Annotated in this window: 47 protein-coding genes and 1 riboswitch (2 of these 48 only partly in view); of the genes, 19 read left to right on the forward strand and 28 right to left on the reverse strand. The window is 52.9% G+C overall.

The genetic code is table 11. The features are described from left to right. Positions 1-652, forward strand: the 3' portion of a protein-coding gene (locus tag J3P34_RS00905) for a phosphatase PAP2 family protein (protein WP_210486025.1). It extends 299 nt beyond the left edge of the window; the window shows 652 of its 951 coding nt (coding positions 300-951); its start codon lies off the left edge, out of view; the stop codon is at positions 650-652. A gap of 153 nt (positions 653-805) precedes the next feature. Here J3P34_RS00905 and J3P34_RS00910 read toward each other — a convergent pair whose 3' ends face one another. Together J3P34_RS00910 and mgrA are read right to left on the reverse strand one after the other, a co-directional pair. Continuing rightward, complete coding sequence (locus tag J3P34_RS00910) at positions 806-1,615, reverse strand: NIPSNAP family protein (RefSeq protein ID WP_210486026.1); 810 nt, start codon at positions 1,613-1,615, stop codon at positions 806-808. A 153-nt stretch (positions 1,616-1,768) separates the two neighbouring features. Further along, the gene (gene mgrA, locus J3P34_RS00915; protein ID WP_210486027.1) at positions 1,769-2,758 is read right to left on the reverse strand and encodes an L-glyceraldehyde 3-phosphate reductase; all 990 of its coding nucleotides are present in this window, start codon (positions 2,756-2,758) and stop codon (positions 1,769-1,771) included. A 458-nt stretch (positions 2,759-3,216) separates the two neighbouring features. On the opposite strand from mgrA, the gene J3P34_RS00920 reads away from it, so the two are divergent. Then, positions 3,217-5,148 (forward strand): PAS domain-containing sensor histidine kinase, encoded by a 1,932-nt coding sequence (locus J3P34_RS00920; protein WP_210486028.1) that lies wholly within the window; start codon positions 3,217-3,219, stop codon positions 5,146-5,148. A gap of 378 nt (positions 5,149-5,526) precedes the next feature. Next, positions 5,527-5,925 carry a hypothetical protein gene (locus J3P34_RS22310; protein ID WP_345890319.1) on the forward strand — a complete coding sequence of 133 codons (399 nt, stop codon included), beginning with the start codon at positions 5,527-5,529 and terminating at the stop codon, positions 5,923-5,925. Positions 5,926-6,070: 145 nt separating this feature from the next. Here J3P34_RS22310 and J3P34_RS00930 read toward each other — a convergent pair whose 3' ends face one another. From J3P34_RS00930 to J3P34_RS00955, 7 genes are all read right to left on the reverse strand, one after another. Next, positions 6,071-6,769 (reverse strand): dienelactone hydrolase family protein, encoded by a 699-nt coding sequence (locus tag J3P34_RS00930; RefSeq protein WP_345890320.1) that lies wholly within the window; start codon positions 6,767-6,769, stop codon positions 6,071-6,073. A 9-nt stretch (positions 6,770-6,778) separates the two neighbouring features. Beyond that, positions 6,779-6,925, reverse strand: a complete 147-nt coding sequence (locus tag J3P34_RS22050) for a hypothetical protein (RefSeq protein WP_246853492.1) — start codon at positions 6,923-6,925, stop codon at positions 6,779-6,781. A gap of 127 nt (positions 6,926-7,052) precedes the next feature. Then, complete coding sequence (fabF, locus tag J3P34_RS00935; RefSeq protein WP_210486030.1) at positions 7,053-8,303, reverse strand: beta-ketoacyl-ACP synthase II; 1,251 nt, start codon at positions 8,301-8,303, stop codon at positions 7,053-7,055. A 100-nt stretch (positions 8,304-8,403) separates the two neighbouring features. Continuing rightward, positions 8,404-9,171 (reverse strand): SDR family oxidoreductase, encoded by a 768-nt coding sequence (locus J3P34_RS00940; RefSeq protein ID WP_210486031.1) that lies wholly within the window; start codon positions 9,169-9,171, stop codon positions 8,404-8,406. A gap of 13 nt (positions 9,172-9,184) precedes the next feature. Next, positions 9,185-9,694 (reverse strand): PaaI family thioesterase, encoded by a 510-nt coding sequence (locus tag J3P34_RS00945; protein ID WP_210486032.1) that lies wholly within the window; start codon positions 9,692-9,694, stop codon positions 9,185-9,187. 7 nt (positions 9,695-9,701) lie between these two features. Beyond that, positions 9,702-10,289 carry a TetR/AcrR family transcriptional regulator gene (locus J3P34_RS00950; RefSeq protein ID WP_210486033.1) on the reverse strand — a complete coding sequence of 196 codons (588 nt, stop codon included), beginning with the start codon at positions 10,287-10,289 and terminating at the stop codon, positions 9,702-9,704. A gap of 132 nt (positions 10,290-10,421) precedes the next feature. After that, entirely contained in the window at positions 10,422-12,716 is a 2,295-nt protein-coding gene (locus J3P34_RS00955) for a GH92 family glycosyl hydrolase (protein ID WP_210486034.1), read from the reverse strand. A 473-nt stretch (positions 12,717-13,189) separates the two neighbouring features. On the opposite strand from J3P34_RS00955, the gene J3P34_RS00960 reads away from it, so the two are divergent. Continuing rightward, positions 13,190-14,560, forward strand: a complete 1,371-nt coding sequence (locus J3P34_RS00960) for an APC family permease (RefSeq protein ID WP_210486035.1) — start codon at positions 13,190-13,192, stop codon at positions 14,558-14,560. 77 nt (positions 14,561-14,637) lie between these two features. Beyond that, a complete protein-coding gene (locus tag J3P34_RS00965; protein WP_210486036.1) occupies positions 14,638-15,621 on the forward strand; it encodes an aldo/keto reductase in 984 nt (327 codons plus the stop codon). A gap of 392 nt (positions 15,622-16,013) precedes the next feature. On the opposite strand, the gene J3P34_RS00970 is transcribed toward J3P34_RS00965, so the two are convergent. After that, a complete protein-coding gene (locus J3P34_RS00970) occupies positions 16,014-16,964 on the reverse strand; it encodes an NADP-dependent oxidoreductase (protein ID WP_210486037.1) in 951 nt (316 codons plus the stop codon). A 283-nt stretch (positions 16,965-17,247) separates the two neighbouring features. Between J3P34_RS00970 and J3P34_RS00975 the strand changes: the two genes are divergently transcribed. The 4 genes from J3P34_RS00975 (at position 17,248) to J3P34_RS00990 (ending at position 21,414) form a co-directional block, all read left to right on the forward strand. Beyond that, complete coding sequence (locus J3P34_RS00975; RefSeq protein WP_210486038.1) at positions 17,248-18,711, forward strand: aminoacyl-histidine dipeptidase; 1,464 nt, start codon at positions 17,248-17,250, stop codon at positions 18,709-18,711. A 610-nt stretch (positions 18,712-19,321) separates the two neighbouring features. Beyond that, entirely contained in the window at positions 19,322-20,377 is a 1,056-nt protein-coding gene (locus tag J3P34_RS00980; RefSeq protein ID WP_210486039.1) for a J domain-containing protein, read from the forward strand. A 175-nt stretch (positions 20,378-20,552) separates the two neighbouring features. Beyond that, a complete protein-coding gene (locus J3P34_RS00985; protein ID WP_210465846.1) occupies positions 20,553-20,744 on the forward strand; it encodes a CsbD family protein in 192 nt (63 codons plus the stop codon). Between the two features lie 253 nt (positions 20,745-20,997). After that, positions 20,998-21,414, forward strand: a complete 417-nt coding sequence (locus J3P34_RS00990) for a hypothetical protein (protein WP_210486040.1) — start codon at positions 20,998-21,000, stop codon at positions 21,412-21,414. A gap of 112 nt (positions 21,415-21,526) precedes the next feature. On the opposite strand, the gene J3P34_RS00995 is transcribed toward J3P34_RS00990, so the two are convergent. After that, positions 21,527-21,844, reverse strand: a complete 318-nt coding sequence (locus J3P34_RS00995; protein ID WP_210486041.1) for a hypothetical protein — start codon at positions 21,842-21,844, stop codon at positions 21,527-21,529. A gap of 240 nt (positions 21,845-22,084) precedes the next feature. On the opposite strand from J3P34_RS00995, the gene J3P34_RS01000 reads away from it, so the two are divergent. Further along, a complete protein-coding gene (locus J3P34_RS01000; RefSeq protein ID WP_210486042.1) occupies positions 22,085-23,380 on the forward strand; it encodes a TCR/Tet family MFS transporter in 1,296 nt (431 codons plus the stop codon). Here J3P34_RS01000 and arsC read toward each other — a convergent pair. Continuing rightward, positions 23,370-23,711 carry an arsenate reductase (glutaredoxin) gene (arsC, locus tag J3P34_RS01005; RefSeq protein ID WP_210486043.1) on the reverse strand — a complete coding sequence of 114 codons (342 nt, stop codon included), beginning with the start codon at positions 23,709-23,711 and terminating at the stop codon, positions 23,370-23,372. The genes J3P34_RS01000 and arsC overlap by 11 nt on opposite strands. Before the next feature lie 97 nt (positions 23,712-23,808). On the opposite strand from arsC, the gene J3P34_RS01010 reads away from it, so the two are divergent. The 6 genes from J3P34_RS01010 (at position 23,809) to J3P34_RS01035 (ending at position 30,375) form a co-directional block, all read left to right on the forward strand. Further along, positions 23,809-24,216, forward strand: a complete 408-nt coding sequence (locus tag J3P34_RS01010; RefSeq protein WP_210465851.1) for a hypothetical protein — start codon at positions 23,809-23,811, stop codon at positions 24,214-24,216. Positions 24,217-24,582: 366 nt separating this feature from the next. Next, positions 24,583-25,359 (forward strand): hypothetical protein, encoded by a 777-nt coding sequence (locus J3P34_RS01015; RefSeq protein WP_210486044.1) that lies wholly within the window; start codon positions 24,583-24,585, stop codon positions 25,357-25,359. 228 nt (positions 25,360-25,587) lie between these two features. Beyond that, positions 25,588-26,262, forward strand: a complete 675-nt coding sequence (locus J3P34_RS01020; RefSeq protein WP_210486045.1) for a Crp/Fnr family transcriptional regulator — start codon at positions 25,588-25,590, stop codon at positions 26,260-26,262. Continuing rightward, entirely contained in the window at positions 26,243-26,947 is a 705-nt protein-coding gene (locus J3P34_RS01025; protein WP_210486046.1) for a CatA-like O-acetyltransferase, read from the forward strand. The genes J3P34_RS01020 and J3P34_RS01025 overlap by 20 nt, the downstream gene beginning before the upstream one ends. A gap of 82 nt (positions 26,948-27,029) precedes the next feature. Next, positions 27,030-27,272 (forward strand): hypothetical protein, encoded by a 243-nt coding sequence (locus tag J3P34_RS01030; RefSeq protein WP_210486047.1) that lies wholly within the window; start codon positions 27,030-27,032, stop codon positions 27,270-27,272. A gap of 922 nt (positions 27,273-28,194) precedes the next feature. Continuing rightward, positions 28,195-30,375 carry a S9 family peptidase gene (locus J3P34_RS01035; protein ID WP_210486048.1) on the forward strand — a complete coding sequence of 727 codons (2,181 nt, stop codon included), beginning with the start codon at positions 28,195-28,197 and terminating at the stop codon, positions 30,373-30,375. A 409-nt stretch (positions 30,376-30,784) separates the two neighbouring features. Here J3P34_RS01035 and J3P34_RS01040 read toward each other — a convergent pair whose 3' ends face one another. The 4 genes from J3P34_RS01040 to J3P34_RS01055 form a co-directional block, all read right to left on the reverse strand. After that, entirely contained in the window at positions 30,785-31,870 is a 1,086-nt protein-coding gene (locus J3P34_RS01040) for a fatty acid desaturase family protein (RefSeq protein WP_210486049.1), read from the reverse strand. A 212-nt stretch (positions 31,871-32,082) separates the two neighbouring features. After that, positions 32,083-33,015 carry an alpha/beta hydrolase gene (locus tag J3P34_RS01045; protein WP_210486050.1) on the reverse strand — a complete coding sequence of 311 codons (933 nt, stop codon included), beginning with the start codon at positions 33,013-33,015 and terminating at the stop codon, positions 32,083-32,085. Positions 33,016-33,121: 106 nt separating this feature from the next. Beyond that, on the reverse strand, positions 33,122-33,628 hold the full coding sequence (locus tag J3P34_RS01050) for a DinB family protein (RefSeq protein WP_210465859.1): 507 nt from the start codon (positions 33,626-33,628) through the stop codon (positions 33,122-33,124). A gap of 101 nt (positions 33,629-33,729) precedes the next feature. Then, entirely contained in the window at positions 33,730-35,232 is a 1,503-nt protein-coding gene (locus J3P34_RS01055; protein WP_210486051.1) for a peptide MFS transporter, read from the reverse strand. A 349-nt stretch (positions 35,233-35,581) separates the two neighbouring features. On the opposite strand from J3P34_RS01055, the gene J3P34_RS01060 reads away from it, so the two are divergent. Beyond that, positions 35,582-36,118 carry an REP-associated tyrosine transposase gene (locus tag J3P34_RS01060; protein WP_210486052.1) on the forward strand — a complete coding sequence of 179 codons (537 nt, stop codon included), beginning with the start codon at positions 35,582-35,584 and terminating at the stop codon, positions 36,116-36,118. Positions 36,119-36,304: 186 nt separating this feature from the next. Here the strand turns inward: J3P34_RS01060 and J3P34_RS01065 are convergent, their stop codons facing one another. From J3P34_RS01065 to J3P34_RS01105, 9 genes are all read right to left on the reverse strand, one after another. Beyond that, complete coding sequence (locus J3P34_RS01065; protein ID WP_210486053.1) at positions 36,305-36,679, reverse strand: hypothetical protein; 375 nt, start codon at positions 36,677-36,679, stop codon at positions 36,305-36,307. Between the two features lie 53 nt (positions 36,680-36,732). Continuing rightward, a complete protein-coding gene (locus J3P34_RS01070; RefSeq protein ID WP_210486054.1) occupies positions 36,733-41,724 on the reverse strand; it encodes a DNA repair ATPase in 4,992 nt (1,663 codons plus the stop codon). 209 nt (positions 41,725-41,933) lie between these two features. Then, entirely contained in the window at positions 41,934-42,320 is a 387-nt protein-coding gene (locus tag J3P34_RS01075; RefSeq protein WP_210486055.1) for a hypothetical protein, read from the reverse strand. Positions 42,321-42,406: 86 nt separating this feature from the next. Continuing rightward, the gene (locus J3P34_RS01080) at positions 42,407-43,075 is read right to left on the reverse strand and encodes a hypothetical protein (RefSeq protein WP_210465864.1); all 669 of its coding nucleotides are present in this window, start codon (positions 43,073-43,075) and stop codon (positions 42,407-42,409) included. Between the two features lie 284 nt (positions 43,076-43,359). Further along, positions 43,360-45,531, reverse strand: coding sequence for a flotillin family protein (locus tag J3P34_RS01085; RefSeq protein ID WP_210486056.1), 2,172 nt, complete (start codon positions 45,529-45,531; stop codon positions 43,360-43,362). Positions 45,532-45,549: 18 nt separating this feature from the next. Next, positions 45,550-46,170, reverse strand: a complete 621-nt coding sequence (locus J3P34_RS01090) for an OB-fold-containig protein (RefSeq protein WP_210486057.1) — start codon at positions 46,168-46,170, stop codon at positions 45,550-45,552. A gap of 96 nt (positions 46,171-46,266) precedes the next feature. Further along, positions 46,267-46,461 (reverse strand): hypothetical protein, encoded by a 195-nt coding sequence (locus J3P34_RS01095; protein ID WP_210486058.1) that lies wholly within the window; start codon positions 46,459-46,461, stop codon positions 46,267-46,269. Between the two features lie 191 nt (positions 46,462-46,652). After that, a complete protein-coding gene (locus J3P34_RS01100) occupies positions 46,653-47,234 on the reverse strand; it encodes a hypothetical protein (protein ID WP_210486059.1) in 582 nt (193 codons plus the stop codon). A 1-nt stretch (position 47,235) separates the two neighbouring features. Then, positions 47,236-47,643, reverse strand: coding sequence for a YbjN domain-containing protein (locus J3P34_RS01105; RefSeq protein ID WP_210486060.1), 408 nt, complete (start codon positions 47,641-47,643; stop codon positions 47,236-47,238). Between the two features lie 320 nt (positions 47,644-47,963). Here J3P34_RS01105 and J3P34_RS01110 point away from each other — a divergent pair, with 320 nt between their 5' ends. Next, the gene (locus J3P34_RS01110; RefSeq protein WP_210486061.1) at positions 47,964-48,740 is read left to right on the forward strand and encodes an XRE family transcriptional regulator; all 777 of its coding nucleotides are present in this window, start codon (positions 47,964-47,966) and stop codon (positions 48,738-48,740) included. 781 nt (positions 48,741-49,521) lie between these two features. Here the strand turns inward: J3P34_RS01110 and J3P34_RS01115 are convergent. Then, positions 49,522-51,333, reverse strand: coding sequence for an AMP-dependent synthetase/ligase (locus tag J3P34_RS01115; RefSeq protein WP_345890321.1), 1,812 nt, complete (start codon positions 51,331-51,333; stop codon positions 49,522-49,524). A gap of 442 nt (positions 51,334-51,775) precedes the next feature. Then, a riboswitch (SAM riboswitch) is annotated at positions 51,776-51,881 on the forward strand. A 384-nt stretch (positions 51,882-52,265) separates the two neighbouring features. Here J3P34_RS01115 and J3P34_RS01120 point away from each other — a divergent pair. Continuing rightward, positions 52,266-54,869, forward strand: coding sequence for a M14 family metallopeptidase (locus J3P34_RS01120; protein WP_210486062.1), 2,604 nt, complete (start codon positions 52,266-52,268; stop codon positions 54,867-54,869). Between the two features lie 719 nt (positions 54,870-55,588). Here J3P34_RS01120 and J3P34_RS01125 read toward each other — a convergent pair. Together J3P34_RS01125 and J3P34_RS01130 are read right to left on the reverse strand one after the other, a co-directional pair. After that, the gene (locus J3P34_RS01125) at positions 55,589-56,968 is read right to left on the reverse strand and encodes a RagB/SusD family nutrient uptake outer membrane protein (protein ID WP_210486063.1); all 1,380 of its coding nucleotides are present in this window, start codon (positions 56,966-56,968) and stop codon (positions 55,589-55,591) included. Between the two features lie 9 nt (positions 56,969-56,977). After that, positions 56,978-57,671, reverse strand: partial view of a SusC/RagA family TonB-linked outer membrane protein gene (locus J3P34_RS01130; protein WP_210486064.1) — the 3' portion only. 2,264 nt of this gene lie beyond the right edge of the window; the window shows 694 of its 2,958 coding nt (coding positions 2,265-2,958); the start codon falls outside the window, past its right edge — the gene reads right to left on this strand; it ends in the stop codon at positions 56,978-56,980.

Genomic DNA, 57,671 nt, shown 5'->3' on the forward strand with positions numbered 1-57,671 from the left:
CGAGAAAGCCCTCTTCGGGATGGTCTCCGGCAGCGTGCGGCTCACGCCGAATGAGTATTGGGCCCAGCACCACCACACCGTGCTGGATGTGCTATCTGGCGTGTTTTACCTGTGCTGGGTACCGGTGCCTATGGGTTTTGCGGCGTTTCTATTCTTCAGAGACCGGACGCAGTTCACCTATTTCTCGCTCACCTTTCTGCTGGTGAACCTGCTGGGCTTTGTGGCCTACTACCTTTACCCGGCCGCGCCGCCTTGGTACGTGCAGCTGCATGGGTTTGAGTTCATCCCCAAAACCCCGGGCAACATGGCCGGCCTGGCCCGCTTTGATGCCTACTTCGGGATAGACCTGTTCCGGGGCATGTACGCCAAAGGCTCCAACGTATTTGCAGCCATGCCATCGCTGCACTCCGCGTACCCTTTGATCGTGGTGTTCTACGGTATCAAAACCCGGCTGAAAAGCGTCAACTTCATCTTCGCGACCATCATGGTGGGCATTTGGTTTGCGGCGGTCTACACCTCACACCACTACATCCTGGATGTGCTCTTCGGGATTCTCTGCTCCTGCACGGGCATCTTCCTTTTCCAGTACCTCATGGCCAGGAAAGGCCCCACTTACCGGGCTGTGCAGCGGTTTATCAAAGCCATTGAATAGGCAGTAAGCACTTCTTCTTTTAAGGGCTGTTTTACAGAAATCACCCTAAAAAACAGAGAGGCCTTCCCCAGATGTTGGAGAAGGCCTCTCTGTTTTGGGCCTGTTTTCCTGAAAATGCCTCTGAAACGAAAAGACAGAAAACGCAGGGAAAACTTAGATTTCTGAGTATGCAGTAGGGTGCAGAAGGTAGATATCGGCGCGGAGGAAGTTGTTCGCGTACTCTGGCGCGGAGACCATCTTTTTCCAGGCAGGGTCGGCCCCAAAGGCTTTCCACTTTTCCTCACGTGAGGCGATGTTGTCAAACGAGGTCATGTACATGAGGTTGGGCATTTTGCTGCCGGCCTTCACTTGCGCGTAGAACACCGGGTTGAAGCCCAGACGGCTGAAAATCTCCATCTCGCCGTTGTTGAACATAGCCACTTTGTTCTCGTGCAGTTTCTCGGTGGCGGCTTCGTAGCTGCGCAGTTCATAGATGCGGTTCGCGGGCGTGCCGTTCAGCTTGGGCGCCGAGAAAAGGGGCATTCCGGTGAAGGCCTGCATCAAAACCACTTCTATGCGCTGGTACACCGGGTTGTTGAACGCCGCCTCCAGGTACTCCTGCCCCGCGGTGGCGTAGGTTTTATCCTTCTTCAGTTTCTCCTCCACTTTAAACACCTGGTCCGCAGCCTTGAACGGAATGAAGACATACACCAGTTTCTCGGCGGACGCCGCCGAGGGATTGGCTTGGTCTGCGGCGGGTTTGAACACCCCCACTTTGGCTACGCCAGCCCGGTGCAGGGCAGGCAGATAGGCGTCTTTCAGGAATTTATCCAGGCGGTCTTCCTGCTGCTGGTCTTTGAGGTGGTAGATCTTGAGTTGGTAGAATTCCTGTTTAGGGGCGGCAGCAGCTCTATATGGTAAGGCCAGGCTCACAAGGGCCACCAGTAGGAAAAGGAATTTGCTCTTTGGAAGGGTGTGCTTCATAAGGTAGATTTCTTGTAAAGAGATGTACAATCTTAAGTGTCCGGGATTTCTGTTTTGCCCGGTCATATAAAGACCTGTGAGGATTCTGAAACCTCACAGGTCTAGTTGCTTTACGCCTGCTTTTGAGAAAACGAGCCTAAAACCTGGAAAAACTTATTGAAGGATGGTTTCAATCCGGGACAGCTCATCTTGCGAGAACTGGGTATTTTGCATGCACTTGAGCGAATCGGCGAGCTGGGCCGGGGTGCTGGCGCCAATCAGAACCGAAGTTACCCGCGGGTCTTTCAGAAGCCAGGCCAACGCCATCTGCGCCAGCGACTGACCGCGGCCCTCCGCCAGTTCATTCAACTGCCTAATCTGGTTCAGACGTGCCTCTGTGATGTCGCCCTTCTGCAGGAAACCGTGCGGTTTGGCGGCGCGGGAGTTCTCGGGAATGCCTTTGAGGTATTTGTTTGTGAGCAAGCCCTGGGCCAGCGGCGAGAACGGGATACAGCCCACTCCCTCCTGCTCCAGCAGGTCCAGCAGGCTTTCTTCTACCCAGCGCACAAACATGGAGTACTTAGGCTGATGGATGAGGCAGGGTGTGCCCAATTCCTTCAGAATCTGGATGGCGCGGGTGGCCTCCGGGGTTTCGTAGTTAGAGATGCCCACGTACAGCGCCTTGCCTTGTCGTACAATGGAATCCAGCGCGCCCATGGTCTCCTCCAGCGGAGTGTTGGGGTCCGGGCGGTGGCTGTAGAAGATGTCCACGTAGTCCAACTTCATGCGTTTCAGGCTCTGGTCCAGGCTGGAGATGAGGTATTTGCGGGAACCCCACTCGCCGTACGGCCCCTCCCACATCTTATAGCCGGCCTTGGAAGAGATGATGAGTTCATCGCGGTAGCCCCGGAAATCCTCGTGCAGGATCTTCCCGAAGTTCTCCTCGGCGGAGCCGGGAGGCGGGCCGTAATTGTTGGCCAGGTCAAAGTGGGTGACGCCGGCGTCAAAGGCATCATGCAGTATCTGGCGGGAGTTCTGCAGCACATCCACGTGCCCGAAGTTGTGCCAGAGGCCCAGAGAAAGCGCGGGCAATTTAAGGCCGCTCTTGCCGCAGCGGCGGTACTCCATCGCCTGGTAGCGCTGGTCCGAAGGTGTATAAGACATGGTTGGTTTCGTTGTTAACGGCTGTAAAATACAGTTTCTCCATGTATCCGCCAAGGCCGCGGCGCCTCACCTGGGGCTAATTGCCCGCTGCTTTTCCCAGGCACACCCAATTCGGCCTGTTTTCCTAAAAACAGCCCTAAAACAAATCAGGTAACCAACGCCCAGGGGGCTCACGTTATCAGCCGAGGCTACCTTAAATTAGCCCGTTTATAGGCCAGACTTCATGCCCAGAAAAAAACTGAAAAATCCTAAGTACGGGCATGGGTACGAACTTCTAAGGGAAAGCTGCGTAACAATAAGATTATACCTACAAAGGAATGAGAAAGAATCTAGGTTTTCTCCTAAACTACAACAACTGAGAAATGATAAGGTTTTAAAATTTCTAATGTTTAGTTTTACACCTACCACAAACCGCGGATAGATCACGAAACCCAAATTTTAGGCCCCCAACAACTTTTATGAACCCAGAAACAGAGCTTGCCTCCCCTGTCTTCCCGCAAAACACAAATGATGACATCTACCGATTATTGGTGGAGAGCATCACAGATTATGCAATTTTCCTCCTTGACCCCACCGGGCACGTGACCACCTGGAATACCGGAGCGAAGGCCTTGAAACAATATGAACCCGAAGAGATTATTGGGCAGCATTTTTCCATATTTTATTCCCAGGAGGCAAAAGACCGGGAATACCCGGCGAATGAGTTGAAGGAGGCTTTGCGCATGGGTAAGTTTGAGGACGAGGGCTGGCGCTTCCGTAAAGACGGGCTTGCCTTTTGGGCCAACGTCATCATCTCGCCTATCTACAACCAGGACAAGGAACTTCTGGGTTTTTCCAAAATCACCCGTGATTTAACCGAAAGGAAAAAAGCCGAGGATGATTTGTTCAGGGTCTACGAAGAACTTAAAAACAGTGAGGAAAGATACCGCCTGCTGGTGGAAGGTGTAGCAGACTACGCTATTTTCATGCTGAACCCCGCCGGGCACGTGGCCACCTGGAACCAGGGCGCGCAGAAAATCAAGGGCTACAATGCGCAGGAGATCATCGGGAAGTATTTCGGGAAGTTCTACTCGCGGCAAGCTTTAGAGGAGGGTTTTCCGGCGTATGAGCTGAAGATGGCACGCGAGCACGGCCGCTTTGAGGATGAAGGCTGGCGCTACCGCAAAGATGGCTCGGCGTTCTGGGCCAACGTGATCATCACGGCCATTTACAACAGCAAGAAAGAGCTTCTGGGCTTCTCAAAAATCACCCGCGACCTCACCGAGAAGAAACAATTGGAACAGCAACTTTTCCAGACGCACGCCGATTTGCTGGAGTCTGAGGAAAAAACCCGCCTGTTAATAGACAGCGTGCAGGACTACGCCATTCTCATGCTCAACACCGAAGGAATCATCATGAGCTGGAATACGGGGGCTGAGCGCATCAAAGGCTACAAACCAGACGAGATCATTGGCAAGCATTTCTCCACGTTCTACACCCGCGAGGCCATTGAAAACGGCTTTCCTAAATTTGAGTTAACCCAGGCCCTGCAGAACGGCCGGTTTGAGGACGAAGGCTGGCGCATCAGGAAAGATGGTACTGCTTTCTGGGCCAACGTGGTGCTCACGCCTATTTTCAACTCAGAGAAACGATTGCTGGGTTACGCCAAAATCACCCGTGACCTGACCGAGCGCCGCCGCAATGAAGAGCTGATGCAGAAAAACAAGGACCTGGTGAGAATCAACAATGACCTGGACAACTTTGTGTATTCCGCCTCCCATGACCTGAAGTCCCCTATCGCCAATCTGGAAGGCCTGTTGACCGCGCTGCAGGAAGATTTGGGTTCTGAGGTGGAGAACCACAGCCAGATTATTTCGCTCATGCAGGGTTCCATTGGTACCCTCAAAAAAGTGATTTCTGACCTGGCCGATGTCACCAGGCTGCAACTGGGTAAGCAGCAATCAGAGAGCGTTCAGATCCAGGGCTTGGTTGCCGAGGTGAAAGAGAACCTCCGCCAACTGATTAAATCCACCAACGCTCAGATCACCGCCGATGACCTGGCCTTTGACCATTTGCATTACTCGCGCAAGAACCTGCGCAGCATTCTGCACAACCTGGTTTCTAACGCCATTAAATACGCAGACCCTAAGAAAACACCGCAGGTTACCATCAGGACCTATTTCTCAGAAACCGGCGAGCACGTGCTGTCGGTGTCAGACAACGGATTGGGTATTCCGCCTAGTCAGTTCACCAAGATCTTTGGGATGTTTAAGCGGGTGCATGACCACGTGGAGGGTACCGGCGTAGGCTTGTACCTGGTCAAAAAGATCCTAGACAATTCCGGCGACCACATCACCGTGGAAAGCGAAGAAGGCCAAGGCTCAACTTTTAAGGTTTATTTCAAACAATAAAATACTATAACTGGCGTACTTACTTCATAATCTATCCAATATTAAATAATACAAGGAAAAACTATGAAGAAGTACACCAAGTACATGGGAGTAGTATGGCTATTCCTTTCTGGACTAAACTTATCTGCCCAGGAAGTTGACTCTGCCAAAACAAAGAATTACAAATTCTACATAGGTGTAGGGCTCCCCCTCACCATGTACTATCTCTTTTATGACCATCCAAAAAATCCCTCGTTGTTACAGCATGCCAGTTTTGTTCCCAAAAGCGTCCATTTAGGATACAGGGTGAACAAAAGGGTAATTATGGAGGGCGGCATTGCTTATGGAGGAAGTGGATATCATTATAAATTTCCACCAAGCAAGCTTATAAGTGGGGAGATGGCAGAAGATGAAGACAAATCCCGCACCCATGTAATTGCCTTGCTGCTAACAAGCAAACTCATCCTAATCAATGCCAACAAGAGCTTACCCATTTACGTGACAGCCTCGGTCATGCCTGCCTACGGTACCACCAGGTATTACAGAAAACGGACGGTAAACAATGAAACTTCCACTGAGTTTGATGTGCAGGATGAAGGTATGGATGTGTTTGCCATGGCCGGATTTGGGTTCAATTACAGAATATGGAGACGTTTCAGCGGCAAAGCAGATTTCCTTCTTTTCAGAAGAAACCTAACCAGCCGTACTTTTGACCATTATTGGGGACAAGGCTGGGGAGAAAAGGCGCTTCATTCCCTCTCCATCGGGTTCAACTATGATTTAGGGAAGAAAAGCTGATTGAATTACTCTGGTTTATTTGCTAAACGAACCCTTCTGGTTTACTCTACTTTAGAGTTTTACAGACTTAAAACCCAACAAAGAAAAGGGCGAAGCAGATGATTACTGCTTCGCCCTTTTCTTTGTTGGAAGGAATTCTATAGATCTATTTTAGCCTTCGATTGAACAGCTCCAGCGTACGGTCCCAGGCGAGTTTAGCGGCCGCCTCGTTGTAGCGGGCCGGCGAGGTGTTGTTGTTGAAGGCGTGGTTAGCACCCTCGTACACGTACAGTTGATACTTCACGTTGGCGGCTTTCAGGGCCTGCTCAAACGCCGGGATTCCCGCATTCACCCGTTCGTCCAGTCCGCCGTAGTGCAGCAACATCTCCGCTTTGATCTTAGGTACATCCACGGCCTCCGGCTGACGGCCGTAGTAGGCTACCGCAGCATCCAGTTCCGGAGAGTGCACGGCCAACTGCCCCACTAGAGCGCCGCCCCAGCAGAAGCCCACAGCCCCGGTTTTTCCATTGCCATTTTTATGTTTCTGCAGGTACTCCAGCCCTTTCAGGAAATTGGTGAGGTTTTGCTGGGTATCCAGTTTGGAGAACAGAGCACGGGCCTCGTCCTCGTTGGCGGGGGTACCTCCGTGCGGCGATAACGCGTCCGGGGCCAGGGCCAGGTACCCAGCCTGCGCCACCCGCATGGTTACATCCCTGATGTGCGGATTCAGGCCCCGGTTCTCATGGATCACCATCACCGTGCCCAGCTTCTTCTTGCCTTTCGGCTGCACCTGGAAACCCCTCATGGTCACTCCCTCGGCCCCGGGATAGGTGATTTCTTCAGGGAGGAGGTCTTTGTCATCCACGGTAGCGGCCTAGGCATAGTTGTTCTCCAGCATGGGCAACAGCGACATGGCCAACGTAAGGCTGCCCGTCAGCTTGGCCAGTCTGGTGAGAAACTCTTTGCGGGTAAGCGGAGCGTGGGTGTACTCGTCAAAAAGGTTGATGATGCGCTGGTCCATAGGTTAGGTTTGTTTCTAGGAAGATACAAAACCGGGTACAGTAAACCATGGATAGAGCACAACCATTTGTTTCGAGCCAATTTCTGAGAAAATAGGTCCTAAACAAACGGAGTCAATCAAGCCTGCCTTACTCCGCGTATTTCTTGAAAATAGAGCTGGCCGTATGGCCCCCAAAGCCAAAGGTATTGTTGAGGGCGTACGCAACTTTCTGCGACACTGCCTCCCCCAAAACCAGGTTTAAACCAGCCGGAACCTGTTCATCTACCTGCTGCGTGTTGATGGTAGGCGGGATTACATCATGTTTCACCGAGAGCACACAGATGATGCTTTCAATGGCACCTGCCGCCCCCAGCAAATGGCCCGTCATAGACTTTGTGGCGCTGATGGCTACCCGTCGATCCCCAAAGACGGTCTTGATGCCCTGCAACTCACTCAGGTCGCCAATGCCGGTAGAGGTAGCGTGGGCGTTGATGTAATCTATCTGCTCGGGCCTAATCTGGGCATCTTTCAACGCCCGCTCCATCCCCAGAACTGCCCCTAATCCGTCGGGTGAGGTGCCGGTTAAATGATAGGCATCACCGGCCATGCCACCCCCCACTAGTTCGGCATAAATAGGCGCGTTTCTCCGGACGGCGTGTTCCCATTCCTCCAATACCAGGGCCCCGGCCCCTTCGCCCACCACAAATCCATCTCTGTCCTGGTCAAATGGACGGGAGGCGGTGGCAGGGTCATCATTCCGCTTAGACAAAGCCTGTGCCGCGCTGAAGCCTCCTACACTGGAGGCGGTGATGGCGGCCTCTGATCCTCCGGCAATCATGATCGTGGCCTTGCCCATCCGGATGGTGTCAAATGCGTTGATGATGGCCGTATTGGAGGAAGCGCAGGCCGATACCGTGCAGTAATTAGGTCCGTACAGTTGGTGCCGGATGGAAATAACACCGGCGGCGATATCAACAATCATCTTGGGGATGAAGAAGGGATTGAACCGGGGCATACCGTCGCCGGTGTGGTACCCTTGAAGCTGTTCCTCAAACGTACCAATGCCCCCGTTGCCCGATCCCCAGATCACCCCCACTTCGTGCCGCTGCTCCCGGGGCATTTTTGTGAAATCCAGCCCGGCATCCAGAATAGCCTCGTCGCTGGCGGCAATGGCATACTGGGTAAACAAATCATATTTCCTGCTTTCCTTTTTCTCCAGGAAGGCCTCGGCCTCAAACCCTTTTACCTCGCAGGCAAACCGGGTCTTGAACTTAGCCGCATCAAACCTGGTGATGGGTCCGGCCCCGCTTTTACCGGCCAACAGGTTTGCCCAGAACTCCTGCACAGAATTTCCCAAAGGGGTGACCGCCCCCAGGCCTGTAACTACTACTCGCTTCATGTTTTACCTCAATTGGTGTAAGGGTGATTGATCTCTGATGCAGTTCTGCCTGCCTTAGGCAAAGCATCAATATCCTTTTTAGGTGGATGGGTGAGAATGCTTAGTTGACGGCAGGCTGAGACAGCTTTCTGCTGTTATTCATGGCTTGGAGGGCACTTTCAGGTGAGGAGAGGTAGAGTTGATAGATTTTCTCGGTATCTCCCACCCTTATTTCAAAGCGGTCCTGCTCCATGGCTTGAAGTAAATCCTGGGCCACTGCGGCGGGTGAGATACCCAAGTGCCCGCCAATTGCCTGCGAGAACTCGGTGTTCACCAGGGGCGGCATCAACTCAAACACCTTAATGGCCGAGGTACCTTCCAGTGCGATACGCAGCGCCTGGGTATAGGAGTGCAAGGCCGCCTTACTAGCCGAATACCCCACCAGTTGCCCAGGCACAAAAGCCACAATGGAAGACACATTCACAATGGCGGCTTCAGATTGTTTTTTCAGAAGCGGCAGCAACAGCTCGTTTAACCGCACCACCGACAGGTAGTTGGTGTGCATTTCTTCGGAGGCTTTCTTGTAGGCATCCCCGTTAGTCTCGGTGATATCATACACCAGCGCCCGGCCCGCGTTATTGATCACCATGTTCAGCTCGGGGAATTCGGTCTTTAGCTGGTCTACCAGTGCCTGCACATCTGCCTCCTTACTCACATCAGATTGGATAGGCACCACATTTGGGAGCGCCTGGTGGGCAAGCCGAAGGCGGGTTTCATCCCGCCCCGTGATGATGACTTTGTTGCCGGATTGGCTGAGCAGCTTGGCAATTTCAAACCCGATGCCTGCGCTTCCGCCAGTAATTAAAACGGTGTTCTGGGTAGTTCTCATAATGATTGATCTGTTAAAGGTTAATGATAAGACAGGTGCTCACGCCATGGGCGAAGACCTTACCCTTGTTATTGAGCAATTGAGCCTGGATGGAGGCGGTGGTTTTTCCCTTGTGAATGATTTTTTCCACTGCACGCACCACGCCGCTCTCCAATGTGACAGCCTTCAAGAAATTGGTTTTAAGCTCCAGGGTAGTATAGCTGCTGTGGGCAGGAAGCATGGTGTGCAACGAGGCGCCCATTGCCGTATCAAGGAGGGCAGAGATCACCCCGCCATGCACTGTTCCGATGGAGTTGTAATGAAAAACCTGCGGCTGAAACTCAAAGATGGCCTCCTCTTTCTGTATGGAAACTGCTCTGAAATGCAGGGTTTCCAACAGCGGCGGATACGGGATTTCGCCCTCTGCAATAGCTTTGAGATAGTCTAACCCTGATAGCGGTTCTCCTATTGCCGAGGGGATTTGCTCTTTGGCAAGTGGTTCGTTTTTCATAAAAATAATACCGATCGGTATTTTTAAGGTCAAAAAAATATCACTTAAGATCCTCAATCAATTTTTCAGCGGATTGCATGATGGCGTTCCGGAAGTTGGTTTTGCCGGTTAATTTGGTAATCATCATGGCCCCTTCAATCATGGCGATGATGGTCAGGGCAACCTGCTCCGGGTTTACCGTGGGGCTGAATTCCTGCTGCTCAACTCCCTGGCTTACCACATTAATGATACTATCCTTCCAGTCGTTAATAGCCTTAGCAGCCTTTTTCCTTAACGCTTCGTGCGTATCATCTGCTTCAATGGCGGTGTTCAGGATGGGGCAACCACCCGCGGGAAAAGGATACTTTAAAAAATTGCTATAAACCTGCACGTAGGCCAGTAGTTTCTCTTTTGCGGTAGCCTGTTTCTGTATTTCAGACCGCAGAATAGTTTGCACTTGCTGCAGGTTGAAATCAAAAGCTGCCAGGGCTACCTCGTCTTTGTTTGTGAAGTTGCCATAGATGCTGCCTTTGGTTAAACCCGTGGCATTGGTCAGATCAGCGATAGAGGTGCCCGCATACCCTTTGGTATTAAAAATAGGGGCTGTTTTCTCTATGATAAATTGCCGTGTTCTCTCTGCCTTGCTCATACGCTCTGCGCTACTGGACGCAAATTTATACCAATCGGTATCAAAACAAAATTTTTCGGTTCTTTTTATTTATCACTCCGGGGATACGCAGCCAGTCTGTAAGCCAAAAATCTCTTCCCCTAAGGAGGCTGCTTACTTCTTAGGCTTGCTGCTCATGTAAAACGTCAGCTTTCCGCCTTTCACCAGGTCTGAGTGGTTGAGGACTGGTTGGGTTAAGGTCTTGCCGTTCAGCTCCACTTTCTGCACGTACACGTTTTTCTCGCTCTGGTTTTTGGCCTCTATCTGGAAAGTCTTGCCGTTCTCCAGTTGGATAGTGGCATCCTTCACCGCTGGGCTGCCCAGGGAGTACTGCTCTGAACCGGGCGCCACGGGATAAAACCCGAGGGAACTGAACAGGTACCAGGCGCTCATCTGGCCGCAGTCATCGTTGCCGCCCAGACCATCGGGAGCTGCCTGGTACTGCTTTTTCAGGATCATGCGCACGCGTTCTTGCGTTTTCCAGGGTTGGTTTGTCCAGTTGTAGAGGTAGGCTACGTGGTGGGCAGGCTCGTTGCCGTGCACGTAGTTGCCTATGATGCCTTCGCGGGTGATGTCTTCGGTGTCTTTGAAAAACTCATCTGGCAGGTGCATGGTGAAGAGCGAGTCCAGGTGGGACACAAACTTGGCGTTCCCGCCCATGGTCTGAATCATCTCGGCGGGGGCTTGCGGTACGTAGAGACTGTAGTTCCAGGCGTTGCCTTCAATAAAGCCCTGGTTGTGGGTACTCAACACATCAAATTCTTTTTTGAAGGTGCCGTTGCTCAGCTTGGGACGCATATACCCGATGGATTTGTCATACACATTTTTCCAGTTTTGGGCGCGTTTGCTGAACTCCTGGTAAATATCCTGGCGACCTAGCTTCTGCGCGATCTGCGCAATGCACCAATCGTCATAGGCGTATTCCAGCGTCTTGGAGACCGAGGAACTGTTCTTGTCCTCGGGTACGTAGCCCAGTTGCGTGTAGAAATTGATACCGTCATAATACCCCTGGCGGGCGGTGGCCACGCAGGCATCCAGCGCGCGGTTGGCATCGCCGGTGTACGTGCCCTTCATGATGGCATCTGAGATGACCGACACGCTGTGATAGCCAATCATGCACCAGTTCTCGTTGGCGTGGTGCGACCAAACCGGCAGCATGTTGTGCACGCTCTGGTCATAGTGCGCTAGCATAGACTCCACCATATCGGCGTTGCGTTTGGGCTGCACCACGTTGAACCAGGGGTGCAGGGCGCGGTACGTATCCCAGAGCGAGAAGGTAGTGTAATTGGTGAAGTTCTTCGCCTGGTGATTGTTCTGGTCCAGGCCGCGGTACTGGCCGTTCACGTCCATGTAGGTGGTGGGGCCGAGGAACGTGTGGTACAGGGCGGTGTAGAAGTTGATGTAGTCGTCTTTAGTGGGAAGGGTGGCGCGCACCTTGCCCAGTTCCTGGTTCCATTGGCCTTGGCTTTCGTCCTTCACCCGGTCGAAGTCCCAGTGCGGAATCTCGGCGCGCATGTTAGCCAGGGCACCCTGGGTGCTCACCGGCGAGAGCGCGAATTTCACCTTGATTTTCTCCCCTTCCGTGGTTTTGAAATCGAAGTAGGCGCGGAGCTGTTTACCGGCCATCTCGGGGAAGTTCTTGGTCTGGTCAAATTTGCGCCAGAAACCGCGGTACACCTGGGCTTTGCTGTAGTCTTTGTTGCCGTATTGGTAGAAAGGCTTCGAAAACGACATGGCGAAATACACGGTGCGCGTGCGGGCCCAGCCGTTCGTCTGGCGGTAACCGGTGATGAGCGTATCGTTTTCTATCCTCAGGAAGGTCCAGGCGTTTTTGTCTTCGTAGTTATAGATGCCGTGCATCAGGTCCAGGATGATGTGCGCCTCGTCTGACTTGGGAAACGTGTACTGGTGCATGCCCACGCGGTTAGTGGCCGTGAGCTCCGCCCGGATGTTGTGGTCATCCAGTTGCACGCAGTAGTAAGCGGGCTCGGCACGCTCATTAGTATGCGAAAACTTGGAACGATAGCCGCTTTCCGGCTTGGCCTCGGTGCCGGGGTTCAACTGCAGTTTGCCGGTGGTGGGCATGAGCAGGAAATCGCCGAGGTCTGAGTGGCCGGTGCCGCTGAAATGCGTGTGGCTGAAGCCCACAATAGTAGGGTCATCGTACTGGTAGCCCGCGCAGTACTTGTACACGTCCTTGTTGTAGCCGCCGTTCACCTCGTACGGAATGGTATCGGTATCGGGCGAGAGCTGCACCATTCCGAAGGGTGCCGTAGCTCCGGGATACGTGTGGCCCATCTTGTGCGTCCCGATGATGGGGTTCACCCAACGGACCAGGTCATACTTTGGTTTCTGGGAAAAGGCTGATAACTGGCAGAGCAAAAAAGCCAGAAGCAAAGGTTTTCTCATGTTGGTGGAGGAGGTTTGCTAAAGCGTTTTAGTAGAACTTAGGTTCTCAAAGATAAGGGTGTTTTTGGAAGTGCAAAGCCCGTCGCCGCTTTCCGCTTGTTTTCTGAAAATAAGGTAGAAAACGGTAAGCGGTTCCCCTCTGATTTATCCCGCAAAATCCTCATTCTCTCCCGCAAGTTTAAACGCAGCGGTAACTTGTGGGAACCTTGGTGCCAGGTTGCAACTGGCTTTTCACCATCTTCTTTTTGATATCGTTAGTTACAAACTGGCTGTCATGATAAGCCACAAGTTACCGCTGCGTTTAAACTTGCGGCAGGTGGGTGGCAGGTGGATTTTGTTTAAGGACCATTTCCCAAAAATCAGTCTCTAAACACAACATGCTTTCCTGCCAGAAACCAGACCAACTGTGCGGGCGGTGCGTAAAATGTGCATCTTTAGGCACTTGAATTCCTCTTACCTGATTCTACGTTTACATGTCTGCACCTCACTTAGAACGCCGCCTGGGGCTGGCACAGGCCACCGCCATTAACATGATTGACATGGTGGGCATCGGGCCGTTTATTACGCTGCCCATGGTCATAGGCATGATGAACGGTCCTTATTTCCTGTATGCCTGGGTAGCTGGGGCGGTGCTTTCCATTGTGGATGCCATGATCTGGAGCGAACTGGGGGCGGCGTTCCCCAGAGCCGGTGGTAGTTATAATTTCCTGAAGGAGGCCTACGGAGAGAAAGGCGCGGGTCGTTTCATGAGCTTCCTGTTTGTGTGGCAGACCATGATCCAGGCACCCCTGGTGATCGCCTCGGCGGCCATCGGGTTTGCGTCTTATTTCTCGTACCTGGTACCACTCACAGATATCACTTCCAAACTGGTGAGCGGGGCGGTGGTCATTCTCATTGTGGTGCTGCTTTACCGCAAGATTGAGACCATCGGCAGGATCAGCATGCTTCTGTGGGTGGGCGTGCTGCTGACCATGGGTTGGATTATTTTGGGCGGACTCACGAGCGGTAATTTCCTGCAGCCCCTACGCGATATGAACGAGGGGCTCACCGTGAACTACGGCTTTGTGGCGGCCATCGGGTTTGCGAGCGTGAAGACGGTGTACAGTTACCTGGGCTACTACAATATTTGCCATTTAGGTGCCGAAATCAAAGATCCGGTCAAAAACATCCCGCGCAGCATGTTCTATTCCATTGCGGGCATCGCGGCGCTGTACTTGCTCATGAACATCAGTGTGGTGAGCGTGGTGCCGTGGCAGGAAGCGAAGGAAAGTGAGTTTGTGGTAAGCCTTTTCATCCAGCGCCTGGCCGGGAACACCGCCGCCACCGTGGTTACCATCCTTATCCTATGGGTAGCCTTCGCCTCGGTTTTCTCTGCTACCTTGGGCTACACGCGTATTCCGTACGCGGCCGCGGCCGATGGCGCTTTCTTCAAGGTCTTTGCGCGACTGCATCCTACCAAACATTTTCCGCACGTGTCTTTGCTGTTCCTGGGCGGCGTGGCGTTTGTGTTCAGCATGCTGTTCCGGTTGAGCGATGTCATCAGTGCCATCCTGGCCATGCGGATTCTCATCCAGTTCATCGGGCAAGGCGTGGGCTTGTTGCTGCTGAGGAAGAACCGGCCTAAAAAGGATTTCCCTTACAAAATGCCGCTCTTCCCGCTGCCGGTGATTATTGCCCTGCTAATGTGGGCGGCAATTCTGCTGTCTACGGGTACTACCATGGTGATCTCGGGGCTGGTGGTGATCTCACTGGGCACGGTGGTTTACTTCATCAAGGCGAAACTGAACCGTGAGTGGCCTTTCAGAACCGATGGCCCTGAGCAAAGAGCAGAGCGACCTTCTTAATCGGGATTTCGGTTGGCCTAATCGGCCGAATGGGCGTACACAAGATTTTCTGATTTCAAGCTTAAAACAGCACTGTTATGGTTTATAGAGGATTAGGAAACACCGGAGAAAGGCTATCAGCCATCGGGTTGGGCTGCATGGGCATGAGCCAGGCCTACGGCACCCACGACGATGACGAGTCAATTGCCACCCTGCACCGGGCGCTGGAACTGGGCATCAACTTCTGGGACACCGCCGATGTCTACGGTCCGCACCACAACGAGAAGCTTATCTCCAAAGTACTGGTGCCCAACCGTGACAAGGTTTTCATCGCCACCAAATTCGGGTTCCGGAACCACGAAGACGGCAGCACCACCTTTGACGGCTCGCCGGCCTACATGCGCACCGCCGTGGAAGGCAGCCTCAAACGCCTGAAGGTAGACGTCATTGACCTGTACTACGCCCACCGGGTAGACCCCAACGTACCCGTGGAGGAAATGGTAGGTGCCATGGCCGAGTTGGTGCAGGAAGGGAAAGTGCGCTACCTGGGACTGTCCGAAGCCTCGGCGGCCTCCATCCGGAAGGCGCATGCGGTCCACCCCATCGCGGCCGTGCAGTCTGAGTACTCGCTCCTCACCCGCGACGCTGAGCAGGAGATCATTCCGTTGTGCCAGGAACTGGACATCGCGTTTGTGCCTTTCAGTCCGTTGGTTCGTGGCCTGGTGACCAATACCGTGGATGTGGGAAGTCTGCCCGAGGGTGACATGCGCAAGTCCCTGCCCCGCTTCAAGAACCAGGACAACTGGGACAACAACCAGAAGCTGGCCCAGGCTTTCGCTGAGTTCGCGGCGGGTAAAAACTGTACCCCGGCCCAACTGGCATTGGCCTGGGTTCTGGCCCAAAGCGAGACCATTATCCCTATCCCAGGCACCAAACGCCGGAAGTACCTGGAGGAAAACGCCGCTGCCGTAGACGTGCAGCTCACCATTTCAGACATCAAAGCCTTGGAAGACCTCCTGAAGCAGTACCCCCACGTGGGCGAGCGCTACAACCCAGAGCAGTACCGATTGGTGAACAATTGATGGTTTGATAAGCGGAACCCACCCCCACCCCTCTCAAGAGGGGAATAAAAAATTGTGCATTTATGTAAAATGTAGGGGCAATCCCTTGTGGTTGCCCTTACTCTTGTAATTTGGACGGTAGCTGACCACCTCACCAAGACACACGCATTCCGTCCCCCTTTGAAGGGGGTAGGGGGATGACGAAGGCGCACCAAGAACCGCCCAGCTCAAGATAACGCAAGGGCAACCACAAGGGATTGCCCCTACACCTATATTCCTGCAAAATTAGTAGCAGGTGTAAACACCCCTCTTCGCTCCCCTCAAGGGGAGAATCGTGTATATTTGACGGGTTGATGTTTAGAGCCTAATTTGCCAAAAACAGACCCTAAACGGAACAACCTCTTGGCACTCAATTACGGCACCTCTACTATTTTACCAGTGGTATGATGGCTGGCAATCTGCTGCAGTGCCTCCCCAGCCTGATCCAAGGAATAGGTTTCGCTCACGTGTACTTTCAGGTGCCCGGCATCGGCTAGTTCCCGCAGGTGCTCCAGTTGGGTGGAGTTGGGTTCCACGAAGAGGTACTGGAAATCAATGCTCTTGTCCAGGTTTTCGCCCCTGTTCAGGATGGAGACCAGCTTGCCGCCGGGTTTCAGAGCGATGAGACTTTGTTGCAGGGTGTCGCCGCTAGCGGCATCAAAGATGAGGTCTACGCCGTCTGGGAAGAGTTCTTTTACGGCTTCGCCTACATGGGTGTCCTTATAATCTATGGTGTGGTCGGCGCCCAGTTCCTGCATGAACAGGTGGTTTTTCTGGCTGGCCACGCCAATGACAGTGGCGCCTTTCCACTTGGCAAGCTGAATGCCCAGGTTCCCGATTCCGCCGGAGGCGCCCAGGATGAGCACAGTCTGGCCAGCCTGCAGGTTTCCGGCATTAAACATGGATTGGTAAGCCGTTAATCCCACCAGCGGAATCCCGGCGGCTTCCTCAAAACTCAGGTTTTTGGGTTTGCGGGCCAGGTAACTCTCGGGTATCACGATGTACTCCGCGAAGGTACCCTGCTGCACCACGGGCCGGCGGGCGTAGGCATACACCTCATCACCCACGTTGAACCGACGGGCACTGTATGCGCGGTCTTCCACCACGCCGGCCACATCCCAACCCGGGATAGCCGGAAATTGCACGGGTAAAAAACTGCTCAGCCAGCCGGCCATCACGGCGTTGTCAACGGGGTTCACAGCGGCGGCCTTTACGCGCACCAGCACTTCGCCCTCTTTTAACTCCGGTATTTCCAGTTCTTCTACTTTTATTTTTTCGGGGCCGCCAAACGCCTCGTAGAATGCCGCCTTCATTTGTGTTGCCATGGCATTTCAGGTTAATTTTCACACAAATACAAACTGTGTTTTACTCCTGAAAGGCCAACTTGTTCCCGCAAAAGAAGAATATGGCCCCAATGGCCGAGGACTTACACCATCTGTTTTAAGGGCATTTTCCCAAAAACTGCTTATAAATAAGCCACAGTTAGGCAAAACCTGCCTTGTCTGTAGTCCGTTCAGTTTATTACCTTTACCCTACAGACAAGAACCCCAACCTCTACCCGCCGAAGCTTTCATACTTCCCTCGGGGATAATCATCAATGATTTATTTATGAGCACCCAGATAGAATCTTTAGAACCTAAAGCCCTGTGGCAGCATTTCGCGGCGCTGAACGCCGTTCCCCGTCCGTCAAAAAAAGAAGAGCGTGTGATCAAGTTCATCCAGGACTTCGGGAACAGCCAGGGATTTGACACCATCACCGATGAGGTAGGCAACGTCATCATCCGGAAACCGGCTTCGCCTGGCATGGAAGACCGCCAGACCGTGGTGTTGCAAAGCCATCTGGACATGGTGCACCAGAAAAACGCTGATACAGAGTTTGATTTCAACAGCCAGGGCATTGACATGTACGTAGACGGCGATTGGGTCAAAGCCAAAGGCACCACCCTGGGTGCCGATAACGGCATTGGGGTTGCCACGCTCATGGCGCTGCTTACTTCCAGGGATATTGCACACCCGCCGCTGGAATGCTTGTTCACCATTGACGAGGAAACCGGCATGACCGGCGCCATGGGCCTGAAAGGCGGTCTGCTCACCGGCTCTATCCTGCTCAACCTGGACACCGAGGATGACAGCGAACTCACTATCGGCTGCGCGGGCGGCGTGGATGTAACTGCCACCGGCTCTTACAACGAGGAGCACATTCCGTTCGACTTCGCGGCGTACCGCATCAGCATCACCGGCCTTACCGGCGGCCACTCGGGCATGGACATCCACCTGGGTCGCGGCAACGCCAACAAGCTCATGAACCGCATTTTGTACCAGGCGGCGGCTAAATTCAACGCCCGGGTGTACAGCATTGACGGCGGAAGCCTGCGTAACGCCATCCCCCGCGAGTCATTCTCCGAGGTGGCCGTACCAGAAGCCAAGGCAGAGATTTTTGAGCAGTTTATTTTAAAACAGGCCGAAATCCTTCAGGAAGAATACACCCTTACTGATCCTAACCTGCTGGTTCAGGCCGAGCCTATAGACCTGCCCTCCTTCGCGATTTCCTACGATTTCCAGAACCAGTTGCTGCGCGCGCTGTACGCCTGCCCCAACGGCATTTACCGCATGAGTCCGGCTATCCAGGGTTTGGTGCAGACCTCCAATAACCTGGCCCGCGTGCTGGTAAAAGACGGTTCGTACTCTATCCAGTGCCTCACCCGTTCCTCCGTGGACACCGAGAAAACCGACTTGGCACAGGCTATCCAGAGCACCTTTGAACTGGCTGGCGCCAGCGTGACCCAGAAAGGCTCTTACCCCGGCTGGACCCCTAACCCCGAGGCCACCATCGTGAAAACCATGACCCACCTGTACCAGGAACTGTTCCAGGAGCAACCGCACGTGAACGCCTGCCACGCCGGCCTGGAATGCGGTATTCTGGGCACCCACTACCCACAGATGGAAATGATCTCCTTCGGCCCCAACATCACCGGCGCCCACTCCCCCGACGAGAAAGTCCAGATCAGCTCCGTACAGAAGTACTGGCGTTTCCTGCTGGAGACCTTGAAGCAAATACCGGTGAAGGCGTAAGTTCTTTGCACCACCCCGCCCTCCGGGCACTCCTCCTAAATCAGGAGGGGAGTTTTTGACGCCTTTGCGCGCTCCAATGACCTCGTAGCGTCCGGATGACCTGCGAGTGTCTACGTTGGTGGCTCTGGAACGCCCGTGACTGGCAGGTGTAAACACCCCTCTTCAGAGCTGCGCTCCCTGCCTCAAACTCTCGTTTGGGCAATCCTCAAGGGGAGAATCTCTTCAGCGATGGGTGATGACGCAAGGTATTGCATCTCTACAAAGAAAGACCTCACAGGTTTTGAAAACCTGTGAGGTCTGTTGCGTTCCTGTTAGCGCATTCCCTTTTCCAGCCTTTCGGTGGAGCGCCTTGTCAGGTTCCGGTGCCGCTAGGCATTGCGACCGCAAGGGAGCAAAGGAAGCTGGCGCAGCGCGAGGCCGGAAGGCGGGGCCTCGCGGCCGTGAGCGCACAGAGAGAAACCATGCAACACCACGGCTTATGAACTCACGCAAACAGCAGCGCCACGCCAGCACAAACGGACTACGCGTACAATAAAAGCCATAGCCCCTGCATCAACCTTCCGTAAACGAAACATAAATCAATTACACAATAGCATCGCTTACAAACCCCATGTCCACACCTGACCACCTCCCCCAATTCACCCCGCAGGAAAAAGTCTCCCTCTCGCAACTGCAGCAACAGTTCAACGCCAGCATCCAGACCATTGACCAACTGAAAGCCCAGTTGGCAGAAAGGGCCAGGATTACAGAAGTGGCGCGGGCGCGGGTGCAGAAAGAGATTAAGCCCTTGATGCGGGAGATGGTGCAGCGGCGGGTGGCGTTGGTGCAGTTGCTGGACGAGGCATACCACCAGGAGCACTTTCCGCAGCTGGAAAAGGAAAAGCTGGCCACCTTTATTATAGAACAAGCCTCTACGCTGGTACACCACTATGACGCACAGGAGTTGGCCGAGTTGCTGCAGCGTTACACCACACCCATAACTACCCCAGAGAAAGACGCCAACGTCACCAAAGCAGAAACCCAGAACCTGCTCAAGAATGTGCTGGGGCTGGACGTGAACCTGGAGGATCTTTCCAACCTGGAGGCGTTCCAGGCTCGTCTGGACCAGCAGATGCAGGAAGAGCAGGAAAGACGCGAGGCCCAGCGCAGCCATCGGCAGAAATCAAAGGCGCAGCAGGCCAAGGAAGCCAAGCTGAAGGCGCAATTGGAGAGCATCAGCAAAGCCAGCCGCCGCCTGTATACTACCTTGGCCAAACTGCTTCACCCAGACCGGGAACGCGATGCCGCCGCCCGCGTCTGGAAAGAAGAGGCCATGAAAAAGGTAACCATCGCCTACCACCAAGATGATTTCTTTGAGCTGCTGCGGCTGCAGATGGAGTTTATGCACGAGCAGGAACAATTGCTGGCCCAGGTTCCCGAAGACCAACTCACCTATTACGTGCACCTGCTGCAGGAGCAGATCCAGGAGATGGAAGACGAGCACAGCAACTACTACATGGGGGCAGACGCGCAGCTCTACAAAGAGTTCGGCGGTACGCCCAAGCAGATGGAGGCCAAGTTCAGGAGCGCCAAAAAGGGACTTCGGGAAGAAATCCAGCACTTGGACTACGCCCTTACAGATTTCAAGTCTCCGGCCTCATTACGGGAGTTTCTAAAAGGATTGTAGCAAAATTCTCCTGAAACAATCCAAACCCAAATTCTTCTGTTTCAAGGCTATTTTCAGAAAAGCACCTCAAAAGGAGCCATCATCAACCTATATTAAGGTAGCTACATCAACCCTGACCTGGTAATTCGCGTATATACTTACATACCTATATGTAACCATTTAAATACTGAGGACCATGCACGAAGCTGAATATAGAACCCGAGGTAACTGGAATGAGGTCAAAGGTAAAATGAAACAAGCCTATGGCGATCTTTCCGATGACGATCTCACTTATGACGAAGGTCAGGAAGATGAGTGGCTGGGCAAGCTCCAGCAGAAGATAGGGAAAGCCAAACATGAGCTTAAATCATGGATTGACTCTCTCTAAACATTGCAGCAATGTAAAAAGTCCCTTGCTCGGCCTGTCCGGTAGAGCGGGGATTTTGCGTTTACAGGCATAGGTGATTTCTCTTTTATGGCCCTTTTTGCAAAACAAGGCCTCAAACGCTTGGACCAGGAATAGGCAAAAATTCACCTCACTCCCTACCTTTGGTCCGTTCCAATTTCATCGTGATTTTAAGGGTGAGAAGCTTATCATTTTGCGGTAGATTCCAGTAACTTTGCTGCCCCAAATTGCTCCCATGATCTTATATCAGAATGGTCTGATTCAATTAGACTACAACCCTGCCACCGATGTGTTGCATGTCACACTGCCAGACGCACATCATATTGGCGTTACTGAACTCAAGCGCTCCCTTGATACCATTGCCTCTTACATCCTGAGCTATGATGTGAAGAAGCTTCTGCTCAACAGCAGCAATACTCTTCTCCATGACATGGATGATACCATTTACCGCGACTTGGTAGCCCAGTTCTTCACCGATCTGAATAAATCAAGGCTGCAAAGAATTGCGCGGGTGGGCACGCAAACCACTTCGCACGAGATAAGGTCGGCAAACATGACAGCTGAGTTAAAGCAGGAATTAGCGGCTTCCTTTGTGCTGGAGACTTTCCATTCTGAGCCTTACGCCCTGCAGTGGCTTCTGCAGCCCAACTAAAAGACAAACTTTCAACCCAACCAGGAATTCCTCTAATCCTCAGGATAGTCCCTGCAAGGCAAAAAAAGACCTGCTCTTTTGGAGCAGGTCTGGAAAAAGAGGCGAAAAACTTCTACTGCACCTGGGCAATCTGCACCGAAGGGTGATCTTTCCCGAAGGCCTCAAAAGCCTTCTGCTTATTGGTGCCTAAGACTTCCAAAAGGGCCGCCGCGTACTTTTTGTTAATGGCCGCCACATCAGCATCGGGGGCAGACACTTCCTGTATACGGGAAAGCTCCAGGTTCCTGATTTTCAGGTAGTGGTACTCATTCAAATTCAAAGCATTAGCGATATCACGAGCAGTGTTGCTTGCTGTTGAGGGCATGGTTCCGGCAACAGTGCTTCCCAGGAGAGTGAATGTTAAGAGCAGGGTAGCGTAAGTCTTTTTCATATTCTATTATTTTTTATAACATTTTATATACAGCACCAAAGATGGCAGTTTAATTCATTGACACTTACCATTTTAGCCAAACACCCCTTAAAAGAAGATAAATGTATTTATTTCGTCGTTAAATCATATTTAATAATTATCTGTAGAAGGCTGGTTTGCATGCATTACCTGAAGGATCATTTCCCTGTGAAGGTGTAAAATCATATCTTTAGCGCCATTTCTAAAAAAAACAGCCTCAGAATGAAAGGTCAACGCAAAGCAGCTTTAGGGTTCATCTTTGTGACATTACTTATTGATGTCATTGGGTTCGGGATTATCATTCCGGTGCTGCCCAAGCTGATCAGTGAATTGATCCACGGGAGCCTGAGTGAAGCCTCGCTCTACGGCGGATGGCTCATGTTTGCCTACTCCATCACGCAGTTCCTTTTCTCGCCGGTGTTGGGTAACCTTTCTGACCGGTTCGGCCGGAGACCGGTGCTGCTGTTCTCACTGTTCGGGTTTGGGATAGACTATATTCTTCTGGCCTTGGCCCCCAACATTGGCTGGCTTTTCGTGGGCCGGATTATTGCGGGCATTACCGGGGCCAGCATGACCACCGCCACCGCCTACATCGCTGACATCAGTACGCCTGAGAAAAGGGCCCAGAACTTCGGTATGGTGGGCGCGGCCTTTGGGCTGGGCTTTATCATTGGGCCTGTGATTGGTGGGGTGTTGGGGCAGTTTGGCGCGCGGGTGCCGCTCTACGCCGCGGCGGCCATTACGCTGCTGAACTGGCTGTATGGTTTCTTTATCTTGCCAGAATCGCTGGCGCAGGAGCACCGCCGGCCGTTTGAACTGAAGCGCGCCAACCCGGTGGGCTCTCTCCTGCAGCTTAAGCGCTACCCTATTATCGCCGGTTTGGTGGGTTCCCTCATTTTTGTGTACATCGCGGCGCACGCCACCCAGAGCACCTGGTCTTACTACACCATGGAGAAATTCAAGTGGAACGAGGCCTGGGTGGGTTACTCCCTGGGCTTTGTAGGCCTTATGGTGGCCATTGTGCAGGGTGGGCTCATCAGGTACATCAATCCGGCGCTGGGTCCTAAGAAATCGGTGTACTACGGGCTGGCCTTGTATGCCCTGGGCTTCCTGCTGCTGGCCTTCGCCACCAAGGAATGGATGATGTTTGCCTTTCTGGTGCCGTATTGCCTGGGCGGGATTGCGGGTCCGGCTATCCAGGGGATCATCTCCACGCAGGTGCCGCCCAATGAGCAGGGCGAGCTGCAGGGCGGCCTTACCAGCCTGGTAAGTGCCACCTCCATTGTGGGCCCGCCCCTCATGACGAATCTTTTCGCCTACTTCACCAGCCGGCAAGCCCCGGTGTACTTCCCCGGCGCACCTTTCCTGACCGGTGCTGTGCTTACCGTGGTCAGCGTGATTCTGGCCGTACGGTCCTTGTCGCGCCATGACCTGCAGGTGGCACCGGGCGCTGGGCCGCAAACGCTGGTTCCGGCCACCGATGAAGCCCCGGCCATTGCCCCGGGGCTTACAGAATAGTCAGCACGTTCTCGGGCGGGCGGCCTACCACGGCTTTTTCTCCGTTCACCACAATGGGGCGTTCTATGAGCACCGGGTTCTCTGTCAACACCTGTAGCCACTCTTCCTGGGTGAGGTGCTGGCCGGCATAAACCTCTTTGTAGAGCTTCTCCCCTTTCCGGATAATGTCCTCGGGCCCGGCCTGGAGCTTGGCCAGGATTGCCCGGAGTTCCTCTACCGTGGGCGTTTCTGAGAGGTAAGGAACCACTTTTATTTCCTGGCCGGTGTTCTGTAGCAACTCCAGGGCCTGGCGGCTTTTGCTGCAGCGATTGTTGTGGTAGATAGTGATCATGTTTCTAAGACAATGGATTTAGGCACCTGAACTGGACTTTGCCCCGAAAATAATTTATATTTAGTAAGTAGTTCCGGGCGTTCCAAATCGTAAGCGTATGTTGGTCCTCAAAGATAGTTTGGTTGAGTTACATTATGACGTAACCACGGATATCCTCTCCATGGCTTGGCCCGACCTGAACGGCTTTGCCTTATCGGAGATAAACCACTCCCTCAAGAAGGTCATAGACACCCTCAAGCACTATGACATTAAGAAACTTCTGATAGACGGCCGGCAAAACAAAGTGGAAGTCACGGAGAAAGAGCAAAAGCAGGTGGCCCACCAGTTCAGCCTTGATCTAAGGCAAACCCGAGTAAAGAAAGTAGCGCGCTTGGCTTCCATGGACCGCGAGAAAGAAAGGCGCACCCACCTGCTCAGCGAGGAACTGATCCATGAATTAACCTACTCAGTGCAGTACCAGGAATTCACCGATGAACGTACCGCCGTGGCCTGGCTCAAAGCCTGACTTCAACTGTGCCTCCGGAAGATGCCTAAAGTCCTTATTCCCTTTTAAAGCTGATTTCCCTAAAACAGGCCTTTAACGAGGACTCTCTTTATTCCCTTGTCAAATCAACTATCAAAGGGTCTCCGGTCTTCCGGTAAACAGATCATCTCCAATCTATTAAGAAGTCTAACTGCGCCCAAACAGTTGCCTGCAAGGCTGTTCTGTTTGGGCGCGGCTTTTTCCGGCTTTACTCCAGAGAAATCTCCTTACAGCCGGAAAACCAATTTCCTCATAGGGGCAGGCCTGCAAGCGCCTGTCTAGAGTAGAAAATTCAGATACCCACCAGATGGGGTGTCATTCACCAAAGACTTAAAACTATCTACTCTTATGAAAACGCTTGCAAAATCCCTTGCTTTCCTGGCCCTGGCCCTGTTTACCTTTTCGTGCTCAGAGGATAACCCCGAGCAACCCCAGCCCCAACCCGGCAAGGCCATTGACGAATGGGGCCAGTCTATGCTACAGATAGAACAGATTGCCTCAGAAGTGGAACTGCTGGCCCGGGGCACTCATGCGAACGGCAGCAATTTTCTGTCATGTTCCCAGGTGCAGAACGAAACTGACCCCGATGGGCTGGAAACTACCTTCACGTTCTCCGGTTCAACTTGTGTGGACGGGAAAACCCGAACCGGCAAGATTTCAATGTTCACCAGCAACAAAACCAATTTGGAGGGCGTCATTTTCCTGGACGACTATAAGGTGAACGGCACAACGTTGGAAGGAGCCTTCGCCTTCCAGGTGATACAGGTATCCGGCAAAGCTGCTGCCCTCCGGTTGGTGAGCAGCAACGCCCAGGTAATTCCCGCCTCCGGCAAGTCCTTCAACTACTCCTTCAACCGCGTGACGCACCTGAAAGAAGGCGCCGGAAGCGTCTATGACTACTCAGACGATGTGGTGGAACTCTATGATGCCGAGTACAGCTGCCTCAAACAAGACGGTGCTTTCCAGGCTTCCCTCCTGGCCCCCGTTTTACTTAAGAGATCCTGCGCCGCGCCGGCTAATATGAGACCGGTGCAAGGCAAGGTGTTGATCCAGATGACTACCGGCCAGAAAAGCACCCTCAACTTCGGGGACGGCACCTGCGCCGCTCAGCCTTCTGCCGAGTAATAGCGTCAAGATGAAGCATCAGCTGTTTTGACCCTGATTTCATAAAAACGAAGGTAAAACAGACCTCACCTGCAAAATGCCGGAATCCGTTGATTTCGGCATTTTGCGTTTTCAGAGTTGGCCCGAACACTGGGTTACTCAGGTAAATCTCAGGATTCATTTTGCACGGTATATCTATTGGAGACAAATGTCCTTTCCTGCGTTGCCAGAAGGCCGTAGGTTTGTGACATGGAAGAGCATTTCTATACCGAATACCGCACCAAGATCACCTCGTTCCTGCAAGGGAACGGAACGTTGCTGGCGCAATACCAGATCAGGGAAGTTCAACTTGCGGCGCAGGACATTCTTTTGAAACAGGGCACCGCGCCCAAAGGGGTGTACATCTTAGCCTCGGGATTGGTGAAAGTGACCAGAACCACAGCCGCCGGCCAGGTATTCACCCTGGGCGTTTTTGGCCCCGGTGAGGTGGAGGGCGATGTGGAGGCGCTCATGCACATGCCCCATTTCTGCACGGTGCAGGCACTTACTGCGTGCCGGTTTTACCATATCAACAGTGAGGTGTTCCTGAAGATGCTGGCCCGGGAAGAGGAATTCAACCTGCTCATGCACCGCTCCATGGCCTCCAAAATGCTGAACACCTCGCTGCAGAGCTCCATCCAGAACACCAACCGGCTGTACTTCACCCTGCTCATTGTGCTACGCGAGCTTTCCCGGCTCAATGAACTACAGATCTCCAAACCACTGCTCACCGAGCTGCTGGGCACCTCCCAAAGAAACCTGAACCGCTTGCTACGCCAGCTGGAAGAAGAAAACCTCATTAAAGTAAAAGGCACCCTGGTAGCCTCCATAGACCGCCAGAAAATAGAAAAGAGAATTGAAACCTATGACTTCGAAATACAATAAACAACCCTTCCCGGTAGAGGGCTGGGCCCGAGAAGAGCAGTTCCGCTTCTTCAAAACCTTTACCCAACCGTTTTTTAACGTACACACCCAGGTAGACATCACCCCGCTGTACCAACTGTGCAAGGAACAGAACCTCTCCGTTTTTCTAGGCTACCTGTACGCCACCCTGGAAGCCGCCCGCGCCACCGTGAGTTTCCGGCTGCGCCTGGAGGGGGATGACGTGGTGCTCTACGATGGCCTGGACCTGTCTACCACTGTCCTTCGGCAAGACCACTCCATCTCCTTCATGAGTTTGCCCCACCAGCCCAACCTGTCGGAGTTCTGTACCCACTCACGAGCCCTCATCTCGGCCGCCCAGGCCGGAAAGCAACTCTTCATAGGCCACCAGGGTCCCGATCTGCTGCACCTCACCACCCTGCCTTGGTTTAAATCTACGGGCATAGAACACGCCTACTCGGTAAATTCCCAAGAAACCGGAGTTCCAAAAATCGCTTTCGGGCAGTTAGAGGTGCAACCTGGCAAGGTAACGCTCCCCCTGAGTGTTTCCCTGCACCACGCCCTCGCCGATGGCTACCACGTGCACCTGTTCCTGCAGCAGATGGAAAGGGCAATCAACCGTTTGACGGAAGAATATACCGTGGAGGCATCAAACCAAAAGGAACCCGTTTCAGCGGGTTTTTTATAAAATTGTCCCGAAAACCAGAAAAGCATGATCCTTTAGTAACCGCATCCGTTACATCCCAAACCTATTCATAAATCTCATTGACATGACACAACGGGAAGTAACCGATCAAGACAACCTCACCTGGACCTGCGTGCAAGCCTACGCCGGTTTACAAGGCGATGCCGCTGAAAAAGCAACTGAACTCTCTGAATTTGAAGAAGGCACCGTCACCGTAGTCTGCACCCCCAGCGGCCAGGCCCAAACCGTTCGCCTGGAACTCCCCAGCAACTGGCTGGAAGCCACCTCAGACGAAGAGATCCTGCAGAAGATAGCCCAGGAGCGGTAAACCTTATAGTATCTGATTGTAGGGGCACCTCTTGTGGGTGCCCTCTCAATTAGCTAGGTTATTTCAGGTAGTTTCCAGTTGTTGCGTCAGAACCATCGGAGAAAAGGCAGTGCCTGGTCTCTACATAATCAGGTAATCCGAGCAGACACCACAACCACCTGTTTCTGCGGCAGGCCGGGGCGAAGGCCTACAGTGAGGCCGAGCACCGGTCTGCCGCACGGATGAACTGCTCAAGCAGTAATGGCCTGCGTTGGCAATGGAACAGATAGCATTGGCCAGGTGGTACCTTTACTGAAGCCTCACTGTCCGAGCGTCAGCGAGTTTGAGGCTTCTTGATTCTTTTGGTTACTTTTCTCATCAAGGAGAAAAGTGACAAACGCCCGCAGAACGCGGCTGCAGCTAAGAGGCTTGGTAAGAAGGTAGATAGAAAGTAAAGAAAGAAGCCAAGAGGAAGGCCATGACCGGCAGGTGTCCCCCCTCTCCTTATTTCCCCTCAAGGGGAGAATCTCAGATGTAGGAAAGGGAAAGCGTTGAATTAACAGCCAAGCAGAGCGAAATCCGAGTTTGAGGCTCACGCCCCACTGCAGTTGCAAACTGCAGGCCATGGTAGGTCCAAGTTGAAAACTTGAACCTGAGGAGAGGGAAAAACGGATCAGCAAGAGTTGTCATCCCCATACCCCCTTCAAAGGGGGACGAAATATGTGATAATTGGAATTTCAAGAGCCCAAACATTTAAGTTGTGAACTTTCAAATATTCACCTCAAAACCAAGAAATCAGCCTTAAAACGGCTCCCCATTACACCAAAAAACACCATTGAATAAGCTTACCGTAAAATCCCTGCGGGCATGAAGGAATAAATTTTTAGCTTTAAGGCAGTGACTTAACTGTTTCAATGCTATTCCCATTCCTTTCACCACGCTTATGAACAAACAACTTACGGCTTTCCTGCTTTTCTGGTGGGCGAGCATTGCCTGGGTGCAGGCCCAGCAAAACAAAGACTTTGTCCAGGTAACCGATCTGCTCAAAATCAAACAGGTAGGGTCGGTGGCGCTCTCACCTGATGGCAAGCAGGTGGCCTTTACCGTGACCTCAATTGAACCAGACCCCGAGAAGAAAAACGACTTCCGCTACAACACCCAGCTACACCTGCAGCCCACCAATGGGAGCCAGCCAACCCGCCAGCTAACCTACGGCAACAGCAACGCCACCCAACCAACCTGGAGCCCCGATGGCAAGCAGCTCGCCTTTGTGCGCGTGGTAGATAGCAAGCCGCAGATCTTCCTGCTTTCCTTCGCCGGCGGCGAGCCTCTGCAACTGACCAAGTTCAAGTATGGCGCCAGTCAGCCTCGCTGGAGCCCAAATGGACAGCAATTACTTTTCACCTCGGGCATTGCCCTCAATGAGCTCCTCACCGACTCTACCCTCAATCCTTCGCGCGAGTTGCCCAAGTGGTCTTATGAAAAACCGGGCTTCTTCCAGAACGAGAACCTGCGCACCAATACCGCCAAGCCTAATCCAGACGGCACCCTGGCGGAGATCAGGGGGTATCTGGACCAGAACGAGAAAGACCAAAAGGCCAAGGTCATCAACCAACTGCGCTTCCAGGAAGAGTCTACCACGTCCTCGGCGCTCAACCTATCGCACATCTTTATCATAGACGCCAAACCCGGTGCCACGCCCAAAGACCTTACGCCGGGCTTCGTGTCCAGCAGCAACGCCAACTTCCTGCCCAACAGTAAACAGGTCATCTTTGACGCCGATGCCGATGAAACTGAGAACCCCACCCGTTCGCAGGAAAACTCCATTTACCAAGTGAACACAGACGGAACCGGCCTGAAACTGCTTTTGGGCAAAAAAGGCATGTCCTATTCCGGTGCTACCGTATCGCCCTCGGGCAAATGGATTGCTTTCCAGTACAGTTCATCCAACCAGGTCAACATCCCGGCCCTGGGACTGCTGCCGGTGGGCGGAGGACTCACTGACCTGGTGACCATCGCCTATGACCGTAATAAGAGCAATCTTACCTGGGACGACCAGGAGAAATACGTCTACTTCACCTCCCCCTCCAATGGCGGCGTGCTCCTGAACCGCGCCGATGTGAAGAAACGCAAAGTTGAATCGCTCACCGATATCACCAAGGGCGTGGGCTCCTTTGATGTGAAGAAGGGCCAAATGGCTTACGTGCTCACCGAGATCGCTAACCCAAATGAACTGTACGCAGCACCCGCTGATGGCAAGAAACCGCAACGCCTTACCTCTGTAAACCAGGATTGGGTGAGCCATAAGAAACTGAGCAAACCCGAGAAATTCACCTTCACCAATGACAAAGGCCAGACAGTAGAGTATTGGGTTATGAAACCCACCAACTTTGTGGAAGGCCAGAAATACCCACTGTTGCTGGAGATTCACGGTGGCCCAACCGCCATGTGGGGACCCGGAGAGAACAGCATGTGGCATGAGTACCAGTACTTCGCTTCCAGAGGTTACGGAGTGGTGTACGCTAACCCACGTGGCTCCGGCGGATACGGCGAAGAGTTCATGCGCGCCAACATCAAAGACTGGGGTGCTGGTCCAGCCAGCGATGTGCTTACCGCCCTTGATAAAACCGTGGCCCAAGGCTGGGCCGATACTTCTCGCCTGGCCATTACGGGTGGTTCATACGGCGGCTACCTGGTTTCCTGGATTCTGGGTCATGACAAACGGTTCAAGGCGGCCTGCTCGCAACGCGGCGTGTACGACCTGAGCACGTTCTTCGGGGAAGGAAACGCCTGGCGCCTGGTGCCTAATTACTTCGGCGGTTATCCGTGGGAAGAGGCCCATAAAGCCATTATCCAGAGCGAATCCCCGCTGACCTACGTGCAGAACATCACCACGCCGCTCATCATCTTCCACGGCGAGAATGACCTGCGCACCGGCGTTATCCAAAGCGAGATGCTCTATAAAAGCCTCAAAGTTCTGAACCGCCCCGTAGAGTACGTCCGTCACCCCGGCGCCACCCACGAGATCACCCGTGCCGGCAACAACCGCCAACGCATAGACCAGATGCTCCGCACCTACGAGTTCTTCGAACGGTACCTGCAGGCCAACCAGCAGGCCAAGTAAAAAAGTAGGGCCAATCTCTACTGGTGGTTATAATTGCCTCGGTTATTGGTGATAACACCAACAACCGAGGCAATTATAACCACGCATTCCGTCCCCCTTTGAAGGGGGTAGGGGGATGATAAGGCCGCATCAAGAATTAGGTTGGTTTGCTACAGGGTAGAAGCTTTGATGGTGCTCCTCACCCATGGGCAACCACAAGGGCTTGCCCCTACATGGGAACGCCACGATTAGGAAGAGTAATCATCTCCCTGGCCTGCAAAGGGGACGAAATGCGTAAATAAGCTTAATACGTTTACTACCCGTTTTTACCAAAACATCCCTAAAATAAGAATCCCGCCCTGGAGACCAGGGCGGGATTCTTATTTTAAACAGTAAGCTAAAGAGAAAACCCCCAAGCCTAAGATTTGTTTTACCGTTGCACCATAACGGGCTGAAGCGCCAGTTGCTTCAGATGCGAGATGTGTGACATGATGGCCGTTCTGGTTTTAGGGTATTCATGGTAAGTCACGCCAAACTCGGCGCAGGCTTCCTTGATGATCTTACTGATGGCCGGGTAATGCACGTGTGAAATCCGGGGGAACAGGTGGTGCTCAATCTGGAAGTTCAGGCCGCCCGTTAACCAGGACACAATCTTGTTTTTGGTGGCGAAGTTGGCGGTGGTCTTTAGTTGGTGCAACGCCCACTCGTCCTCAATGCGGTTCGTAGACTCGGTAGGAATTGGGAAATGCGCGTGCTCAACGGTATGGGCCAACTGGAACACAATGCTCAACACCAGCCCCGTGAACATACCGTACACCAGGAAACCAACCAACCAGGGCAGAAACCCAACGGTGTAAATAGGCACTATCACAAACAAGGCAAAGTGCATTGCTTTGAATCCCCAGAAAGTGAAATGGTCTTTGCCGCTCATTTTCTTGATGGGAATATCGCCTACCTTTTGGGTGAAATACTTCACGTAATCCGTGAAGAAGATCCAGTAGATGTAGAGCATGGCGTAGGCACCCCAGAAGTAATAATGCTGGTACTTGTGCAGTTTGAGGTGCTCCTGGTTTTCACAGAGGCGCAGGAAGGGTTTGGCATCCAGGTCATCGTCTACGCCGTCAATGTTGGTGTAGGTGTGGTGAATGATGTTGTGCTTGGTGGTCCACATGTGGATGTTGGCACCCAGCACGTTCAGGGAAAGGCCGGCCAGTTCATTCACCCACTTCTTCCGGCTGAAACTGCCGTGCCCGCCATCGTGCATCACGTTGAACCCAATAGCAGCGGTTACCCCGCCAATGAGAATACATTCCAGCAAGGCTAACCAGACCGGTGGCGTGAAAAACACCAGGTGCACGTACAGAAACACCAGGCTGGAGAGCAGCACCGCGGCTTTTATGTACAATTTGTAATTGCCGGTAGGGTGACTGCCTTTCTCCTCAAAATAGGCGTTGGTGCGGCGTTTTAACTCAGAGTAAAACGAATTGGAAGGGGCAATGAATTTAGGAGTAGCCATGAAGGACGATTTAGTTGAAAATAGGCTACAGAGCTATCTCAACGGAAAATCGTCAATCAAATCCATAACATCTTTGAAAGGTAACGCTTTATTTGTACGTATTAATTCACATTCATCCAAAACAGTAGGTTTATTTTCAAATCTATACTGCCTGGACCGGAGAAATAAGATGCAAGGGTGGGTAAATAAAGCTCTGTCTATCTATAATCCAACTACGGCAACTTAGCCATTAACTTGTTGCTGCCCAGCCAATTCACGCATCTTTCAAACCACAGGTCTTTGGTGGTAGGGTTGATCATCCCAAAACCATGGCCCCCACCCTGGTAGACATGCAGCTCGCCGGGAATCTTGTGTTGGCGCAGGGCCTGGTAGAAGACTAAACTATTTTGCACCGGCACTAACTCATCATCTGAGGCGTGCACCAGGAAGGTGGGCGGCGTTTGGGCAGTCACCTGCTGTTCGTTGGAGTAGGCCTGCAGCTTGTCTTTTGAGGCTCCTTTTCCCAAAAGCCGCTCAAAAGAGCCCTGGTGCCAAACGGTAGGATCGCTGCTGATGACCGGGTAAATCAGGATCATGAAATCGGGCCGCAGGGAGAGGTCCTCAGGGTTCTGGATCTGGGATTGGTTGAAGTGGGTGCCAACGGTAGAGGCCAGATGCCCGCCCGCCGAGAAGCCCAGGATGCCCACGCGCTGGGGATTCACGTTCCATTCCTTCGCCCGCTTACGCACCAGGTACAGCGCCCGCTGGGCATCCTGGAGCGGCGTGATCTCGGGCTGCGAAGTAATGGCTGGGTCCGGTAGGCGGTACTTCAGCACGAAGGCGGTCACCCCCTGCTCCGCGAACTTACGGGCTACGTCTGCCCCTTCGTGCCCCGAGGCCAGTATCCAGTATCCTCCGCCGGGGCAGATGACCACCGCGGTGCCGTTCGCCTTTCCTTTGGCCGGCAGGTAAACGCTAAGGGTGGGCGTGCGCACTAGGGAGACTATCTCCACTTTATCCTGGTTCACCTCGCGTTTCTCCTGGTCTGGCCCGGGCACTTCATTGGGGATCTTGCCCTCGTACAGCGGAATCACGGTGGGTTTGGTTTGGCCGGCGACACGGTAGGTCACGCCTGCCAGCAGCAGCAGGGCCAGTAGCTTTTTCATCTTCTTGAGGTTTACAGGAAAGTGCCTCCTGTTTTGAGCCTGAATTTGGTAAATCAGTCCCGAAACAGGAGGGTTTAAATTTTGGGTAATCGGAGTTGAAAAGAAATTATCCGGCGAATTGCTCATCGGCGGTGGGGCCGTACATACCGGGCACCGGCACATCCAGCAGGCGCAGGTACACACTTAATTGCCCCCGGTGATGGATGAGATGGTTCATGGCCAGATTCCTGATGACCACCTGCTTAGGCATGGACACAATAACCCGATCACCGCTGCGCAGGGTCCAGGTTTTGCCTATCTCCACCACATTGGTATCGTTCAGGGCTTTGGCCGCTTTCTGGTAGTTTTCCTCAAAATGGGCCATTAACTCCTGGTGGGTAGTACCGGCGAAACGCTTGTAGGTCTCCGGGGTGAGATTCAGCTCATCAGACTTCAGCACAGAGGCAATGAACAGCCCCGGCAACTCGGCAATGTGGCTGGCTAGTCGCTGCAAGGTCATGCTTTTGGGGTGCGGCCGCCAGTCAAAATGCTCCTCCGGCACGCGTTCTAACATCTTTCTGGTATTGGCGGCCTCGTGTTCAAACTGCCGCAGTAGCTTCTGGTTCAATTCCATAGTTCGTTCGTGGTTTGGTGAGGTAGGTAGCGGTAAGTTAGAAAAAAGAACGGGAGCCGAAAAAAAATTCCGACTCCCGTTTTCAGGTCGTTTTCAGGAAATTAGCGCACATCGCCCATCCACTTCCGGATAACCCGGCTGAACAGGATCAGCACCACCCCGATACCCAAAGACCAGAGCCCAATCTGGTTCAGAATCTGGGCATAATAAGGCAAGGAAAGCACCGGGTTGTCTACCACATTCTGCGGCACGCTCATGAGCGCCCCAATCTTGCTGGCCAGGAACTCCCCTACCGCGCTTGCGAAAAACCAGATCCCCATCATCATGGCCACAATGCGGGCCGGCGACAGTTTGGTGATCATAGACAAGCCGATGGGTGAGATACACATCTCACCGCAAATGATGAAGAAGTAACCGGCAATGAAGGTGAACAGCGGAATAAGGCCGCTGCCCTGGCTGGTGACGCAGCCCAGGTAGAACACGTAAAAGCCCAGCCCCACCAGTACAAACGACAACCCGAACTTGGTGGGAGTGTTAGGTTCAATGCCTTTACGGTTCAACGTGGGCCAGAGCCAGGCAAAGAAGAAGCTGAGCACTACTACCCAGCCCGGCGGCAGGAAGTTGTTCACCGCCAGCGCGGGCAGCTCAACACCCATGACGTGCATGTCCACGTTGCGCATGGCAAAGAGGTTCAGCGACCCGGCGTTCTGCTCATAGAAAGACCAGAACAAGGCCGAAAACACAATAAGCACCAGCGCCGCGAACAGCTTGTAGCGCGCCGCCGCTTCCATTCTGAACGCGATGAACAGAATGTACAGGATGGACAATGTGCCCAGCCCGAACATGATGAAGTCCATGATCTCGTAGCGGTTGAACAGCGCCACAATCACCGGAATCACCGCCAGCGTAGCCACATAAATGACCACTTCCTTGCTGATACCCGCGAACACCGGCTTTTTTAAATCCTCCGGATGCGGCGGCAGGCCATTGTTGCCCAGTGACTTCTTCCCGATGGAGAACACCACCAGCCCCAGAATCATGAACAGCCCCGCCAACCCGAAGCCGTAATGCCAGTTGATCTGCTGCCCCACGTAACCGCAAAGCAAGCCGCCCAATGCCGCTCCTATGTTGATACCCATGTAGAAAATAGAGAACGCACTGTCTTTCCTCGGGTCATTGTCTGAGTACAGCGTACCCACCAGGCTGGAGATATTGGGCTTGAAGAACCCGTTCCCGCAGATAATGAAAGCCATGCCATAGAAGAAGCTCCAGTCCTCCGGCAGCGCCAAGACCAAATGCCCGATGGACATGAGAATACCGCCGTACATCACCGCCTTGCGCCCACCCAAAAACCGGTCAGACATCATACCCCCGAACATAGGCATGGTATACACCAGCGCCGCATAAGAACCCAGGATAGCGTAGCCCTTGGGTTCATCAAACTTGAGTTCAGAGATCATGTAGGCCAGCAGCAGGGCCTTCATGCCATAGAAAGAGAAGCGCTCCCACATCTCGGTGAAGAAGAGCATGTAGAGCTGCTTGGGGTGTCCCGTCGCCGCTGGGGCCACGGGCGCCTCCGGAATCCTCGGTTCAGTTAAATCCATATCAGGTGATAAACGGAAAATAGTTTCAGTTATTGACCTGACAAGTTAATGGTTTGCGGCGGGATTTAGAGCAGCCTTTTTGAATAGCTGTTTAGGGCTGTTTTTGAGGAAAGAGGCTTGAAACGGTTATAGCGCAGACGCTCGCAGGTCCTCCGGACGCTACGAGGTCTTTGGAGCAAGATTGTTGTTGTTGTTGTTGTTGTTGTTGTTGTGCGTAGAGTTAGCACAGCGCTCTACGCACTTCCCGGATAGCCAATCTCCCGATTGGCGTTACACCTAAATCTGCGTTTCACGTAAACAATTCCACCCCAATCCGCTCAACATGAACCTATCTCCCCGCCCCTATCACATGAAAAATCCTGAAGGCATGTACTTCGTCACCTTCTCTGTGGTATTTTGGATAGACGTGTTCATCAGGGCCAGGTACAAAGAAATTTTCGTGGAAAGCTTAAGGTTTTGCATCACCAACAAAGGATTGCAAGTACATGCCTGGTGCCTCATGACAAGCCATGTGCACCTTATCATTTCTGCCGAAGAACCGGAAAAAACACAGCTGTCAGATATCATCAGAGACCTCAAGAAATATACGGCCCAACAAATCATTAGAGAAATTGAAAATGGCCCGGAGAGCAGAAGAGAATGGCTTCTGGATAAGTTCGCCTTTGCCGCCAAAAGTAACAGCCGGAATACCAGCTACCAGTTCTGGCAGCAAAATAATCATGCGGAGGAATTGTTCAGCAATAACTTTATAGACCAGAAGCTTCAGTATATACATCAGAACCCGGTGGAAGACGGTTGGGTGGAAGAACCCGAACATTACCTTTACAGCAGTGCCCGCGATTATGCAGGCACGCAGGGGCTGGTACCGGTTGTGCTGATTGAGTAGTTGTGAATTGCTAACAATGCCAATCAGGAGATTGGCTATCCGGCAGTGCGTAGAGCGCTGCGCTAACTCTATGCACAACAAAAGCTAATGCTGCGCACAACAAAGCCCAAATCAAGAAGATGAAATGAAGAATTTTAGAGAGCGCAGAACCCCAATTTTACTTACATAAAATAGGTGGACTTTGCTCTAAGCTGAATTGGCCTTTTTCCAAAAATTGTAGTTCCCAAGTAGTCTATCTCTCGTCTTCTGATTCAAAAGGCTCAAAAAGGGATCCAAGATGATTTCATGTTCAGTGAAGTACAGGTAAAAGTCTAACATAAAATCATTAGTAACCCATTTAACATCTTCATCACTTGAGGAATCCATTCTTTCAAGGAAAGAAGCAAGCTTTTCCTGAAATCCATCGATACTCCATTTTTCAGCGGAATAAGAGACGAAAAAGCTAAAGTTGACACTTACATTATCTTCTAAAATCTTTTTCGTTTCTCCTAACCACATGCTGTACTCTGTAAACGTTTGGTACAATGTTTTTATCAGAAGACCATATCTCAATTCATCCATAGCTAAGCTTTATCACACCAGGTTTCCATTGAGACAAAATCAATCCAGTAATTTTAGTTAGCCAGCGGACTTGTCGGCGGCACCAACACCTTCTTCGGCTTCAACTCTCCCAACACCTGCTTAATCCCGGCCAAACCATCTGAGATGTTTTCCATCTGGGCCAGCACCTGTCCTACCTGATTACCGTCCCCGAAGCCTTTGAGTTTGTTGTTCCGCACGAAGGTCGCTTTGATGTCTTCCCAGCGCTGGGTTTCTTTTGGGGTAGCTAGGCCGATGAGCTGCTTGAACTTGAGCATATTGGCCTCGGCACCCGTGGTCAGGGTTTGGGACTCTGATTGGTAGTGCGACAGGATGAGCGTGTGCAGTTCAGCATCATTCATAATCGGCATCACCTTTTCGGCGAGCTTATTCATGTTGCGGTACGAGCCCTGCAGTTTGAACGGCGGCTCGGTACGGTACTCGTCGGCTTGGGCGGCGGAGCGGATGTACTCCAGGTTCACCTTCAGGATGACGTCGCGCACGTGCAGGAGCTTTTTCAGGACGGCCACGTACTCGCTGATCTCGGCGGCGGTGTGGTTGCCCTCCAGTTCCAGGCCTTCGCTGTTGCCGGTCTCGGCGAGCTTCACCAGGGCGTACACGTCTTTCTGGCTCTTAGCAGCTAGCTTGGCCAGCACCGCGTTAGAGGTTAGAGAGTTCTCCAGGTAACTCAGCTTGAACACGTCTTCGGTGTCCCCGATGATGTCGCCCAGGTTGTAGATATCGGCACGGTTGGCGAGCATGTCGGGGATGCGGAATTTCTCGCCTGTCTCGGTGTACGGGTTACCCGCCATCACCACGCAGACCTTCTTACCCCGAAAATCATAAGTACGGCTTCGGCCTTTGTATACGCCCTCAATCTTGCGCTGGGCATCACAAAGCGAGATGAACTTCTGCAGAAACTCAGGGTTACAGTGCTGGATGTCATCGAGGTAAATCATCACGTTATCACCCATCTCAAAGGACAGGTTCAGCTTCTCCAGCTCCTCGCTGGCAGCGGCGTTGGGGGCCTCGGTGGGGTCCAGCGCCGTGACCTGATGCCCGATGGCCGGACCGTTGATCTTCATGAAGATGATGCCCAACCGGTTTGCGATGTACTCCATGAGTGTGGTCTTGCCGTAACCCGGCGGCGACAGCAACAGCAACATGCCCATCAAATCCGTGCGCTTGGTTTCGCCGGCGGTGCCCATCTGCTTGGCCAGGTTCGCCCCGATGAGCGGTAGATACACCTGGTCAATCAGCTTGTTCCTCACAAACGACGACATCACGCGCGGCTTGAATTCCTGCAAACGCAACTCCTCCTCAAACGCGGCGGTCATCTGGTGCTTCAATTCGTGGAAATGTTTGAACTGCTGTACTACCTGTGTTTCATAGCTGTGCAGTTTCTGCTGGAATTCGTGGAAGTGCAGCGGATACTGCTGATTCTGCACCAGCGGGTGCGTGCCCTGCATCCCCGCCAGCGTCTCGCGCAGGTTCGCGTGTACTATTTGCTTCGGCTTCAGTTCCTGCAACAGTAGCAGCAACGCGGCTTCAGGCACGTACTCTGCATCCTGGGCTAAGTTGGTCTGTGACAAATAGGCCCTGAGCCAATGCTGCAATAGCTCCAACTGCGCTACTTTGTTTTCATCCAGCGCCTGCACCGATGCCTCAAACATACTCCACGCTTTTTTATCCGTGAGGTACTGGTGGAAGTTTTGTACCAACTCAGCAGCCTGAGCGCTGGAGATGAACTGGTCACCGCGGGTTAATTCATAGAACAGGTACTCGCCTGCCGCTTCGGCATTTGCCTCTGGGAACAAACCACTCTCCTGCTGGAATGCCTGCAGTTCGCGCTGTACATCGGCTTTGAGGTTGTCAAACTGGTGCGTCTCGGGGAAGACCTGCAGTATGGCACCCACGCCTTTGAGTTGGTGATGGAACAGTTGTTTTTGGTCTTCTTTTGCGAAAATAGCCCAGAAACAACGGGCAGCGACACGGTCCACGGCAGTGTAGCGGAGCAGATCTGCGGTCTTGATCAGGCGCACCAGGGAGCTCAGAATCAGCGCCGCGTCATGGTCGTGCACGCCTTTGAGGTAGCCCTCGTTGAAACGCACGGCCATGAATTTCTGCACGTACTCAACTAGCTCCTGCTGTGAAAGTTGGTGCAGTTGGTCCAACGTCAGGAGTTGTAAGCTTCCTTCTTGTGCCTCGGCTGTGGCAGAAGAATGCTTTGTGCTTTGGGCGGCTTGCAGGATTTGGAAAGCCAGGTACTCGGCGCGGTATACCTGGTTGTTCTCTGAAATCAGCGACTGCTCCCACATGGGGCGGAAGCTCAGGAAACGTTCATCGGTGATTTTCTCAAAGAAGCTGGTGCCGGTGAGATGGTAGTACATGGTGTCCTCGCGGTGCACGATGCTGAGTTCCAGCGGCTGGGTGTTCACGGTGAAGTGGTGCGATCCGAACCTGAGCACGTTCTGCCCGTCCACGAACAGCTCGCTTTTGTCTTTGAGTTGGCGCACGGCATCTTCGCGCAGTGTTTTCAGGCGGCTCTGGATGGCATCGGCTTTCACGGTATCGCCCATCGCCAGGAGTTCGTCCACGGTGGTGCGCACCTTCTCCATCATCAAATCTGAGGCGAAGTAACCGTTGATTTCGGCCACGGTGCCCAGCTTGCTCAGGCGACTTTGTACGGCTTTCAGGATGCGGTCGGCGGCTTGTTGCAGGGTGGTGGCGCGTTTGTTCCGGGCTTCCTGCAGGGCTACTTTCTTGCTCTCGAAGGCAGAATAAATCTCCTCGCGTTTATCGGCTATTATTTCCAGAAAAGCGTCAAACTCCGAGAAGCGGCCTTCCAGTTCCTCCAGCTGCACCATGAGCTTGGTGAGGTACTCTTCGCATTTCTGGGGTGTGTCGCAGACGTCCAGAAAGTTGATGACGCTCTGGCTGATGAGCTTGATCTGGGCGTTGAACTCGGCCTGACCCTCGGCGCTCAACAGCTCCTGCCGCTTGCGTTTGAGGGCAGCCTTGGTCTTGTTGAACGAGGCGTAAATAGTAGAAATGGCGTCAACGATGCGCGTGGTCTGGGTGGCATCCTCGATCTTGAGGTTGCTCACAATCTCAATCAGCATCTCCAGCTCCGCACTCACGCCCGAGATTTCCTTCTCGGTAGCATCGGCCTCCACTACTTTGCCAATCTTATCTATGCCCGTCGTGATTTGGGCCACGCGTTGTTCATAGGGTACCAGGGCATCGGGCTTCAGCAGGAAGTCCACCGTTTGATTCGCCAAGTCTTGGCTGAAGCTTTGCAGTTGCGTCTCGTACGTTTCAATGCGGGTAACATCCGCGTAGCGCAGTTCTTTTAAGGAAATTACCTCACCGCGCACCGACCGCAAATCGGCCAGCGATTTAACGAAGTCGTTGATGTGCCCGTTGCTCTGGAGTTTCAGCTGCGTAAGCAAGGTATCGGCGGTGCCGAGCACCTGTTCTACCTGCGCCTGCGTGCTTTTTCTGATGCTGATGACCTTCTCAAATTCTTCTACCGCCGCGGTGGCCGTCTGGCGGATGGCCGCGAGGGGCTGCGCCAGTTCAAACGTCTCCTTTTTATCCAGCCAATGGTAGGAGTCCAGCAAATCGGTTGTAAGCTTGATGAGGTCTAGGTAGAGGTTGTCGTACGAATCCTCTTTGTTGACCAGCGTAAGAATCTCCGTACACTCGGCCATGGCCTGCACAATCTCCTTGTTCCCTATCTTGTAGAGGTAACTTTCTTTGGTAACGGGAAGGATGAAGTTGCTCCCGATGTAGGGCGTCTGCCAGATGTGGATGGCATGGTGCTTCTTGGGCTCCTCTTCGGCTTTAAAATAGCACAGCTCGCCGTTCTCGTAGATGGCGTAGCCGTGGCAGATGATGGGGTTCTCGATTCTCTGGGTAATGAGGTTGTAGCTTAGCAGCAGGTACACGCCACTTTGCTTGTTGTAGAAGACGTACAGGAAATCCTCGCCGTTGGGCGAGGCGATGCGCTTCTCAAACAGCATGTCCTGCAAACTGTTGTCAAAACTCTTGAACTCACCAGTCTGCAGGTAATATCCGTAGGCGTAGATGATGCCCTGGTTCTCAGGGAGGAACACGCAACAATCCTGGATGGCGTCAATGCGGCGCGCCTCCTTTAGTTTGGCGTTATAGACGATGTAGCGGTAGCTGTTCTCGCGGTACGGCCGGATTTTGAGTAGAATCAGGTTGCCGATAAAGGCGTAGTACAGTTCCGAATCATCCAGCGTCTGGTCTTTATCCTCCACCGGCTCAGAATAGACGCCCTGCCCGGTCTCGGTGTTGTCTTCCACTTTGATGGTCAGATCCCCGCCAATGGTCTCCACGAACACTTTTTCCTCAATGGAGATGTGTGGGTGCTTGCCTTTGCGGTGCGCCTCGCGGGTGACCCGTTTCCAGGCAAAATCGTGCTGGTTGGGGAAGGTGTATTCGTGGTCGGAGCGGTTGTCCAGGTAGGTGAGCGTTGCGCCTTGTCTGGCCCACTTGAAAGTTTTGATGTCATTCACGCCCTTGCCGATGCGGAACACCATGAACAGGTGAACGCCCTGCACTGCAAACTTCACAAACTGCGTGTTCTTGTAATACTTGTACAGCTTCTGGAACTCGTCCCGGAACTCCCCGTAGTTGATCAGCTCCAGCCCCTGTTGCTGAAAAGTGTGGTTCTGGTACGCATAGACGCTGAACACATCGCTCAGCGCCACTTCCGTTTTGAGCCCCAAATGCACATTATACCCAAAAAGCATCAGATCGCCCACCGGCACCATGTCCCAGGGCACGCAGTTGTGCTCGGTAGTTACCCGCTCGGTGGCCAACAGCTTCGTCTCAATCGCCCCGAAGACCTCCTTCCGCTCCTGATTTAATTGGTCCAGCAGTCCGCGCAGTTCGCCTCCGCTTTTGCTCAGGCGGTTGCGGAGGATTTCATAGGTGCCGCCTTCCAGTTGGACAGATTGTAAAGCCGGAGGGTTGGAGATGACAGGTTCTTGGGCCATGATGGTTTAAGCTGAGGCAGAATGATGTGGGCAAGGGAGTATTATGTTTCAGGCTAATTTTTGGAAAAACAGGCCTGAAACGTGGTTGGTAAAGACGCTCGCAGGTCCTTCGGACGCTACGAGGTCTGCCGCTTATTGCTGATTAATATTGAATCTAATTTTGTAGAATCGTTCTTATTTTTCTTTCTTCTAAGAAACAAAGAAGAGCATTAATTCTTTGGATTGGTACTATAAAGTTGCTTCTTCTTTTCTATAAAAGAGGTACCATAACCCCAACTCAGCAGAGAGAAAAGAATCATAGTAGACGCATAGCTTGCATTAGCCTGGAGATCAGAAATTCTCTGCGTGCAAGCCCATCCTCCTTGCTCCCTGTACAGCAGCTGGATAAAAAAGACAGCCGTTGTAAAAATCCCGGTCCCTATAGCTAGATGTAGGTATTGCTTTTTGGTTTCCTGTTCCCTTAGCCTAATCCAGAGAATCAGGTTAAAGGCAAGTGGCACTAAAAGCATTGCCAAGGGGATGACATATAGCAGCAGAAAGCTCGCGGCGAAACAAAGCGCACCGTATTTAATGAATACTTTCAGTCTTTCGTGCATCAACATTTATCAGCAAATGTCAATTCTCTTGTTTAAGCATCCCCTTCAAAGAAGAATTTAAACCCGCAAAACCACCTCTCCTGCTCTTAGTGTCTAAGCTGGGCGAGTTGCTGTTTCAGTTCTTCTACTTTGTTGGCTTCTGATTGCTGTTCGCGCTTAAGTTTGATTTCTTTTTCGCGGGCCAGCTGCTTGTGGGCTTTGAATTCCTCGGTGAGTTCGTCGTAAGCCCTGATTTTCTCCTCGGTCACCCGGTTGCTGTTCTTGTACATGGAGGCAAAGATGGCAGCTATAATGCCCAGGACCGCGATAATAGCCAGGCTGAGCCATACGTATACCTGTTTATCCATGTCAATACCCAGCACCGTCAGGCTGGCCACGTCATGCGCGCCCTGTTGGATCTGCTTTTCCTTTTGGGCGTTCACTTCCTGCAGGGCCTGCACCTGGGCTTTCTGGTCGGCGAGTTCTTTTTGGGTTTTGGCCAGGGCTACGGCCGTTTCCTTGCCGGCGTTCTTGATGCTCTGTTGCCGCGCTCTGAGCGTATCCTGCACGTTTTTGAAGAAAGCATCCAAACTAGCCTGTTTCACCACCTTGTGCGGTTGGTTATACTTCATCTCAGTGGAAGAGCGAAATTTCAACGAGCTGAACTGCTGCTGCAGGTTGTAGGTTGCTCTGTTTTGAGCCGGGGCTGCCGTTTGGGCTTGGCCCGAGGTTACCACCAAAACACCTAGGAACAGAGAAAGGGATATAGCTTTCATACGGGGATAATTTAATGTCAATAATTTTACCTGTGGAACTAAAATTACTGATTTCTAGCCAAGGGAGAAAGTTAATGACAAAGAGTTTGGGCAAACGAGCAAGGTAGCGTTCCAGTATAGAACCAGGTCAAAAAAGGGCCTTCTTCCTCATCTTCAGCCTCTTTTCAGAAAATAAGCCTTAAAACAACAGCCTATTTGCGGCCATTTCCAAGTGTCTTTTCAGCCGGTATGTTCCCTTTCCGGGTCCCCTCTCCTGGTGTTCAGGAGCGGGGAATTCCGGGGGGTTAGTTCAGGGTATACACTGGCTTATCACCCAGGCCCAGCGCCGAGGCCGTGGAGGTCAGTTCCTTCAGGGTGTTAGTGGTGGCTTCGTCCAAGGTCTTTTGCTGCATCATTTTCAAAAGCAGCGCCGAAACGCTCAGGTTGCGCACATCATCGGTGTTCATCCCGAACTGGGTGATGAACCGCTGCAGGTTGGCTTTGAAGTCGATGTGGCCGTTGCCGTCTTTCTGGAAAAACGCGTCCTTCACGGTACCCAGCACCTCGCTGTTGGTGACCAAACGGTCTACCTGCTTGCCTTTGGTGATGGACCCGATGATCTGGTCGAAGAACATGGTTTCCCCGCCCACAATGTCGATCTTCGCGGCTTTCAGAGCTTCGGCAATCACAGAGGCCTGAGAAGCAGCGATGTCTTTCTGGATGTCAATGCTGGCCAGTTCTATGGCTTTGTCTTTCTCCAGGCGCAGTTTGAACTCTTCGTGCTCTTTGCCCACGCCGTCCAGTTTCTTCATGGCCTCGGCTTTGGCTTCTATGCCTTTAGCGTCCACGGTGAATTTCTCTTCGTTCACGCGGGCCTCCGCCAGGCCTTTCTGCTGCTCGGCCTCGGCGGTCACCTGAATCACGGCGGCCTGGGCCAGGCCTTGCTCCTTGGCTACTTTGGCGGCGACCACGCCTAATGTCTCATTCGCCTGGGCCTGGGCTTCGGCTTTGGCCTGAATGGCTTTGGCTTCGGCCACGGATTGCATCTCCAGCACGGTGGCTTCGCTCTGGCCTTCCTTGGTGCGGGCCTGGGCTTTGGCTTCCATTACCTTGGCTTCAGCTAAACCAACGGCGGCGGCTTTGCTGGCTTCAGCTTCGGCCAGGAGTTTAATGGCCTGGGCTCGGTTATCGGCGGAGGCTTTCTCAGCTTCGGCGTCAATGATGGTTTGTTTCGCCCGGAACTCGGCGGCTTGTCTTTCCATTTCGGCGGCACCCACCAGGGTGATGGTAGCCTCGTCGTTCTGCTGCTGAGCCTTGGTAACGGCCACCTGCTTCAGACGCTCGGCCTCGGCCAGGGCTTTGGTGTCCTTGATTTTCTCTTCTTCCTGCACCACCGCTTTCTCCACAGCAATGCGCTCTTTTATAATACCCTGAATGTTCTTGCGCTCCTCTTCAATGGCTTTCTCCTTCTCAATCTGGGCCAGGGCTACAATGCGCTGCATTTCGTTCTCTTCCAGCATTTTGGCTTGCTCTACGCGCACGGTTTCCACGGCATCGGTGCGCTGTTTGCTGCGCTCGGCCACCAATACCTGGCGCTCGCGGTTCTGCTCAGAGATCATGACTTCCTCATCGGTGGCAATGCGGGCTCTCTCAGAAATCATGCGCTGCTCCTGGGTTACTTTCTCAATCTCCGCCGATTCCCTGGCTTTGATGCTGGCAATCTCCCGGCGCTGTTTCTCCTGGTTCTCAGCCAGTTGTTTTTCCAGTTCCAGAATGGTTTCCTGCGCCTCTACGTTCTGCTTCTTGATGGTTTTCTCGCGCTCGCGCTCAATGAGGTTGGCCTGCACTTTCTGACGGGCGGTCAGGTCGATGATCTTCTTGATCCCCTCGGCGTCCAGGATGTTGTTCTCGTTCAGGTTGCTCAGCGGCGTCTGCTCCAGGTAGTCAATGGCGCAGTCGTCCAGGATGTAGCCGTTCAGATCGGTGCCGATGGTCTGCAGAATCTGACGTTTGAAGTCATCGCGGCTCTGGTACAATTCCACGAAATCAAAGTGCTTGCCTACGGTTTTGAGCGCCTCTGAGAATTTGGCATCGAAAAGGCTCTCCAACGCACCCGGATCTGAGGCCCGCTTACACCCGATGGACTGCGCCACCTGCACCACGTCTTCCTGGGTTTTATTTACCCGCAGAAAGAAATTCACCTTGATATCGGCGCGCAGGTTGTCTTTACAGATCAATCCCTCGGCCCCGGTGCGGGAGATGACAATGGTCTTGAGGGTGATGTCCATGACCTCCAGCTTGTGGATGATGGGCACCACGAAGATGCCGGAGAAGGAGACTTTGGTGTCGCCCATGCCGGTGCGTACCATGGCCTCGCCTTGGATGGCCTTGCGGTACATCTTGATGATGACCAGCAGCACCCCAAAGACAATGACCGCCAGCATGATGGTGGTTGCGAGAGTAAGGGATTGAAACATAGAATGTAGAATAAAAAGTTAAAGGGTTTGGTAAGGTTCTATTAAATAAAGGTTGGTTTCTGGCAGGTAGTCAATGACCACGGCGGTGTCACCCTTGAGAATGAGGCTTTCCTGCGAGGTTTTCACGTTCAGGAGCACCGGCGAGCCTTTGGTTTTCACGGCGGCCTGCCCAATCTGGGCGTTGTTGGCGGGCAGCAGCACCGTACACACCTGCCCTATCAAAGCAGCATTCGGCGCTTCTTCCTTTATCATGGCCTGGAACAATTTCACGAACGGATAGGTCAGGAACTTGGCCACGAACAGGCAGAAAACCATGAGGGGCAGCATGAGCAGCAGGCCCACCCAACTGGAGGCCGTTCCCAGCGCATAGTTCACGCCCACCGAAACCGCCCAGAACGGCAGCGCAAAAAAAGACAGGAAAATCATGAGCGGCACCCGCCCCAGGTGGAAGAACACGAGCACGCCCTCCAGTCCGTCCAGCGAGGCATCCCCGCCCAAATCAGCATCCAGGTCAAGGTCCAGGGAACTCAGGTCCAGCACGCCCACCAGCACCGTGAGCCAGTAGAGGAGCACAAAAATGAGCAACCCCGAGGCAAACACGTTGGCATAGGAAAAGGAGGCTTGCAGAAGTTCTTGCATAGAGGATGACGCTTTTCTAAAAGTACAAATTCTAGGTTTATCGCGACGAATAAGTCTAGTCTGGGAAAGAAATTTTTCAATTCCAAAGCCCTCTTCTTAGAAGAGGGAGCCCGATGGCAATAATTCAAGGCTAACCGCGTGCCAGGCCATCGCCTTTAATTCCTGCCAGGACGGGGTGATTTCTGCCAGGAAAGGTGCCGCGGCCTGGGCGAACTGGCCCACCTCTTCCACCCCATCTTTCACCAGCCAGAAACTCACGGCGGCGCAAAAGATAAATCCTAATTGTCCCATTTTATTTAAGTGCTGAGTCTAGCGTTCTAAATCCTGAGTCTGGTAAGCGGCTGCGTTCAGCGCCCGATTTTGGAAAACCGGGACGTAAACGAACAAGGGTGCTAAGGTTCCTTTGATGTAGGAGAGGCGGGCAGGAAGTAAATTCTGCTTCGGGCCTGATTTCTGGAAAACAGCCCCGAAACGGCTGTTATCTAGGGTTGGATGGTGTGCGCGTCTGTAGAAGGCGCGAGGCCTAGTTTCTCATTCAAAGCATCTGCCTTTTGGGTAAAGGCCTGGGCGGTGGAGGCATCCTGCGGTTTCTCTGGCGCACCGGTCTGGTCCTTGGTCTCGGATCCATTTTCACCTGAGCCCTGCGTCTGAGATTGGCCAGCAGTTCCTTCCCTCCGCAGGTTTTCCAGCAGCGTGAGCGAGCCGGGGGAGTTGAGCTGGGCCATCTGCCGGTTAATGGTTTTAGTGGCACTGCTCACCGTCACCCTTGACTTGAGCACGCGCAGCTGCATCTCATTTTTCCGGAGGTTGGTTTTCAGTGCTTTATTGTTCTGCTCCAGCTCTGCCCGGGTGTGGCTTGGTTTCCCGCTATCCGGCCCTTCTGAAATTGAACCAGCGTTGGTTTCCTCTTTCCCGAGGGTTTCCAGGGCGCGAACGTTCTTCTCCAGCTCCAGCCGCATGTCCCTGATGGCTTGCTCCGCTTTCTGGATGGGCTCCTTGAGCTCCTCCACCGAGGGGTGCGCCTCAGAAGTGCCTATATTGAAAATGTGTTGCAAAATGGTCATATCAGCGAGATTGGTTTTTAGAGAATTGGATCAGTTGCTCCCCGTATTCACTCAGCAGTAGGGCCAGCGAATTCAAGGAGGCCTCTATTTCGTGCAGGTCCAGTTTGCTCATCTGCAGGGTATCCCGGAAAATGAGCCGCCGCCCGGATTCATCCAGCACGAAGGCGCCGTGGATGATGTCGCGGTTTTTCTGGAGCAGGCTCTGGCAGATCTCCACCGTTACCTTGGGTAGTTCCAGGATGTACTGCTCCATGATCAGGAGCGGATCTGTACAGCCAATGACCAAGTTCTTGATGCCCAGACTTTCCTTTTCCACCACCAACACGCAATCCCTGGGATCTTCGTGGGTGATGTGGAAATCCAGTTCCACCAGGTATTCTTTCACTTTCTTGAAGTAGTTGTTTTCCATCTTTTAAGTTTATGTGTAACCTCTGCTCTCTGGCTTAGGCCGTAAAGTCGTTTTGAGCCCGTTTTTCACCATTTACCCAAAGAAAAGCTTTCTGCCCGTCCTTCCCTACTCCGCCCTAGGATTGCTCATAATCCTGACCTTTGTTCCTGATTGTTTTCTCTTCCTCTCTTTTCCAATCTGGAAAGACCACCCTTATTTTTGCTCTTAATTGTAGCAACATTGAAAATAAGTCCTTATCTTGTCCTGATTTCGAAGGCAATTATACTACAAAAAATAGATACGCTCAAAATTGTAGCAAGTTTATTTTTAAATTATTTTTTATGTCGTGCATCGGGAAGAACATCAAGAAAATCAGGACGGTCAAAAATTTGAGCCAAGCCGCCTTTGCGCAACTCTTTGATCTGGCGCGCCCTAGCGTGGGCGCCTACGAAGAAGGCCGGTCTGAACCCAAGATTGACACGCTGGTGCAGATTGCAAGGCACTTTGGGATCAGCTTGGACCTGTTAATCACCAAAGAACTCACCGTCAATGATTTATATGGGTTTGATATCTTCAAGCGGGATCTTCACCCAGATCACCTGCTCATAAAAGTAGCAGACGCTACTGAGGCACCGGCTTACCACACAGCATTGGTCATGGCCGTGGAGCAAACGGCCTATTTCACCCATCGGCAGGAAAAGCAGTTTATAGATGGGCTTCCGTCCCTCATCTTGCCCGGCGAAGCGCAGATCCTGCACCGGGCCTTTGAGCATACCGGCTCTGAGATGCAGTACCAGCAGCACGGCCTGCGCCACGGGGACATCTTGTACTGCTCGGCGGTCGCCGTAGATGCTTCCCAGCTCAAACCCAACGAAGTCTACGTGGTCCTCACCCAGAACAAGCTGGTCGCCCGCCGCTACCGAGGCCTCACCGAGGACGGCGCCCTCCTGCTCAAAGCAGACAACCCCGACTATGACCATCTCTCCCTTCCCATAGCAGAGGTAACCGAGCTTTGGCACGTAGATGGCGTGTACAGCACCTATCTCAAATCACCGTCCTCGCTGGAGGAAAGGCTTACCCGTTTGGAGGCCTTGGTCAGGAAACTGACGGGTGAGTGAGTGAGGAAGTGAATGAGAGAATTAGTGGATGAGAGATTGAGTGAATAGGTTAAGGGTTAAGTAAGGTATGCTTGGTAATTGAATAGTTAATTTCTGATTTAAGGCTGTCTTAGGAAAAACGTAGTTAAAAAAAATATCAGCTCAAAATGGAGGCGGTGTCAAACTGCAAATGTCTCCTTTTGAAATTAGGACTGGTTACTTCTTACCTTTCACTGGTTCAAGCATTTCCCTGGTTCAAGTTTGCAACTTGGACCCATTATGGACTGAAGTTTTCAACTTCAGTGAGGCGAGAGCCTCAAACCAGCTTTGCTGATTCTGTAGTCCTAAGCTCATGCCTGAAGGAACCCACCCCTACCCCTCCCAGGAGGGGAATCTTGACTGCTGCCGTTGTTGGTGTTATCACCAACAACACGTATATCGGTGGCAGGCGCAAGGGCAACCACAAGGGATTACCTCTACAAAAAACGCTTCAATTAGCGCGGATGACCATTTTAGGCCTTTAAGGGACAGAACCTTAGTCTTCATCAAAGGCATGAACTTGCCTGGGCGTCATTGCCACTATGGCAAAGTTTGGGGCTATCGCCCCACTGAAGTTGAAAACTTCAGCCCATTGTGGGTCCAAGTTGGAAACTTGAACCAGAGAGATGTAAAAAGTCATCCCCTACCCCCTTCAAAGGGGGACGGAATGCGTGAGCTTCCCAAAGCTGGTCACTATACAAAACAAAAGTCGGCTTCTGTCTAAACAGAAGCCGACTTTCTATATTATCTATAATAGATAAATCTAGGTGTAGATTTCCTGAATGAAGTTCTGGTATTTCTCAAACAGGACCTTGCGCTTCAGTTTGAGAGTGGGCGTGAGCTCACCGCCGGCAACGGTCCATTCCTGGGGCAGGAGGGCAAACTTTTTGAGTTGCTCCACAGGATTGAAGTAGTGGTTGTATTTCTTCACAGCCTCGAAGATAAGGGCGCGCACGCGTTTATCGGCGACGGCGGCCAGGTTTCCGGGGTATGGGAGGCCCTGGCTTGCGTACCATTCCTGCAGCGCCTTGAAAGCAGGCACAATCAGGGCGCCCACAAATTTCTGCGACTCGCCCACCACCATGATCTGCTCAATCCAGGGGCTTTCCACCATTTTGTTTTCAATGGGCTGCGGCGCTACGTACTTGCCTCCGCTGGTCTTGAAAAGCTCTTTCTTGCGATCAGTGATCTTGAGGAATTTGCCGTTAACCAGGGTGCCTATGTCCCCGGTGTGGAGCCAGCCGTCTCTCAGTACCTCGGCGGTGAGGTCGGGGCGCTTGTAGTAGCCCATCATGATGTTGGGGCCTTTACAGAGAATCTCACCGTCGTCGGCAATCTTCACCTCCACATCCCTTAGTAGCGGGCCCACGGTGCCAAACATGCGGTTCTCCTCTGGATACCGGTTCCCGCTGATGATGGGCGATGCCTCAGTCAGACCGTAGCCTTCCTGAATCACAATTTCTGCGGCAGTAAAGACTTTAAGCAACCGCACCTGGCAAGCTGCCGCCCCGGTGATGATGGATTTCACCTCGCCACCCATCGCCTCGCGCCATTTACTGAACACCAGCTTGTTGGCTATGGCTAGTTGCATTCTGTAAGTGATGGAAAGAGGCGTATTGATTTCAAATCGCTCAGCCAAACGAAGGGCCCAGTCAAATAAAGATTTCTTCACTCCGGTGAGTTCGCTTCCTTTCCGCATGATGGTCTCGTACACTTTTTCCAGCAGGCGGGGCACAGTAGTAAAAATGGTGGGTTTTACCTCTCGCAGGTTTTCGGCAATAGACTCCATGCTCTCTGCATAATAGATAGAAACGCTGGCGTAGATGTAGCAGTAGGTGGCCATGCGCTCAAAGGCGTGGTTCAGGGGCAGGAAGCTGATGGCTCGTTTCCCGCGCACGCCCACTTCGTCTATCACCTCGGTACTGTTAAACATGTTGCTCAGGATGTTCCGGTGCGAGAGCATGACACCTTTGGGCGTACCGGTGGTACCCGAGGTATAGAGGATGGTGGCCAAATCTTCTGGCCGGATGCTTTCTTTACTTTGGGTTAGTTGCTGCTCCAGATCACGAGAAACCTCAAAAAGGAGTTCCTTCCAATGCATGGCTTCCGTCACGGGGCTGAACGTGTACACCTTCTGCAGCGCCGGCAAATCTCCCTTCACGTTTTGCACCTTTTTATAAAGGCTTTTTTCGCCCACAAACACCATTTTCACGGCGGCATCTTGCAAGACGAATTTCAGCTCCTCATCATTGATGGTGGGGTAAATGGGCACGGAGATAGCCCCGATTTGCTGAATAGCCAAATCCACCAGAATCCACTCGGGCCGGTTGGCACTGATGATGGCGATCTTGTCCCGACCTTCGGCGGTGCCGTCTCCGGAAGATATTCCCTGCGCCAAGAGCCCCACGCTTAATTGGTTCACGGTATCTACCACTTCCTGGGTGGAGTACTTGCACCAGGCACCATGCTCTTTGGCGCTGAGCATGTCTACCAGGGGCATGTTTTTGAGTTGGTACGCCAGGCAATCAAATAATCTGGTTGGCTCTTCTGGTGAGCCTTTCTTCGGAGTCAGCACGGGTTCCAGGGATAATTTAGGTTAAAAAGGGCACAGGAGCTTTATCGCCCATTTTTACGGGCTAAAAGTACTCGTATTTTACGGCTTAAAGAAGAAAGCAGATACCCACTTCTCAGAACACCAAATCAGAATTATGCAGGCACGGCATTCAGCTCAAAACTCGTTTAAAAAGCTTCTAAATGAGTTTTCCAAAGTACCTCCCGGCGCCTGAGACAACTATCCGTCCAGAAAAAATGAAAGCCTTCTTGACTCTTGTGCAGTAAGCCATCGGAGTTACTAAATCCGATTAAGGGCTATTTTGTAATAAAAGCCCCAAAAATGCTCTCTACATCTAAAGCCAAACACCGGTGATAGCTGCCAGATCTACTGCCCTCGTGTCCCTGGCTGTAAATAACCTATATTTCTTTTGCTATATAAGCCCTTGCTTTCTACCTTAGCCTTGAAATTATACCGAAGAGGGGAGAGAGCAGGCTCTGAGAACCTCTAGCAACCGTTAACCAAGTTAAAAAGGTGCTAACTCCTGCCCAGCCAAATGGGAAATATAAGTTTTCAGACCATGCTCAGCAGCCGCAACCTTTCCAACGCAAACCATCTTTCGTTATCTACAGCTTCAGGCTTTTCCACTGCCTGTATGCATTCTTGTTGCTGCTGTTAGCTTTCTTAGATATTCCGGGCTCCCGGAATTTTATCGTTCTGCGCTGATGCAGGACTTCTCTGTTTTCTAACTTCTTTTTTCAGTTTCACTCTTTATGTACACTGCACTTGCGCAGGCAAGGGTAAAGAAACCGGCTTTTGCCTGGGGCACCTCTTTGCACACCTGCCTCTCCTCTACCCTGGCGGCGCTCTATCGCTTCCTCTCCCTTTGCTGTTGCGGAAACGTCTTTTCTCCGCTACGCTTTTAACCATTTTTAGAAAATCACCCTTAAAACACCATGAAACCATTTCTACCTACTTACAGGGCGCTTCTGGTCCTGGCCGCCTGGACCCTGACCCTTGTCCCGGCCCTGGCGCAAAGCAGCTATTACTTTCCCAAGACGAAGAATTTTGACGCCGCTATTCCTACGCCCGAGCAGTTCCTGGGCTACGGCATAGGCGAGCGCCACAGCCGCTATGAGCAATCGGTGGCGTACCTCAAAGAGCTGGACCGGCTCTCAGACAAAGTGAAAGTGCAGACCATCGGGTTTACCTATGAACTGCGGCCGCAGGTGGTGGCTATCATTACCTCTCCTGAAAACCACGCCCGCCTGGAGGACATCCGGAAGGAGCACCTGCAGTTAGCCGATGTCTCCAAGCCCTTGCCCAACCTTGCCAACGCACCCGTGTTCGTGAACCTGGGCTACAGCGTGCACGGCAACGAGGCCTCCAGCCTGGAAGCCTCCCTCCTCACGGCCTACTACTACACCGCCAACCAGGACCCGGAAACCCAACGAGCTCTGAAAGAAGCAGTGATCTTACTCGATCCCGCCCACAACCCCGATGGCCGCGACCGGCACGCGAACTGGATCAATGTGCACCAAAGCGACCCTTCCGTAGCGGACCCTGCCGATTGGGAGCACCACGAGGTGTGGCCCGGCGGCCGCGGCAACCACTACTGGTTTGACCTGAACCGCGACTGGCTGCCCATTGCGCACGTGGAAAGCAGAAACCGCCTGAAATTCTACCATGAGTGGCTCCCCAATGTGGTCATTGACTTCCACGAGATGGGCACCAACTCCACCTACTACTTTGAGCCCAGCAAACCCTACGGCTCCGAGAACTACCTGGTGCCCCGCAGCACCTATGACAACCTGAACGTCATCATCGCCAAATACCACGCCGCGGCGCTGGATGAGATTGGGTCGCTGTACTTCACCAAAGAACAGTACGACAACATCTACCCCGGCTACGGCTCCACCTACCCCGATTTCCAGGGCGGCGTGGGCATCACCACTGAGCAGGCCAGCTCCCGCGGCAACCGCCAGGAGAACTCCACCGGCGTACTGACCTTCGCCTTCGGGATACGAAACCACCTGAGCACCGGCTTGGCCACGGTCAAAGGCGCCGTTGAGAACCGCGAGACTTTCCTGAAACACCAGCGCGAATTCTACAAATCCGGCCTCGCCGATGGCCGCCAAAATCCGGTGAAAGCCTATGTGTACGGCGAGAAGTACGATGCCACCCGCCTGCGCAATTTCACCGAGCTGTTGCTGGCCCACAAGATTGAGGTGTATGAACTACCCGGCAACCAGACCATCAACGGCACCGCATTCGAGAAAGGAAAAACCTTTGTAGTGCCCACCGAACAACCGCAGTACCGCCTGGTGGAATCCATCTTCGCCAAAAACACCAATCTACCCGACAGTGTGTTCTACGATGCCTCCACCTGGACCCTGGCCCTGGCCTATGGCCTGCCGCACGTGGGCGCCACCAAACCGGTGAACCGCGGAAACAAATTGACGTCCTTGCCCGCCCTTACCGCCGCAGCCCCGCCTAAAAGCAACTACGCCTACCTCCTGGACTGGACGGATTACAACACCGCCGGCGCCTTGTACCAGCTGCAATCCCTGGGAGTGACGGCCCAAACGGCCCTGAAACCTTTCACGGCCAATACTACGGCGGGTGCCAAAGACTACCTACCCGGAGCCATCACCATTCCGGTTGCCTCCCAGAAAATCTCGTCTGACTCGCTGTACAAAGCCATACAGAAAGTAGTCGCCGATCGCAAAATCAAAATTGCCTCAGTGAACAGCGGATTCAGCGCCAAAGGCATTGACCTTGGCAGTAGCAACATCCAGACCATCCGGAAACCCGAGGCCCTGATGCTGGTCGGCACTGGCGTACAGGGTCCGGAGGCCGGAGAAGTGTGGTTCCTGCTGGATTCTCAGTTAAAAATGCCCATCACCAAAGCCGAATTGAGTTCTTTCCCGCGCCTGTCTTTGGCTCGTTACAACACCATCGTGCTGGTGAGCGGCTCTTACAACAGCCTGGACAAAAACACGGTGGACAAACTGAAGCGGTGGGTAACTGAGGGCGGTACCCTGATCACCTTCAAAACCGCCTCTGAGTGGGCCATCAAACAGGGCATCGCGAATGCTCGCCTTATCTCTCCCGCTGATACCGCCGCTAAAACCGTGCGCCAGGATTACATCAACGCCCGCGAACTGGAAGGCGCCAAATCAGTGGGTGGCTCTATCTACCAGGTGGACCTGGACATCACCCACCCGCTGGCCTTCGGCTACACCTCCCGCAAACTGAGCGTGTACCGCAACAGCAGTGTGTTCCTGGCCCCCAGCAAAAGCTCGTATGAGACCGTGGCACAGTACACCGCCAATCCGCTGCAAAGTGGCTACGTATCCAAAGCCAACCTGAAGAAAATCGCCAACTCCGCTTCGCTGCTGGCGCAGAACCAAGGCCAGGGCACCGTAGTCCTCTTCGCTGATAACCCCAATTTCCGGGGCAGCTGGTACGGCACCAACCGCCTGTTCTTCAACGCTCTTTTCTTCGGCAACATCATTAAAACTGTTGGTGGGGTGCCTGCCGCGGCAGAGGAAGAATAATTGACTCTGACACTAAGTAGAATAAGGTTTGAATCTATGTATAACCTCTCACCTTATCATCCTGCAAGGATCTTGGTGGCGAGCGGTAATAGTGTTCTTAACGCCTTTCTAGCTTGCCCAAAAGATCCTTCTAGGATGACAGAAGAGGGATGGATTGTTTTGTACTCCTAAAGTTAAATGAAAGCGGCTACCAAAAGGTAGCCGCTTTCTTAGTTGCTGTTATGTGAACGAAAGATTGCACAATATCCTTCATTCCTTTTCACGCATTTCGTCCCCCTTTGAAGGGGGTAGGGGGATGACAAGGCCCTTCTTGAGCCAACTGCTCTTGCTACAGCTCGACGGCTTCTAGGTTAAAATACCACTCCTCAATAGGGCAACCACAAGGGATTGCCCCTACAGTTCAGGTATGACATAATCAGCAAGAGCAGTCATCCCCCTACCCCCTTCAAAGGGGGACGGAATGCTTGCTAACTTTATTATCTATTTCTATATCCCTTCACATGGTTCAAGTTTTCAACTTGGACCTACCATGACCTGAAGTTTGAAACTTCAGTGAGGCGCTAGCCTCAAACCAGACAATTAAATAAAGTAACGACCTCTCCAAAACCTCTCCCCATTTCAAGCCCATTTTCCTAAAACCAACCCCAAAACAGCAGACAAAAAGAAAAGGAGCACCGCTTCTGCGGTACTCCTTTTCAACAACAAAGAAGAAAGTTTAATTAATACCCAGGGTTCTGGTCTTCCGGTCCCAGGTCTGGGTCTGCGACGATATCAGCGTTGGGGATGGGGTACAGGAACTTGTTGGGGTCTGTGATACCGAGGACGGCTTGGGGGCGGCCGGTGCGGATGAGGTCAAACCAGCGGTGGCCTTCAAAGGCGAGTTCAAGTTTGCGTTCCTGTTCAATGGCCAGCAACAGACCAGGAGCATCTTGCAAGGTCAGTTTCTCTACCCGGGCTCTTTCCCGGATAGCGTTCACATCGGCTAGGGCGCCTACCAAGTCAGGGGCGGCTTTCTTCACGCGGGCCTCGGCGCGGATGAGGTATTGCTCAGAGATTCTCAGGAGGAACGCTGGGTCATCGCTGGTGCCGTTGCGGAAGTACTTTTTGCCATAGACAATGGTGCCGGAGGTCCCGATGAGGATGCTGCGGGCGCCGCCCACCGCTGGGTTGCGCAACTCGCTGGTGATGGCTTGACCAGGAATCCATTCCAGGCGCCCGCCGCTGGAGCTGGGCAGCCAGTAGGAGGCGTGGCTGTTGCCGTTGGCGGTGGTGTAGGCCAGTTCCAGGATGCTTTCGGGGGTGAGCAGGCCCTGGATCGTTTGCTCGTACGGAAACACTAGCTGGGCTTTTTTCGCGTCAATCACCTTGGTGGCGAAGTTCTCGGCCTCGGTCCAGTTTTCCTGGTAGAGGTAGAAGCGGGCTTTCAGGGCCCACACAGCCAGCAAAGAAGCGCGGGCGGGCGTGGTATAAGAAGAACCTACCGCACCGTTCTCCACCTCGGTGAAAAGCTGTTCGGCCTGGTTCAGGTCTGCCAGCACCTGGGCATAGGTTTCAGCTTTGGTGGAGCGGCCGATGCCTTGCCCGTCCAGTTTAGACTCCGTGGGCGTCAGGACAATCTGGGCGCCGCCCCAGGCCCGGGCGATGTCAAAGTAGGCAAGGCCGCGTAGGAAATGGGCCTCGGCCAGGGTGCTATTCCGGAGCTTCTCAGTTAAGGCGGGATCCTGGATGGCGGGTACTTTCGCGATAAGGTTGTTAGCCAGGTTGATCACGCGGTAAATCTGCCGCCAGGTACTCAGGATGGAGCTGTTCTCAGACTGGATGCCGTTGCGGTCAAACTGCCGGTAAAAGTCAAAAGACCCGATTGACTCTGCCTCGTCGGAGGACAGGTACGACAAAGCCGGATAGTCCAGGCCGTAGTAGCTGTTGCTCTGCAGTTCGCTGTAGGTTCCCAGCAGGGCAGCCTGCGCGCCGCGGGCATCTACCAGGGCCGTGGAAGACAGGACCTCGGTGGCCGGGTCCGGCTCCAGCAAATCGCAACTGGAGAACAGGACGGCGGCGGCTAAAACGAAGGTTTTATAGGAAGTGAGTATGGTTTTCATGGCTGTTTTTTAGAAAGTAACATTAGCACCTATCTGGAAACTTCTGGGCTGCGGCACCACTGCGTGGTCAATACCTAGCACGTTCTGGTTGTTCGCGGCTACATTCACCTCAGGGTCAAGGCCGCTGTAATTGGTAAGCGTCCAGAGGTTAGTGGCCAGCGCATATAGGCGCAGATTGGAGATTTTGAAGCGGTTCACTAGCTCGGTAGGCACGTTGTAGCCCAGGGTGATGGAGCGAAGGCGCAGGAAAGAACCGTCTTCCAGGTAACGGCTGCTGGGCAGGGTGTAGTTGTTGCCTCTTTTGGTCAGGCGGGGCACATCGGTGATGTCGCCGGGTTTCTGCCACCTGTTCAGCTGGTTCGGGAAGAAGGTGATGCCGCTCTGGGTACCGCCGTGCTCCATAAAAAAGCGGTTCAGGTTGATGATGTCGTTTCCGGACTGGAAATACAATAACGCCCCTAAATCGAACCGCTTGAAGCGCACGGTGTTGTTCAGACTCCCGAAGAAATCCGGTGCGCCGTTGCCCATGATCTTGCGGTCGGCGGTGGTGATGGTGCCGTTCTTGTCCACGTCATCGTACACGGCATCGCCGGTCTGCGGGTCTACATACAGTTGGTCATACACCCAGAAAGCGAAGAGCGAGTTGCCTTGCTCCATTCGCACCCAGTCGCGGGAGTGGGCGGTGATAGGCGTAGGCAGTTTC

The organism is Rufibacter aurantiacus (assembly GCF_017916345.1).
Classification (GTDB): Bacteria; Bacteroidota; Bacteroidia; order Cytophagales; family Hymenobacteraceae; genus Nibribacter; species Nibribacter roseolus.

Bases quoted from the DNA above. Each gene is read 5' to 3' on its own strand.
- mgrA (WP_210486027.1), bottom strand. From the start codon at position 2,758: ATGTCTTATACACCTTCGGACCAGCGCTACCAGGCGATGGAGTACCGC.
- J3P34_RS01030 (WP_210486047.1), top strand. From the start codon at position 27,030: ATGACACAACGGGAAGTAACCGATCAAGACAACCTCACCTGGACCTGC.
- J3P34_RS01100 (WP_210486059.1), bottom strand. From the start codon at position 47,234: ATGACCATTTTGCAACACATTTTCAATATAGGCACTTCTGAGGCGCAC.
- J3P34_RS01095 (WP_210486058.1), bottom strand. From the start codon at position 46,461: ATGGGACAATTAGGATTTATCTTTTGCGCCGCCGTGAGTTTCTGGCTG.
- J3P34_RS01060 (WP_210486052.1), top strand. From the start codon at position 35,582: ATGAAAAATCCTGAAGGCATGTACTTCGTCACCTTCTCTGTGGTATTT.
- fabF (WP_210486030.1), bottom strand. From the start codon at position 8,303: ATGAAGCGAGTAGTAGTTACAGGCCTGGGGGCGGTCACCCCTTTGGGA.
- J3P34_RS01110 (WP_210486061.1), top strand. From the start codon at position 47,964: ATGTCGTGCATCGGGAAGAACATCAAGAAAATCAGGACGGTCAAAAAT.
- J3P34_RS01080 (WP_210465864.1), bottom strand. From the start codon at position 43,075: ATGAAAGCTATATCCCTTTCTCTGTTCCTAGGTGTTTTGGTGGTAACC.
- J3P34_RS01085 (WP_210486056.1), bottom strand. From the start codon at position 45,531: ATGTTTCAATCCCTTACTCTCGCAACCACCATCATGCTGGCGGTCATT.
- J3P34_RS22310 (WP_345890319.1), top strand. From the start codon at position 5,527: ATGGCAGAAGATGAAGACAAATCCCGCACCCATGTAATTGCCTTGCTG.
- J3P34_RS01025 (WP_210486046.1), top strand. From the start codon at position 26,243: ATGACTTCGAAATACAATAAACAACCCTTCCCGGTAGAGGGCTGGGCC.
- J3P34_RS22050 (WP_246853492.1), bottom strand. From the start codon at position 6,925: ATGGACCAGCGCATCATCAACCTTTTTGACGAGTACACCCACGCTCCG.
- J3P34_RS00960 (WP_210486035.1), top strand. From the start codon at position 13,190: ATGTCTGCACCTCACTTAGAACGCCGCCTGGGGCTGGCACAGGCCACC.
- J3P34_RS00950 (WP_210486033.1), bottom strand. From the start codon at position 10,289: ATGAGCAAGGCAGAGAGAACACGGCAATTTATCATAGAGAAAACAGCC.
- J3P34_RS00920 (WP_210486028.1), top strand. From the start codon at position 3,217: ATGAACCCAGAAACAGAGCTTGCCTCCCCTGTCTTCCCGCAAAACACA.
- J3P34_RS00980 (WP_210486039.1), top strand. From the start codon at position 19,322: ATGTCCACACCTGACCACCTCCCCCAATTCACCCCGCAGGAAAAAGTC.
- J3P34_RS00995 (WP_210486041.1), bottom strand. From the start codon at position 21,844: ATGAAAAAGACTTACGCTACCCTGCTCTTAACATTCACTCTCCTGGGA.
- J3P34_RS01020 (WP_210486045.1), top strand. From the start codon at position 25,588: ATGGAAGAGCATTTCTATACCGAATACCGCACCAAGATCACCTCGTTC.
- J3P34_RS01120 (WP_210486062.1), top strand. From the start codon at position 52,266: ATGAAACCATTTCTACCTACTTACAGGGCGCTTCTGGTCCTGGCCGCC.
- J3P34_RS01105 (WP_210486060.1), bottom strand. From the start codon at position 47,643: ATGGAAAACAACTACTTCAAGAAAGTGAAAGAATACCTGGTGGAACTG.
- J3P34_RS01125 (WP_210486063.1), bottom strand. From the start codon at position 56,968: ATGAAAACCATACTCACTTCCTATAAAACCTTCGTTTTAGCCGCCGCC.
- J3P34_RS01070 (WP_210486054.1), bottom strand. From the start codon at position 41,724: ATGGCCCAAGAACCTGTCATCTCCAACCCTCCGGCTTTACAATCTGTC.
- J3P34_RS01000 (WP_210486042.1), top strand. From the start codon at position 22,085: ATGAAAGGTCAACGCAAAGCAGCTTTAGGGTTCATCTTTGTGACATTA.
- arsC (WP_210486043.1), bottom strand. From the start codon at position 23,711: ATGATCACTATCTACCACAACAATCGCTGCAGCAAAAGCCGCCAGGCC.
- J3P34_RS01090 (WP_210486057.1), bottom strand. From the start codon at position 46,170: ATGCAAGAACTTCTGCAAGCCTCCTTTTCCTATGCCAACGTGTTTGCC.
- J3P34_RS01035 (WP_210486048.1), top strand. From the start codon at position 28,195: ATGAACAAACAACTTACGGCTTTCCTGCTTTTCTGGTGGGCGAGCATT.
- J3P34_RS00990 (WP_210486040.1), top strand. From the start codon at position 20,998: ATGATCTTATATCAGAATGGTCTGATTCAATTAGACTACAACCCTGCC.
- J3P34_RS00940 (WP_210486031.1), bottom strand. From the start codon at position 9,171: ATGAGAACTACCCAGAACACCGTTTTAATTACTGGCGGAAGCGCAGGC.
- J3P34_RS01015 (WP_210486044.1), top strand. From the start codon at position 24,583: ATGAAAACGCTTGCAAAATCCCTTGCTTTCCTGGCCCTGGCCCTGTTT.
- J3P34_RS00985 (WP_210465846.1), top strand. From the start codon at position 20,553: ATGCACGAAGCTGAATATAGAACCCGAGGTAACTGGAATGAGGTCAAA.
- J3P34_RS00965 (WP_210486036.1), top strand. From the start codon at position 14,638: ATGGTTTATAGAGGATTAGGAAACACCGGAGAAAGGCTATCAGCCATC.
- J3P34_RS01040 (WP_210486049.1), bottom strand. From the start codon at position 31,870: ATGGCTACTCCTAAATTCATTGCCCCTTCCAATTCGTTTTACTCTGAG.
- J3P34_RS01075 (WP_210486055.1), bottom strand. From the start codon at position 42,320: ATGCACGAAAGACTGAAAGTATTCATTAAATACGGTGCGCTTTGTTTC.
- J3P34_RS00955 (WP_210486034.1), bottom strand. From the start codon at position 12,716: ATGAGAAAACCTTTGCTTCTGGCTTTTTTGCTCTGCCAGTTATCAGCC.
- J3P34_RS00975 (WP_210486038.1), top strand. From the start codon at position 17,248: ATGAGCACCCAGATAGAATCTTTAGAACCTAAAGCCCTGTGGCAGCAT.
- J3P34_RS00910 (WP_210486026.1), bottom strand. From the start codon at position 1,615: ATGAAGCACACCCTTCCAAAGAGCAAATTCCTTTTCCTACTGGTGGCC.
- J3P34_RS00970 (WP_210486037.1), bottom strand. From the start codon at position 16,964: ATGGCAACACAAATGAAGGCGGCATTCTACGAGGCGTTTGGCGGCCCC.
- J3P34_RS01065 (WP_210486053.1), bottom strand. From the start codon at position 36,679: ATGGATGAATTGAGATATGGTCTTCTGATAAAAACATTGTACCAAACG.
- J3P34_RS01045 (WP_210486050.1), bottom strand. From the start codon at position 33,015: ATGAAAAAGCTACTGGCCCTGCTGCTGCTGGCAGGCGTGACCTACCGT.
- J3P34_RS01010 (WP_210465851.1), top strand. From the start codon at position 23,809: ATGTTGGTCCTCAAAGATAGTTTGGTTGAGTTACATTATGACGTAACC.
- J3P34_RS01055 (WP_210486051.1), bottom strand. From the start codon at position 35,232: ATGGATTTAACTGAACCGAGGATTCCGGAGGCGCCCGTGGCCCCAGCG.
- J3P34_RS01050 (WP_210465859.1), bottom strand. From the start codon at position 33,628: ATGGAATTGAACCAGAAGCTACTGCGGCAGTTTGAACACGAGGCCGCC.